This window comes from Prevotella sp. P4-98 (assembly GCF_002251405.1).
In the GTDB taxonomy this organism is placed as follows: Bacteria; Bacteroidota; Bacteroidia; order Bacteroidales; family Bacteroidaceae; genus Prevotella.
The window spans coordinates 1-57,671 of sequence record NZ_NPJC01000046.1 but is presented as its reverse complement, the minus strand read 5'-3'; the positions used below and the strand labels follow the sequence as shown (position 1 = coordinate 57,671).

Annotated in this window: 49 protein-coding genes and 1 pseudogene (1 of these 50 running past the window's edge); 27 read left to right on the top strand and 23 right to left on the bottom strand. The window is 46.0% G+C overall.

Annotation, left to right across the window (positions count from 1 at the left end; genetic code table 11):
* Together CIK96_RS06690 and gltB are read right to left on the bottom strand one after the other, a co-directional pair.
* Positions 1-303, bottom strand: the start of a protein-coding gene (locus CIK96_RS06690) for a glutamate synthase subunit beta (protein ID WP_094389995.1). The gene continues 1,047 nt to the left of window position 1, outside the view; the window shows 303 of its 1,350 coding nt (coding positions 1-303); it begins with the start codon at positions 301-303; the stop codon falls past the left edge of the window.
* 31 nt (positions 304-334) lie between these two features.
* A complete protein-coding gene (gene gltB / locus CIK96_RS06685; RefSeq protein WP_094434874.1) occupies positions 335-4,855 on the bottom strand; it encodes a glutamate synthase large subunit in 4,521 nt (1,506 codons plus the stop codon).
* Positions 4,856-5,095: 240 nt separating this feature from the next.
* On the opposite strand from gltB, the gene CIK96_RS06680 reads away from it, so the two are divergent.
* The 4 genes from CIK96_RS06680 (at position 5,096) to CIK96_RS06665 (ending at position 7,159) form a co-directional block, all read left to right on the top strand.
* The gene (locus CIK96_RS06680; protein WP_094389993.1) at positions 5,096-5,485 is read left to right on the top strand and encodes a hypothetical protein; all 390 of its coding nucleotides are present in this window, start codon (positions 5,096-5,098) and stop codon (positions 5,483-5,485) included.
* An 83-nt stretch (positions 5,486-5,568) separates the two neighbouring features.
* Positions 5,569-5,964 carry a hypothetical protein gene (locus CIK96_RS06675; protein WP_094440112.1) on the top strand — a complete coding sequence of 132 codons (396 nt, stop codon included), beginning with the start codon at positions 5,569-5,571 and terminating at the stop codon, positions 5,962-5,964.
* Positions 5,965-6,173: 209 nt separating this feature from the next.
* On the top strand, positions 6,174-6,590 hold the full coding sequence (locus CIK96_RS06670; protein WP_094434870.1) for a PH domain-containing protein: 417 nt from the start codon (positions 6,174-6,176) through the stop codon (positions 6,588-6,590).
* Entirely contained in the window at positions 6,587-7,159 is a 573-nt protein-coding gene (locus CIK96_RS06665; RefSeq protein ID WP_254046289.1) for a sugar O-acetyltransferase, read from the top strand. Before CIK96_RS06670 ends, CIK96_RS06665 begins: the two co-directional genes overlap by 4 nt.
* 50 nt (positions 7,160-7,209) lie before the next feature.
* On the opposite strand, the gene CIK96_RS06660 is transcribed toward CIK96_RS06665, so the two are convergent.
* The 6 genes from CIK96_RS06660 to polA form a co-directional block, all read right to left on the bottom strand.
* Positions 7,210-8,037, bottom strand: a complete 828-nt coding sequence (locus CIK96_RS06660) for an AraC family transcriptional regulator (protein ID WP_094440111.1) — start codon at positions 8,035-8,037, stop codon at positions 7,210-7,212.
* 126 nt (positions 8,038-8,163) lie between these two features.
* Entirely contained in the window at positions 8,164-9,858 is a 1,695-nt protein-coding gene (locus tag CIK96_RS06655) for an MFS transporter (RefSeq protein ID WP_094389989.1), read from the bottom strand.
* Between the two features lie 4 nt (positions 9,859-9,862).
* Positions 9,863-10,975 (bottom strand): HlyD family secretion protein, encoded by a 1,113-nt coding sequence (locus CIK96_RS06650; RefSeq protein ID WP_094440110.1) that lies wholly within the window; start codon positions 10,973-10,975, stop codon positions 9,863-9,865.
* Between the two features lie 56 nt (positions 10,976-11,031).
* Entirely contained in the window at positions 11,032-12,351 is a 1,320-nt protein-coding gene (locus CIK96_RS06645; RefSeq protein ID WP_094389987.1) for a TolC family protein, read from the bottom strand.
* Positions 12,352-13,251: 900 nt separating this feature from the next.
* Complete coding sequence (locus CIK96_RS06640) at positions 13,252-13,734, bottom strand: hypothetical protein (protein ID WP_144007336.1); 483 nt, start codon at positions 13,732-13,734, stop codon at positions 13,252-13,254.
* 56 nt (positions 13,735-13,790) lie between these two features.
* Positions 13,791-16,556, bottom strand: a complete 2,766-nt coding sequence (gene polA / locus CIK96_RS06635; protein ID WP_094440109.1) for a DNA polymerase I — start codon at positions 16,554-16,556, stop codon at positions 13,791-13,793.
* Positions 16,557-16,643: 87 nt separating this feature from the next.
* Here polA and CIK96_RS06630 point away from each other — a divergent pair, with 87 nt between their 5' ends.
* Complete coding sequence (locus CIK96_RS06630) at positions 16,644-17,621, top strand: polyprenyl synthetase family protein (protein ID WP_094440108.1); 978 nt, start codon at positions 16,644-16,646, stop codon at positions 17,619-17,621.
* Here CIK96_RS06630 and deoC read toward each other — a convergent pair.
* The 6 genes from deoC to mnmG all read right to left on the bottom strand — a co-directional run bounded on the left by deoC (position 17,618) and on the right by mnmG (position 24,526).
* The gene (gene deoC, locus CIK96_RS06625) at positions 17,618-18,529 is read right to left on the bottom strand and encodes a deoxyribose-phosphate aldolase (protein WP_094440107.1); all 912 of its coding nucleotides are present in this window, start codon (positions 18,527-18,529) and stop codon (positions 17,618-17,620) included. The two genes, CIK96_RS06630 and deoC, sit on opposite strands and share 4 nt — an antisense overlap.
* Before the next feature lie 82 nt (positions 18,530-18,611).
* On the bottom strand, positions 18,612-18,935 hold the full coding sequence (locus CIK96_RS06620; RefSeq protein WP_094389982.1) for a nucleotide pyrophosphohydrolase: 324 nt from the start codon (positions 18,933-18,935) through the stop codon (positions 18,612-18,614).
* A gap of 351 nt (positions 18,936-19,286) precedes the next feature.
* A complete protein-coding gene (gene dtd / locus CIK96_RS06610; protein ID WP_094434852.1) occupies positions 19,287-19,739 on the bottom strand; it encodes a D-aminoacyl-tRNA deacylase in 453 nt (150 codons plus the stop codon).
* A 471-nt stretch (positions 19,740-20,210) separates the two neighbouring features.
* Positions 20,211-22,037, bottom strand: a complete 1,827-nt coding sequence (uvrC, locus tag CIK96_RS06605; protein WP_094440105.1) for an excinuclease ABC subunit UvrC — start codon at positions 22,035-22,037, stop codon at positions 20,211-20,213.
* 42 nt (positions 22,038-22,079) lie between these two features.
* Positions 22,080-22,610, bottom strand: coding sequence for an adenine phosphoribosyltransferase (locus CIK96_RS06600; RefSeq protein ID WP_094389978.1), 531 nt, complete (start codon positions 22,608-22,610; stop codon positions 22,080-22,082).
* A gap of 44 nt (positions 22,611-22,654) precedes the next feature.
* On the bottom strand, positions 22,655-24,526 hold the full coding sequence (gene mnmG, locus CIK96_RS06595) for a tRNA uridine-5-carboxymethylaminomethyl(34) synthesis enzyme MnmG (RefSeq protein ID WP_094440104.1): 1,872 nt from the start codon (positions 24,524-24,526) through the stop codon (positions 22,655-22,657).
* A 640-nt stretch (positions 24,527-25,166) separates the two neighbouring features.
* Here mnmG and CIK96_RS06590 point away from each other — a divergent pair.
* From CIK96_RS06590 to CIK96_RS06565, 6 genes are all read left to right on the top strand, one after another.
* Entirely contained in the window at positions 25,167-25,844 is a 678-nt protein-coding gene (locus CIK96_RS06590) for a succinate dehydrogenase/fumarate reductase cytochrome b subunit (protein WP_094391560.1), read from the top strand.
* Between the two features lie 43 nt (positions 25,845-25,887).
* Entirely contained in the window at positions 25,888-27,867 is a 1,980-nt protein-coding gene (locus CIK96_RS06585) for a fumarate reductase/succinate dehydrogenase flavoprotein subunit (protein WP_094391559.1), read from the top strand.
* A gap of 5 nt (positions 27,868-27,872) precedes the next feature.
* Positions 27,873-28,625 carry a succinate dehydrogenase/fumarate reductase iron-sulfur subunit gene (locus CIK96_RS06580; RefSeq protein ID WP_094391558.1) on the top strand — a complete coding sequence of 251 codons (753 nt, stop codon included), beginning with the start codon at positions 27,873-27,875 and terminating at the stop codon, positions 28,623-28,625.
* Between the two features lie 865 nt (positions 28,626-29,490).
* On the top strand, positions 29,491-29,886 hold the full coding sequence (locus CIK96_RS06575) for a cupin domain-containing protein (RefSeq protein WP_094440103.1): 396 nt from the start codon (positions 29,491-29,493) through the stop codon (positions 29,884-29,886).
* Between the two features lie 92 nt (positions 29,887-29,978).
* On the top strand, positions 29,979-30,332 hold the full coding sequence (locus CIK96_RS06570; protein ID WP_254046681.1) for a helix-turn-helix domain-containing protein: 354 nt from the start codon (positions 29,979-29,981) through the stop codon (positions 30,330-30,332).
* A gap of 396 nt (positions 30,333-30,728) precedes the next feature.
* Positions 30,729-31,205 carry an HU family DNA-binding protein gene (locus CIK96_RS06565; protein WP_094391555.1) on the top strand — a complete coding sequence of 159 codons (477 nt, stop codon included), beginning with the start codon at positions 30,729-30,731 and terminating at the stop codon, positions 31,203-31,205.
* 147 nt (positions 31,206-31,352) lie between these two features.
* Here CIK96_RS06565 and xpt read toward each other — a convergent pair whose 3' ends face one another.
* Positions 31,353-31,934, bottom strand: coding sequence for a xanthine phosphoribosyltransferase (gene xpt / locus CIK96_RS06560; RefSeq protein WP_094434844.1), 582 nt, complete (start codon positions 31,932-31,934; stop codon positions 31,353-31,355).
* Between the two features lie 112 nt (positions 31,935-32,046).
* On the opposite strand from xpt, the gene CIK96_RS06555 reads away from it, so the two are divergent.
* A complete protein-coding gene (locus CIK96_RS06555) occupies positions 32,047-32,634 on the top strand; it encodes a GNAT family N-acetyltransferase (RefSeq protein WP_094440102.1) in 588 nt (195 codons plus the stop codon).
* A 222-nt stretch (positions 32,635-32,856) separates the two neighbouring features.
* Here CIK96_RS06555 and CIK96_RS06550 read toward each other — a convergent pair whose 3' ends face one another.
* Entirely contained in the window at positions 32,857-33,978 is a 1,122-nt protein-coding gene (locus CIK96_RS06550) for a porin (RefSeq protein WP_094440101.1), read from the bottom strand.
* Positions 33,979-34,159: 181 nt separating this feature from the next.
* Here CIK96_RS06550 and CIK96_RS06545 point away from each other — a divergent pair, with 181 nt between their 5' ends.
* From CIK96_RS06545 to CIK96_RS13240, 10 genes are all read left to right on the top strand, one after another.
* Positions 34,160-36,430 carry an inorganic phosphate transporter gene (locus CIK96_RS06545; protein WP_094440100.1) on the top strand — a complete coding sequence of 757 codons (2,271 nt, stop codon included), beginning with the start codon at positions 34,160-34,162 and terminating at the stop codon, positions 36,428-36,430.
* 46 nt (positions 36,431-36,476) lie between these two features.
* On the top strand, positions 36,477-37,172 hold the full coding sequence (locus tag CIK96_RS06540; protein WP_094440099.1) for a response regulator transcription factor: 696 nt from the start codon (positions 36,477-36,479) through the stop codon (positions 37,170-37,172).
* Positions 37,173-37,190: 18 nt separating this feature from the next.
* Positions 37,191-38,714, top strand: a complete 1,524-nt coding sequence (locus CIK96_RS06535; protein ID WP_254046680.1) for a cell wall metabolism sensor histidine kinase WalK — start codon at positions 37,191-37,193, stop codon at positions 38,712-38,714.
* Positions 38,715-39,051: 337 nt separating this feature from the next.
* Entirely contained in the window at positions 39,052-39,837 is a 786-nt protein-coding gene (locus tag CIK96_RS06530; RefSeq protein WP_094434834.1) for an inositol monophosphatase family protein, read from the top strand.
* Between the two features lie 147 nt (positions 39,838-39,984).
* On the top strand, positions 39,985-40,701 hold the full coding sequence (gene dapB / locus CIK96_RS06525; protein WP_094391547.1) for a 4-hydroxy-tetrahydrodipicolinate reductase: 717 nt from the start codon (positions 39,985-39,987) through the stop codon (positions 40,699-40,701).
* Between the two features lie 3 nt (positions 40,702-40,704).
* Positions 40,705-42,141 (top strand): signal peptidase I, encoded by a 1,437-nt coding sequence (gene lepB / locus CIK96_RS06520; protein WP_094434832.1) that lies wholly within the window; start codon positions 40,705-40,707, stop codon positions 42,139-42,141.
* Positions 42,142-42,147: 6 nt separating this feature from the next.
* Positions 42,148-42,684 carry a signal peptidase I gene (gene lepB, locus CIK96_RS06515; RefSeq protein WP_094440098.1) on the top strand — a complete coding sequence of 179 codons (537 nt, stop codon included), beginning with the start codon at positions 42,148-42,150 and terminating at the stop codon, positions 42,682-42,684.
* Positions 42,678-43,328, top strand: coding sequence for a WbqC family protein (locus tag CIK96_RS06510; protein WP_094391544.1), 651 nt, complete (start codon positions 42,678-42,680; stop codon positions 43,326-43,328). The genes lepB (CIK96_RS06515) and CIK96_RS06510 overlap by 7 nt, the downstream gene beginning before the upstream one ends.
* Positions 43,329-43,359: 31 nt before the next feature.
* The gene (locus tag CIK96_RS06505; RefSeq protein WP_094391543.1) at positions 43,360-43,908 is read left to right on the top strand and encodes a DUF3332 domain-containing protein; all 549 of its coding nucleotides are present in this window, start codon (positions 43,360-43,362) and stop codon (positions 43,906-43,908) included.
* Positions 43,909-44,104: 196 nt separating this feature from the next.
* Positions 44,105-44,248 (top strand): hypothetical protein, encoded by a 144-nt coding sequence (locus CIK96_RS13240; protein ID WP_158214842.1) that lies wholly within the window; start codon positions 44,105-44,107, stop codon positions 44,246-44,248.
* A 186-nt stretch (positions 44,249-44,434) separates the two neighbouring features.
* Here the strand turns inward: CIK96_RS13240 and CIK96_RS13235 are convergent, their stop codons facing one another.
* The 3 genes from CIK96_RS13235 to CIK96_RS06490 form a co-directional block, all read right to left on the bottom strand.
* A complete protein-coding gene (locus CIK96_RS13235) occupies positions 44,435-44,539 on the bottom strand; it encodes a smalltalk protein (RefSeq protein WP_254046679.1) in 105 nt (34 codons plus the stop codon).
* Between the two features lie 248 nt (positions 44,540-44,787).
* The gene (locus tag CIK96_RS06495; protein WP_094391542.1) at positions 44,788-45,228 is read right to left on the bottom strand and encodes a D-Ala-D-Ala carboxypeptidase family metallohydrolase; all 441 of its coding nucleotides are present in this window, start codon (positions 45,226-45,228) and stop codon (positions 44,788-44,790) included.
* Positions 45,229-45,316: 88 nt separating this feature from the next.
* Positions 45,317-45,736: a hypothetical protein gene (locus tag CIK96_RS06490; RefSeq protein ID WP_094391541.1), complete on the bottom strand. Its 420-nt coding sequence runs from the start codon at positions 45,734-45,736 to the stop codon at positions 45,317-45,319.
* Positions 45,737-46,068: 332 nt separating this feature from the next.
* Here CIK96_RS06490 and CIK96_RS06485 point away from each other — a divergent pair, with 332 nt between their 5' ends.
* Positions 46,069-47,484 (top strand): MFS transporter, encoded by a 1,416-nt coding sequence (locus CIK96_RS06485; RefSeq protein WP_094391540.1) that lies wholly within the window; start codon positions 46,069-46,071, stop codon positions 47,482-47,484.
* A gap of 305 nt (positions 47,485-47,789) precedes the next feature.
* Here the strand turns inward: CIK96_RS06485 and CIK96_RS06480 are convergent, their stop codons facing one another.
* Entirely contained in the window at positions 47,790-49,727 is a 1,938-nt protein-coding gene (locus tag CIK96_RS06480; protein WP_094440096.1) for a sialate O-acetylesterase, read from the bottom strand.
* Positions 49,728-49,907: 180 nt separating this feature from the next.
* On the opposite strand from CIK96_RS06480, the gene CIK96_RS06475 reads away from it, so the two are divergent.
* Together CIK96_RS06475 and CIK96_RS06470 are read left to right on the top strand one after the other, a co-directional pair.
* Positions 49,908-51,131: an endo-1,4-beta-xylanase gene (locus CIK96_RS06475; RefSeq protein WP_094391538.1), complete on the top strand. Its 1,224-nt coding sequence runs from the start codon at positions 49,908-49,910 to the stop codon at positions 51,129-51,131.
* Between the two features lie 25 nt (positions 51,132-51,156).
* Positions 51,157-52,173 carry a glycoside hydrolase family 43 protein gene (locus tag CIK96_RS06470; RefSeq protein ID WP_094391537.1) on the top strand — a complete coding sequence of 339 codons (1,017 nt, stop codon included), beginning with the start codon at positions 51,157-51,159 and terminating at the stop codon, positions 52,171-52,173.
* A 128-nt stretch (positions 52,174-52,301) separates the two neighbouring features.
* Here the strand turns inward: CIK96_RS06470 and CIK96_RS06465 are convergent, their stop codons facing one another.
* Entirely contained in the window at positions 52,302-53,558 is a 1,257-nt protein-coding gene (locus CIK96_RS06465) for a pitrilysin family protein (protein WP_094440095.1), read from the bottom strand.
* Positions 53,559-53,792: 234 nt separating this feature from the next.
* On the opposite strand from CIK96_RS06465, the gene CIK96_RS06460 reads away from it, so the two are divergent.
* Positions 53,793-54,743: a carbohydrate kinase gene (locus CIK96_RS06460; RefSeq protein ID WP_094440094.1), complete on the top strand. Its 951-nt coding sequence runs from the start codon at positions 53,793-53,795 to the stop codon at positions 54,741-54,743.
* A gap of 578 nt (positions 54,744-55,321) precedes the next feature.
* Here the strand turns inward: CIK96_RS06460 and CIK96_RS06455 are convergent.
* Positions 55,322-55,930 (bottom strand): zinc ribbon domain-containing protein, encoded by a 609-nt coding sequence (locus CIK96_RS06455; protein ID WP_254047091.1) that lies wholly within the window; start codon positions 55,928-55,930, stop codon positions 55,322-55,324.
* A gap of 190 nt (positions 55,931-56,120) precedes the next feature.
* Complete coding sequence (locus CIK96_RS06450) at positions 56,121-57,272, bottom strand: hypothetical protein (protein WP_094440093.1); 1,152 nt, start codon at positions 57,270-57,272, stop codon at positions 56,121-56,123.
* Positions 57,273-57,414: 142 nt separating this feature from the next.
* On the opposite strand from CIK96_RS06450, the pseudogene CIK96_RS06445 reads away from it, so the two are divergent.
* Positions 57,415-57,671, top strand: a pseudogene (locus CIK96_RS06445) (IS1380 family transposase); the annotation flags it as partial.

Below are 57,671 nucleotides of genomic sequence, written 5' to 3'. Positions count from 1 at the left end.
GCACAATGCTGGGCAGATGCGTCCTGTGAATTCAGGGAACGGATTGGTGGCATTGAGTAGCCGATAGGCAAGTTCCCAGTCTCCACGATACAAAGCATCGTTCCATTCGGGTGGTTTGTTGCCCAGCGGACAAGCCCAGTGGCAGAATGGAACACCACAGTCCATGCAGCGTGATGCCTGTGCTTTGCGTTCCTTGGTATTGAGCGTTTGCTCCACTTCACCGAAGTCGTGGATACGGTCATGTATTGGACGATAGCCAGCTTCTTGCCGGTGTATCTCTAAGAATGCTTTTGGATTTCCCATAGTTGTCTATTGTCTTTCTGTGCTTCAATGCTTAATAGTCTCTTTGCATATCAGCGATTTTCTGTCTGAGTTTGTTCATTTGTTCTTCTTGCAGCACGCGTTTGTATTCGATAGGAACTACTTGAATGAAGTCCTCTACGTAACGCTGCCAGTCATCGAGCATGGTACGTGCCAGTTTTGAACCGGTGTACAGATAGTGTTGTCTGATGAGTTCGTGTAGTTCCTTGCGGTACTGTGCTTCTTCTACAAGGTTGATTTCTACCATATCCATATTGCAGAAATAGTCGAAGTTATGGTTTTTATCCCATACGTAAGCAACACCGCCCGACATTCCTGCAGCAAAATTGCGTCCTGTCTGGCCTAAAACGACGACGCGTCCGCCTGTCATATATTCGCAACAGTGGTCGCCAGCACCTTCTATAACGGCTATAGCTCCTGAGTTTCTTACTCCGAAACGTTCGCCAACCTTACCATTGATATAGAGTTCGCCGCTTGTAGCACCATAAAGTCCGGTATTTCCTGCAATGATATTATCTTCTGCATTGAAGTTAGATCGTACTGGAGGCAGTATGGCAATACGTCCGCCTGATAGTCCCTTTGCGAAGTAGTCGTTGGTTTCGCCTTCCAGTTTGAATGAAATACCCTTGTTGAGGAATGCACCAAATGACTGACCAGCAGATCCTTTGAACTTCACATTGATGGTTTGGTCGGGTAATCCTTGCTGTCCATAGCGGAGGGCAATGGTTCCTGCAAGTGTTGCGCCAACGGCTCGGTCGGTATTTCTGATGGCAAAGTCAAGATTGACTTCTTCCTGACGCTCTATGGCTGGCTCTGCACCGCGTATCATCTGTGCATCGAGCGAAGTAGTGTCAGTGTGCATTTCGCTGGTTGGGATATGGCAGAGTGCTGTCTTACTGTCACCCTCTTTAAAGAGCAGACGTGTGAAATCGAGCACAGGTTTGTGGTCTGTTGTTGTCTCTGTATCCTTTACCACGGCAAGTTCTGTATGTCCCACGATATCGTTAAGGCGACGGAAACCCATTTCAGCCAAATATTCGCGTACTTCTCTTGCAAGGAAAGTGAAGTAGTTGACGAGATATTCGTAGCGTCCGATGAAGTGCTTACGCAGTTCCGGATTCTGTGTGGCAACACCCATAGGACAGGTGTTGAGGTTACATTTGCGCATCATCATACATCCTAATACGATAAGTACGGATGTGCCGAAACCAAACTCCTCGGCACCCATCAGTGCCATGAGTATGACATCGCGTCCGGTTTTGATTTGTCCGTCAACTTGGAGGCGTACCTGTCCGCGTAATCCATTCTTTACCAAGGTCTGCTGAGTTTCGCTCAGTCCGATTTCAGGCGATATTCCTGCAAAGCGCATACTGCTGGCAGGTGATGCGCCTGTGCCGCCTTCAGCACCGCTGATAACTATGAGGTCGGCTTTTGCCTTTGCCACACCGGCAGCAATAGTGCCTACACCACTCTCTGCAACGAGTTTGACGCTGATGGCAGCGCGAGGGTTTACGTGTTTCAAATCAAAGATGAGTTGAGCCAAATCTTCGATAGAGTAGATGTCGTGGTGTGGTGGCGGAGAGATAAGACTGATACCCGGAATGCTGTGACGTGTCTTTGCAATGACCTCATTGACCTTGAATCCGGGCAACTGACCACCTTCGCCAGGTTTTGCACCCTGTGCTACTTTGATTTGAATTTCTTCTGCATTGACAAGATATTCAGTTGTGACACCGAATCTACCACTGGCCACCTGCTTGGTTTTAGAAGATAGAGAGATGCCGTCAACGGTACTGTGAAAACGTTCAGAGTCTTCACCGCCCTCACCAGTATTACTTCTTGTTCCCAGCAGATTCATAGCCAGACAAATGGCTTCGTGTGCTTCTTTCGACAGTGCGCCAAATGACATTGCACCTGAAACAAAGTGCTTGACAATGCTTTCTACGGGTTCTACCTCTTCAAGAGGGATAGGATTCTTCTTGAAACCAAGGAAGTCGCGGATGAAGATGGGGTCTGCTTTGTCATCCACCAAGTGTGTATATTCCTTGAATTTATCATAGTTGCCTGTGCGAGTAGCAAGTTGCAAGGTGGCAATAGTTTCTGGATTCCATGCATGACGGATACCGTCTTTGCGCCAATGGAACTGTCCTAAATTGGGCAAGAAAGCCTCGGCTGCTGTTTCTGCATCGTTTCCGGTGGCGAAAGCCTTGTCGTGTAGTATGATAGCATCGCGTGCGATACGTTCCAAACCGATACCACCAATGGTGCTCACCTCTGTGCCGAAATATGCCTTCAAGAGACTCTCGTTGAGTCCGATGCTCTCGAATATCTTAGCACCGCGATAGCTACGGATGGTAGAAATACCCATCTTAGCCATAATTTTAAACAGTCCTTTCTTGACAGCCTTGATATAATTGGCCTCGGCTGTAGTATAGTCTTCCTGTATCTTGTGGCGCTTGACGAGGTCGTCGAGTATGGCAAACGTCATATAAGGACACAGCGCTGAGGCGCCATAGCCTAAGAGCAGAGCAGCATGCATCGTTTCACGAATCTCGCCACTTTCAACGATAAGGGCGGTTTGCACACGCTTTCCAACGCTGATGAGATAATGGTGGACGGCGCTGACTGCGAGTAATGATGGGATGGCAGCGTGGTCTTGATCTACTTCACGGTCTGATAAGATAATGTAGTTGTAGCCTGCATCAACCGACTGTTCTGCATCGTGGCAGAGTTTCGATAGTGCATCGCGGAGTCCATCTTCACCCTTTTTACATTCAAAGAGCATGGGAAGCTTCACGGTGTTGAATCCTTTATAGCGAATATTGCAGAGTATATCGAGCTGAGTGTTATTCAAAATGGGGTGGGGGAGACGCACCATCTTACAATTGCTCTCGTCTGGAGTGAGGATGCCAGCGCCTACACGACCGATATACTCCGTGAGCGACATGACAAGTGATTCGCGGATAGAGTCGATAGCAGGGTTTGTGACTTGGGCAAACTGCTGACGGAAATAGTTGAAGAACGTTTGTGGACGATTGCTCAACACCGCCAATGGTGTGTCGTTACCCATGGCAGCGGTAGGCTCAACACCATTGACTGCCATCGGTGCGATGGTGCCATCGACATCTTCCTCGCCATAACCGAACATCACTTCTTTTTGCAAAAGGTTATCTACGCTGTTGGCTATATGGCGACCGCTCTTGAGTTTCTCCAACTGGATACGGTTGGTAGAAAGCCATTGGCGATAGGGATGCTCCTTGGCGAGCTGTTCCTTGATTTCTCCATCATAGTAGATTTTGCCCTCTTGGGTATCGATGAGCAAGATTTTACCTGGTTGCAAGCGACCTTTTTCAGCCACTTCCGTAGGATTGAAATCGATTACTCCTGCCTCAGAAGCTACTACCATCGTATCGTTTTTAGTAATGGTATAGCGTGCAGGACGTAGGCCATTGCGGTCGAGCATACCACCGGCAAAGCGCCCATCGCTAAAAAGTAGAGCTGCGGGACCGTCCCATGGCTCCATCAGAATAGAGTGGTATTCATAGAAAGCCTTAAGATCTTCGGATATTGGGTTCTTGTCGTTGAACGATTCAGGCACAAGAATACTCATGGCATGAGGCAATGACAGACCACTCATCACAAAGAATTCTAATACATTATCAAGTGATGCCGAGTCGCTCATACCCGGCTGTACGATGGGCGAGATTGCTGGAGTAAGTGGTGAATCCTCTTTCAACAATACGCTTTCGCGTGCCTGCATCCATCCACGGTTGCCGCGTATGGTGTTTATTTCACCATTGTGTGCCAACAGTCGGAAAGGTTGTGCGAGCGACCAAGTGGGGAAGGTGTTGGTACTGAAACGTGAGTGTACAAGTGCCAGACCACTGGTGAAATAGGGATTTGAAAGATCGGGAAAATACTCACGCAGCTGTTTGCTGGTGAGCATTCCCTTGTAAATGATGTTTGTGTTGCTTAGCGAACAGATATAGAAGTCTTCATCGCTGACGCGATGTTCTATCTTTTTGCGGATGACATAGAGTGTGCGTGGAAAGTCGGCAACGCTGTCGTCGGCAACTCCAGTAACGAAAACCTGCTTGATGTCGGGTTCATTGCCCAGTGCTGCCTGTCCCAAACATTCGGGATTGACGGGCACGTTACGCAGATGCATTAACTGCAACCCCTCGCGCTCTATTTCTTCTATCATAATAGAGAGTATCTCTTGTTGGCGTTCCTTGTCTTTTGGAAGGAAAATCAAACCTGTTCCGTACTTTCCTTTTTCAGGTACAGGAATGCCTTGAAGCAGTATAAACTCGTGGGGAATCTGCAACATGATACCTGCACCATCGCCGGTTTTCTTGTCAGCGCCCTCTGCACCGCGGTGCTGCATATTTTCCAGCACTCGTAAAGCATTATCTACTAATTCGTGACTCTTATTGCCATGGATGTTGACCACCATGCCCACACCGCAGGCATCATGTTCATAATCATGTTGATAAAGCCCTTGTTGTTTGTTGGTTTGCTTACACTTTGTCATATTATCCTCTATTTAAACTTTCGTTCTGCTTGCAAAATTACAAAATAAGATAGCAATATGATAGGATAAGCGGTGGTTTTCTATCTACAAATGAAAGCTTGCAAACGAATTGTAAGCAATATATATAAGATTGCTTACAATCTAACAAAAAATATCCATATATTATTTAAAATATTAAGAAACATGTAAAAAATGGATTTATATGCCGTTTTTTCGCGCAGAATGTTTAATTTTGCAGTTATGAAACAGCGTCTTTTCCACTTTGTATTGTTGCTTCTGCTGATGACTTTTGGTCAGCAGCAGGAGGTTTTTGCCGTGGAAAGATGTAACGAATCGGTGCCTGTTTCCGACCAGATCTATGATAATGATAGCAAACATCAACCTTTGGGTGAGGCACTGTTGACAGATGTTTATGATGGCTATCGTATTGCTACGCCACGCTTGTTGCGCTTGCCCACCATGGGCGGTGGGCGTCCTACAGGCCAGCGATTAGTAGCCGTTTCGCTGAAAACCCCAATCATTCTTATACATGATCACTATGATGGGCGTCGTCGCCAAGAGGTGTCACCCCATCAGAGTGCCGTCTCGTGCCAGTATTATATCATTGCACTGAGGCGGATTCTGCGTTAGCAGTGTGTTTCTTTATTGGCCTTCTTGGCCTATAGCACAATTATTTATTTATTTTAAGAAACACATTCTAACATCAAAAAACAATGGCAAATTATAAACACATGGAGATGGCTGAGGCTCTCTCCAACGATTCTCGTATTAATATCAGTCGTGGTTTTCTCGGATTGAAGACCAATCTTACCTACGCCCCCACATCATCTAAAATCAATCTGAAGGTCAATGAGTATGCTCCAGATATGGAAGGCCGACTCACACAACTGCTTCAGACTGACGGTAAGACGATGCGTAGCGAAGTGGAAAAGGGTAAGTTGCCCACTGTTGCGGTTGGACCTTTCCGCTTGGAAATAGCTTGTTCGCAAGACTATGAATACCTTGCAGTTCAACTTTTCCGTTTTTCCAATTTCAACTATTCGCCCATGACAGAGATGAAAGTCTTTGAAGGCGATGACGCACTGGCAGTCTCTGCGCTACTTTGTTAAGCGCTTTTATATATGTTGATAACAGGGCTGTTGCATCTCGATGCGGCAGCCCTTCATGGTATGTGGCTGACACTTTGTAAGTCGAGAAACTCTGGGTTGTCTCCATAAAGACAATCTTTTTGCTACGACTTCTCTTGTATTTGTTTATAGAAAAGGTGTAGAGTTCGAAAAAATAATGTATCTTTGCAGTCGAATAACTGCAACGCTAAATGATAGAAAACAAGGTATATAAATCGAGAGTGGATACTTGGCTCGTGATATTATTCATGTGTGTTATCGGCTTTTTGATATGGCAGGTGATAGTCACCAACTATGAATGGATAATTGTAGTGGTGACGGTGTTGATGACATGGCTCCTAGTAGATCTGTTGCTGCATACCGACTATACCATTGGAGAAGGGGTGTTGAAGGTGAGGTGCGGCATGTTTATCGGATGGGATGTACCTATCGACAAGATACTGAAGATAACGCCTTGTCGTACGATGCTTAGTTCGCCAGCATTGAGTCTTCAGCGCATTTGTATTTTCTACAACCGCTTCGATGATATTATCATATCGCCCAAAAACAGTCAGGAGTTTGTACAAGAACTGCTACGACAGAACCCTAATATAGAAGTGAAAATATGATGACCGAACATAATATGGTCGAATACCAGAAAATGGTGCGCGGCGAGGAGTATAATGCTTGTGATGCGTACCTTATACAACTATTGAATAAATGTAAGGACGATTGTTGGGAATACAACCAGATACGTCCAACCGATTTGCAGGCACGCAACTTAAAACTGCAACAGATGTTGGGAACCAGTGAAACTGATACCTTTATTGTACAACCGTTCTGGTGTGATTATGGTACAAATATACACGTGGGTAAGCGTTTCTTTGCCAATTTCAATTGGACTGTGCTCGACGAAGCACCAGTAACCATAGGCGACGACTGTTTTATCGGTCCCAATGTTGGCATCTATACCGCTTGTCACAGTACCAATCCTGAGGAGCGTAACACACGTCGTGAATGGGCAAAACCAGTCACCATTGGCCATAGTGTGTGGATTGGTGGTGGTGCTACTATTCTTCCCGGTGTCACCATTGGCGACAATGTGACGATAGGAGCGGGCAGTGTGGTGGTCAGCGACATCCCTTCTAATGTGGTGGCAGTGGGTAATCCTGCTCGTGTTATCAAGCATTTGAAATGAGTTTTCCAGCAAGATAACCGATATAGTGCTATATCAGTGGGCTACACAGCTTATTCTGTAGCCATTCTGTAGTGTTTGGGTGAAAGTCCCGTGTGCTTCTTGAAGAATGTGCCGAAGGTGGAAGCATTGGGAAAATTCAACTCGTAGGAAATCTGTTGAATCGACATATTGGTATTCTTCATAAGGAAAATGCTACGGCGGATAATGGCTTTGAAGAGCAATTGTTGAACAGTGTTTCCGCATAGCGATTTCACCATGACAGATAAGTATTTTGGTGTAAGACACAGTTGATCGGCATAGAATGCCACACTGCGTTCACGCATGTAGTTGTCTTCAATGAGCTTGAGCAACGACTCGAAGATTTCTATCTTACGTGCCATATACTTGCCTGCAACTTTATACGACATGGAGAAGATACTGCATAGTCGGTAAGTGACTGCCAGCAATAGGAGTTTTTCTTCGTAGGCACTATACGGACTGGTGTCTTCTTGCTGCTCCAATGCCTGCAACATGCGGGCATAAGAAGCAAGCATATTCTCAAAACCTGTATGGATAATGTGGCATGCTTTAGGATAGATGGTGGCATAGAGGCGCATGGTGACTACGGTATTGCCTAACATGGGGCGTATGTTTTCGCTGTGGTAGAAGAGTAAAGTGAACTGTAAATCGGAAGAACTTTCTGTCACTTGAAGCATGATGCCCTTTGACAGGAATACGGTTTCATCTGCTTTAGTAGTATATGAAGTGCCATCTACACAGAAATGAAACGTTCCCTGATGACAAACCACTATACCCACATAGTCGGAATAGAAGGGTTCGGTCAGCCAATGGGGAAAGGTGCTGGCGTTGCAGATGATGATGTTTTCGGTCAGTTCCATTTATTGTTTCTTTGCCCAAGTCATGAGAACGATGACCGTTCCCATGACCTTATTTGGTGCAAAGATAACAAAAATATCATTCTTTCCCGATGAAAGTCTTGCTTTTTTTGATATTTTGCCCCACTCTTATTTTGCCCCAAGTGAACTGACATCTACATTCTTGAGCAAATATTCGCGAGTGAGTTCCTTCAGATTGCGCTTGCGCCAAGGGATGATAAGCATCAGTAGCGCACAGGCCATACACCCATAGAAAGTCCAGCCGGCCATCTCCTTAATGGTGGTCAGCGTGGCTTGCACCTGAATCTTACCCTTGACGCTCATGGCTGCCATGTGTTGTGCTTCGGTCTCGTTCTTGCCTTGATGCTGCATGCCCCGAATTGTTTGGTCGTAGGTGGTGGCAGTCTCGATACTGGTGCGATCGAAATCCTGTGCGAAGCGTGTGACATAATACTGTTGACGATGCTGAAGTACATTACTATAGAGTGCAGAACCGATACTTGGTGCAATGACCATACGCACGGTGAGCATGATACATACCCAGGTGGACATAAATCGATAGGGCATGCGTTGGTTGGCAATAGTGGATATCAGTGAATAGAGCAACATCATTCCGGTGGAGCGGATAATGACGGGCCACTTCATGCGTTCATACATTCCATCGTTTTGAACCTCGAAATACATGAAGAGGGCGTATGCACCGATAAATACAAATCCAAGGGCATACATCCATTTCAAGTGGACGTTTTTGGCTCTGGCTATAATGGCAAAGATGAGTCCAACGGTATAGCCCACCATTACCCAATTGCCCAAAGTGGCATTCTGCCAGTTGTCTATCTTCATGCTGACATTGGTGAACACATTGACGAACATACTGCTTGAATTACATAACATCAGCAGAAAGAACAGCATGATACCATAGTTGACGACCCTTACTTTAAATACCTCCATGATGAAATAAGGTGATCGGCGTGAGGCTTCCAAATAGATAAACAACCCCGTAAAGACGATGCATATCAGTGTGGAGAGGCAGATGGATTTGTCGTCAAACCAGTCTAATGTTTTGCCAAACACCATGACATAGACAAACGAGCAAAGCATAACGCTGAACACCGTGACATTGCCAAACTTTGAAAAGGATATGGGGAATTTTGGCAGTGCATATTCATGATAGGGCATGGTGAAGAATACGATGATGATGCCTGCAAGCATAAATGCCATCATGAAATGATAGACATACTGCCACTCGTAAGCGTAGGCCAACCAAGCTGTAAGCCATGTTCCGAGTTGTCCGATAATCATAAAGAAAAGGTAGATGACCGGTTGTGATACCATCTTTTCGCTATCTGCAGCATCCCAACCTTCCTCTGTTGTAGGTTCACAACCTGGTGTGAGATTACGTGTGGCTTCTATGCCGAAAGCATACTTGATGAGTACGAAGAGATGGGCCATCAATAGCGTTTGGCGCACAAAACCCATGAGCAGACTGCACAAACCGAGAATGAAAAGCGATTCGGTCATAGCACAGACATAACTCAGCAGAAAGAGAATGGAGAAGCCTACGATACACATCATCTTCTCTCGTCGGATACACACTAAGTCATAGAAGAATGGCGAAAATGCTGCCATACCTATTGAGGTGCAGAAGCTGGCAAAGACGATATACTCCGACTGGATGCCGAGTCCGCTCATCATCTCACCGCTGTTGGCGGCATAGACACCACCCATAGTGATCATCGGTACGAAGAGGATGATCATAAAGATGATGCCAAGTGGTTTCGGCACCCAACTGTAAAACGGATAATTCTTATACTTTTCCGACATCTTACTATTTTCTCTGGGCTTTGACGATTACCATCATACCTGCGGCAAGGCGGGCATTGTCCTCTTTGCTGATATTGGTGAAGTCGATGCGTACTGGCACGCGCTGCTGAATCTTTACGAAGTTGCCGGCAGAATTGTCGGTAGGAACAAGTGAATACTTAGCGCCTGTGGCACCGGAAATGGCGGTAACGGTGCCTTCAAACTCCTTGTCGTGCATAGCATCTACGCTGATACGCACCTTCTGACCTACGTAGAGGTGCTCTATCTGGGTCTCCTTGAAATTGGCTACCACCCATTTCTGATTGTCGGGGACAATATAGGTGATGGTGGTTCCTGCATTGACCATCTGGCCTTCCTCAATAGATCGGCGTCCCAATTTACCGTTGCAAGGGGCCACAACAACACAGTAGGAGAGGTTTAACTTGGCCATTTCAACTGCTGCCTGAGCACGCTCGATGGCGGCTGCAACGTTTTGCTTGCGAGTGGTCACCTCGTTGACGCCTTTATAAGCAGCAGCTTGTTGCTTCTTGACGGCTTCGAGTTTCTTTTTCGTGGCGGCATATTCCACTTCCAGTTGTTCCAGTTGGATTGGGGTTGCGGCTTTCTTGGCCACCAAATTGCGGTAGCGTTCGCAGTCTTTGGCAAGTTTGGCGAGGCGCACTTCTATCTCATCGATAGAGGCAGAATAGATAGATGCCGAGGTCTCGGTGGTTTGCTTGGTGGCATCGTTGACGTTGGCGCCAGCCAAAGCATCCTTCAGCGCAGCCTCTGCCTCCATCAGACGGATGCGGTATTCTCGGTCGTCGAGAATGAGCAGGGTGTCGCCTTTATGCACTTCTTGATGCTCTCTGAAACAAACTTTGGCTATGTAGCCTGATGCACGGAGGTTAACGGGAGAGATATACTGCTCTATCTGGGCATCGTTGCTCGACTCATTGGAAGAGTAATCGAAGAAGAGACAGCCGATTTTCCATAGACCATAGGCAAGAATGGCAATGCCGATAAGACTGACTACGAGGCGACGGCCTCTGAGCTTCTTAAACTCCTTGGCATTTTCTTCCTGTACTGTTTCTACGTTTTCCATTTCTTTATTTTCTTTGTTTTCCTTGTTTTCCATATCTTCGTTTTGTTTTGTTCGTTGTTATTGTATGATAATATAGTTTGAAAATGGCTTTATTTCACTTGGTCCAGTTGACCGGTGAGTTTGAGAAGTGACAGGTTGGCTATCTTATAGCTATAGCAGGCTGTAAGATAATTATTCATGGCTTCGCTCATACGCATCTCGTCTTGGAGTACTGCGGTCATCGAACTGACGCCTTCTTTATATTGGTCGGCGGTCACGCTATATACATCTTGTGCCAAAAGATAATTGTCTGACTGCTTTTTGTAGTTGCGTTGGCAGTTGTTTACTTCGCTGACAGCATTGATATAGTTGGCCTGCATGCCTTTCAGGGCATTTTCATAGCCGATACGTGCATTGTCTTCTTCTATCTTGGCACGTCTGATTTTAGAGCGTTTCTCAAAACCGTCGAAGATGGGAACGCGCACCTGAAGGCCTAAACCGTTGGAGCCATACCAATGGTTGGAATCGCCCGAATGGAACCAATGTTCAAACTTATCGGTGAAAGCTGAGTACATCAGACTGCCGGTAAGGCTTAGTGTGGGAAGATAGCCGTCTTTGGCAAGCTTGGTTTGCTTCTTGGTCAATTCCTTTTTCTTCTCAAGCAGTTGCAGTTCGTAGAGGCCGGTATTGAGGCCGTTGGCCTTCACTTCCTCTATCTTGGCAGGCTCCATGTCGGTCACTTGGATGGCCTTGTCGGCAGGATAGTCGATGACATATTTTAGCATGGTATATTGCTGATCGAGCATGGCAACGGCATTGTCGCGCTGCACGGTGAGGTTCTCGATATTGAGGTTGACGCGCTTCAAATCTACTTCAAGGCTCATCTGGTTGTCGTAGAATGCTTGGGTGATGTCGCGCAACTCTTCCAAACGCTTGATATTATCGTTCACCAAGCGAATTTGCTCTAATGTGTTTTGTGCCATATAATAGGCTTTGGCGGTCTGCACGATGAGATCTTCGCGTGCTTTCTCATAAGAGAGCTGGTTCAGATGGTCAACAGTTTTGGAAATGTCGATAGCTGTAAGCACCATTTGGTTGTAGAGGGGCATCTGTAATTGTAAACCTGCTGAGGCATTGTATTGTAGGGTTTTGGTCACATTGTAGGATTTACCATATGCCGAACCATCGGTGACAGATACTGGTGGAGTGAAGTTGTCGTTGAGCTGTGCCACTGCATTGATCTGTGGATACAGTTTGGCGCGGTTTTCGCTAATGGTTTGTTTACCTTTTGCAACCTCATTTCGACTGATTTTCAACGAGAGATTGTTGTCTATCGCCATTTGCAAACACTGGTTCAGCGTAAGGGTCTCCTGTGCTTTGACCATTGTGATTGCACAGAGAGCGATACAAAAAAACAATACTTTTTTCATCTTCTTATGCTTGAAATATTTCTTCTGATATTCTAAACTATAATTAATCGAGCGCAAAGTTACGACTTTTCCATCACATCATACTATTCATAAATTACTACATAATGTTCAAAATTTCCATTTATACCTTTTCTTTCACTTATTGTGCTGATTTTCATGGCGAATAAATGTGTTGTCGGTTGATAATAAGCATGTTTTCTATTGACGGCAGCAAGGTTGCTTTGTGGGCATCATTGTAAATCCGTGTCGTCCAAGAAAGTATTACTACCTCAGCACGCAGTTATTTTAGTTTTCAGAAAATTTCGACCACTCGACCACACCTATAGTATAACGTGCAGTATATTAGAACTTTAAGTGGTGGTCGATGTCTGAAAGTTCGACCACACATCGACCACCGGATTGCCATCTATCATCAACACGGACCAGCTAAGCGATTGATGTATAAATGGGTTTACTATAGTTTATCAGCGTTTTTTCAGACCTTGATAATACTTTTATCAAACGTTGGATAACACCTTTATCAAACGTTGGATAATACCTTTATCAAACGTTGGATAATACTCTTATCAAACGTTGGATAATACTTTTGTCAAATGTTGGATAATACTTTTGTCAAATGTTGGATAACACCTTTGTCAAACTTTGAAAAGACCTTTTTCAAACGTTAGACGATATCTTTGCCAAACCTTAGGAAATACCCTTACCAAACGTTGGACAATACGTTTTGCCAAACGTCTGGAAAACCATGTCAAAGCGTTATTAAAAGAATATCGATCTGTTTTATTTCTGAGCACATCGAATAGATATAAGTTTTGCGGATATACTTTCGTGGGAATTATGACCGATATAAAATAATCGCCCGATAGGATGTTGAATCCACATCGGGCGATGGATTGGGTCTTATTGTTTGTTAGAACTGTAAGTGTAGTCTTTTCGGAAGACATACACTTTGATGCATTTCTTTTCTATCTTGCCGTTGGCAGAAGTGCTGTCATTTGTCTTTAGTGTTTCTATCTCTTCGGTGAAAGTGAAGATTTGATAGTTTGCATCTGTTGAGATATTGAAAGTTTTCTCGCTTACGTTACCTTTCGAACCGCTAACGGTCAGGGTGTTGGCGGTAAGTTTCCATTTCGTGAAATCTTCAAAGCCACTGAGGGTGCCGTTTCTTTCAAACTTGGCTGTACCTTTTCTGTCGGTTCGGTGTTCAACAACCTTGTTGTTCTCGTAGTTGGTGACATCGACGCTCACATCCCATTTGCCGCAAATCCAGCTTTGCGAATCATCTGTTTTTGAGTCATCGTCTCCGCAAGATGTGAACATTGCAGTAAGGGTCAAACATACCAATAGGGTAGTGACGGTCAGAAAGAGTTGTTTCCTTTTCATTTTGTTTGTTGTTTTATAGAATAATGTTTAGAGTTCTATTGATTCTTGCCTGATGTTTAGTGGGCCTCAAACCAGTTGGCTCCCCAACCGCTGTCGGCTACCAATGGAACATGGAGTTTGATGGCTCCTTGCATCTCTTCGAGTACGATGCGCTCCACTTGCGCACGCTCTTCAGGATAGACAGAGAAGTTGAGTTCGTCGTGTACCTGGAGAATCATCTTGCTGCGGATGCCTTCCTGTTGGAAACGTTGGAAGATGCGTATCATTGCTACCTTAATGATGTCGGCTGCAGTTCCCTGTATAGGAGCGTTGATGGCATTGCGCTCGGCAAATCCGCGCACCACGGCATTGGCACTATTGATGTCGGGCAAATAGCGGCGACGGCCAAACAGGGTAGTGACATAACCTTGTTCGTGAGCCAGCGCTTTGGCCTTCTCCATATAGTCATGCACTTGTGGGAAAGTATCAAAGTATCCGTCTATCAGTTGTTTAGCCTCACTACGGTCGATGTCAAGACGCTCGGCAAGACCAAACACGGTGATGCCGTAGATAATTCCGAAATTGGCGCGCTTAGACTTGGCGCGCTCATCGCGAGTAACCTCGTTGATATCTTTTTTATAGATGTTGGCAGCTGTGGCAGCATGCAGGTCCTTGCCTTCGCGGAATACCCGAATCATGTTTTCATCCCCACTTAGATGTGCCATGACACGTAGTTCAATCTGACTATAGTCGGCAGAGAAGAAAAGGCATCCAGGTTCGGGGATGAATGCTTTACGGATTTCTTTGCCATCTTCACCTCGCACAGGTATGTTTTGTAAGTTGGGATCGCTTGACGAAAGGCGTCCGGTGGCTGTGATTGTCTGGTTGAATGAGGTGTGGATGTGGCCGGTACGGGGATTGATGAGTCGGGGGAGTGCATCGATATAGGTGCCCAAGAGTTTCTTCAATCCACGATGTTGCAGAATCTTATCTACTATCTCGTGTTTGTGGCGTAACTGTTGGAGCACTTCTTCACTTGTGACATACTGTCCGGTCTTGGTTTTCTTGGGTTTTTCAACAATCTTCAGTTTACCAAACAGCACATCGCCAACTTGTTTGGGGGAGGCAATGTTGAATGTTTCGCCTGCCAAGGTATAGATCTCTTGTTCTATAGTGTTTATGCGTTCGGTAAGTTGTAATGAGGTATCAGCCAATGATGACGCATCAATACATACACCATTCATTTCCATTTCTGCCAATACAGGCATCAATGGCATCTCGATATCGTAGAACAGGCGGTCAGCACCATATTCTTTGAGTTGTGGCTCAAGATGGTTTTTCAGTTGAAGAGTAATGTCTGCATCCTCGGCAGCATATTCATAGACCTGTTCGGGAGTGAGGTCGCGCATCGAACGTTGCTTTTTTCCTTTCGGTCCTATCAGTTCGTCGATGTGGATGGTTTGGTAGTGGAGATATGCTTCTGCCATGTAGTCCATGTTGTGGTGCAGTTCGGGTTGGAGAAGATAATGGGCTATCATGGTGTCGAACATCGGACCTTGCAGATGAATGTCATAGTTGCGCAACACTTCCAAATCGTATTTTAGATTTTGTCCAACCTTTACTATTTTGTCGCTCTCATAGATCGGGCGGAAAATTTCAACTACTTTTTGTGCTTCGGCTCTATCTGCTGGCACTGGTACGTAATACGCTTCGTGTTCCTTTGTCGCAAAGCTCAAACCTACGAGTTCTGCGTCTATTGCTGTTGTCGAAGTGGTCTCTGTGTCTAGACTGACAATTTCAACTGTCCTAAAATAGTCACAAATGCGTTGCATTTCTTCCTCATTATCAACAAGATGATACTTGTGAGGAGTGGTTTTTAAGCTCTCAAAACTCGAAAATTTTGAGCTTTCCGCACTCTCGGGCGCAAATTCTGCAAAGAGAGAGAGCTGAGGATTAGCAGATGTTTGAGTATTTTTAGATTTTTTAAGAATCTTGTTGGCAAGGCTCTTAAACTCTAATTCTTCGAGTAAACGACCCAGTTCTTCCTCATTGGGGTGACTCACCTTCAATTCGTCAAGGTTGAGTTCGACGGGAACATCGGTTTTGATTGTGGCGAGGAAAAGTGATAGGCGGATGTCATCGACGTGGTTTTCGATTTTTGTCTTCAATGCACCTTTCAGTTCTGAGGTATGGGCAAGGAGCTGGTCGATGTTTCCAAATTGGCCGATGAGTTTGGCTGCTGTCTTTTCTCCAACACCTGGGCAACCTGGAAAGTTGTCGGCTGCATCGCCCATTAAGGCGAGCAAGTCGATGACAGCAGTAGGTGAGGGGATGTTGTATTTGGCTTTCACTTCTTCTGGTCCCATTACTTCATAACCACCGCCATGTCGCGGACGATAGATGTGCACGTGTTCTGTCACCAATTGGCCATAGTCCTTATCGGGCGTGAGCATATAGGTGTCAACACCCAACTCGCCTGCCTTTGTGGCCAAAGTACCTATCACATCATCAGCTTCATAGCCATCAACTTCAAGGATGGATATGTTCCATGCACGCAAGAGGTCTTTGATGATAGGAACAGACTTGCGGATGTCTTCTGGAGTTGCCTCACGTTGCGCTTTGTATTCTGGGAATGCTTCGCTGCGAAATGTGGGTCCATGAGGGTCAAATGCCACGCCAATGTGTGTGGGTTGCTCTTTCGTAAGTACTTCCTGGAGGGTGTTTACAAACCCTACGATTGCTGAAGTATTCAGCCCCTTGGAATTGATACGCGGGTTCTTGATAAAGGCGTAATATGAACGGTATATCAGTGCGTAAGCGTCTAAAAGGAATAGTTTATTCATAACATTTTCTATTTTCTGCGTAAAATTACTAAATAATTTCTCATTACTGCGAGATTTTCACTATTTTTGCATTAAATTTCTGCGATTATGGATCATTTATCACTTATTAAGCACCCAATAGAGAAGGAACTCAACGATTTTATTGAGTTGATGAATAGTAATCTCAAACATGATGAAGCTTTGCTTTCTCAAGTGTTGGATCACATCAGACAACGAGGTGGAAAACGTATGAGACCTATGTTGACTTTACTCGTAGCGAAGAACTATGGGCAGGTATCGGTAGAGACCCAGCATGCTGCTGTAGGTCTTGAGCTACTGCATACTGCTTCTCTTGTGCATGATGATGTGGTGGATGAAAGTGATGAACGACGCGGACAGGCATCGGTTAATGCTACTTATAATAATAAGGTAGCTGTACTTGTGGGTGATTTTATACTTTCTACTGCGTTGCTCAATGTTGCTAAAACAGGTAATAAACGTATTGTGCAGAACCTCTCTGAACTCGGACGGACACTTGCTGCAGGTGAAATACTTCAACTGTCGAACATTCAAAATCAGGAGATTAGCGAGGAAGTTTATTATCAGGTTATCAAACAGAAAACGGCTGCGCTCTTTGAAGCATGTTGCGTAATCGGTGCCTTATCTACTGGTGCATCCGATGAAGAAATAGAAAAAGCTGGCGAATTTGGACAGACTTTGGGTGTTATGTTCCAAATCAGAGATGATATATTTGATTATTATGATTCTAAAGAAATTGGCAAGCCCACAGGAAACGATATGATGGAAGGTAAGCTAACGCTTCCTGTAATATATGCACTTAATCATACGCCAATGGAGTCGATGCTGACTTTGGCACGTAAAGTAAAAGAAGGCACAGTCAATAAGGATGAAATTGCGGTACTGGTAGAATTTGCGAAGAATAACGGCGGTATTGAATATGCTGAACAAAAGATGTTGGAAATGAGTAAGATATGTATGTCTTACATCAACAATAGCGTAAAAGAAAAGACAGTCAAGGATGCCTTGACTGCCTATGTTGACTACGTGATAGAGCGTCGCCTTTAGAAGAACTTGGTCTCATGACCTACCACCTCGCTCAAAAGCAGGTTGGCAAGGCGTGATGTGCCCATACGGAACCATTGGTTGGTGAGCCATTTTTCACCCAAAACTTCCTTGACTATAGTGTACATCGTGATGGCGTCCATGACGGTATTGAGACCGCCAGCAGGCTTGAAACCTATCTGGATGCCTGTCTTATCATAATATTCCTTGATAGCTTGACACATGACATAAGCAGCTTCCGGGGTTGCTGCGGGTTCTAACTTTCCTGTTGAGGTCTTGATATAATCTGCTCCTGCATACATAGAAAGGATAGAGGCCTTCTTAATATTGGCTGCTGTTTTCAAGCATCCAGTTTCAAGAATTACCTTCATCTTCTTCTCTCCACATACATTCTTCAGTTCGGAGATTTCATCTGCCACTTCTTCATAGTTGCCACTTAGGAATTTTCCTACTGGCATGACAATATCTATCTCTGTTGCACCATCCTTTATTGCAAGGGCAGTCTCTGCTACCTTTACCTCGATAAGTGCCTGTGATGAGGGGAAACTGCCGCTCACGCAGGCAATCTCTACTCCATCAACTTCAAGTGTTTCGCTAACTGTTTTAGCAAAACATGGATAGACACAAATAGTGGCTACATGGGGTAGTTCTGGATATTGCTCGTCAAACTGGTTGACGCGCTCGGTAAATGCAAGTACACTATCCTCTGAATCGGTGGTCTTCAACGTTGTAAGTTCAACACTACCCATGAGGAATTTTTTCACCTCAAGGTTGTCGTTTTCATGAACTTTCTCTGCGATAATCTTGCGGACTGCGTCACGCACTTCTTCGTCGGATACTTCACAATTATAGAGACTCAAAGCTTTTTCGTACTTGTTCTCGTCTTGTTGGTTGTTCAGTTTCTCTGCCATAATGTTCTTTTTTTATTGTTGTTTTTTTATTTGTAAATGAAATATTGCCCCTTGGGAGGGGTGGGGCAATGACTTTTAGTTATTACTTCAACTTTGGATTGTTGATGTGGCGTGTGGCGTCGCGTTGTGTTTTCTTTGCAAGGTTACGTGCCAATGCTTCTGTAAGGTCCACACCTGTTTGGTTGGCAAGGCACAGTAACACCCATAACACATCGGCCATCTCGTCGCTAAGGTCACACTTTTCACCTTCTTTGAAACTCTGATCGCCATATTTCCTGGCTATGATACGAGCCAGCTCACCTACCTCTTCTGTTAGGCAAGCCATATTGGTAAGTTCGGAGAAATAACGTACTCCGTATTCTTTGATCCAATTGTCAACTGTTTCTTGAGCTTCTTTTATAGTCATTATTTAGAAGTATTTACATGTTCAAAGATCGTTCTGCCTGTTCTTCAAATATTGTATAGATAAGCAAGATGATGAGTACTATTATTGCGCAAATTCGAAATATAATCCCAAATTTTTTAGATGTTTCTGCTTGACGAAAAGGGTGGGGGAAATCTATGTATGTGTTGATGCTAAAGCCTAACACAATCAATAGCCCTCCTATTAAACCATACCATGGGTTGTATGTATCCCATGATTTTCGTGTGAATATCATCACTAAGCCCACTATGTTTAAGATATAGGCTATAGTTGACCACTTTTCTTCGGTTAAAAACCTTTTAATCATCAAGCTTATCTGTTTCTATTTGTTAGCTATTCCTTGTTTTTGGTGTCCATGCAGATGGTAACAGGACCATCGTTCAAGAGTTCCACTTTCATGTCTGCCCCAAATTCTCCTGTGCCAACAGGCTTGTTCATCGCTTCACTTAACTTACTGCAAAATTCCTCGTATAGAGGTATGGAAATCTCGTGACTGGCTGCACGAAACCACGATGGCCGGTTGCCTTTCTTATAGCTTGCATATAGTGTAAACTGGCTTACTACGAGTGCTTCACCATCTTCTTCCATAATAGAACGATTCATCACTCCGTTTTCATCTTCAAAGACTCTTAGGCCTACTATCTTTTTTACCAACCATTCCACGTCTTCAGAAGTATCTTCTTCACACACTCCTAATAGGATAAGATAACCTTTACCAATTTTGGAATGTAACGTGCCTTCTATTGTTACGCTGGCATGCTGTACGCGTTGTATTACTACTCTCATGCTACAAAGGTACGATTAAGTGAGCGAAATACAAAAGAAAATCCCATTTTCTTTTGTATTTCCGAATGTTAGTACCTAAGCGACGTAGTCGCAGAGGTACGATTAAGTGAGCGAAATACAAAAGAAAAACTCATTTTCTTTTTTATTTCCGAATGTCTCTACCTAAGCGATGTAGTCGCAGAGGTACGATTAAGTGAGCGATATATCAAGTAAGCGTTGTCTTACTCCTTACTATTATAATAAAGGTTTTTAAAATGATAGGTTTGTTTAACTATTACTTTGGTTGTGTTTTTTTGTTAATGAATATGTTTTTTTTATCTAAAGCCGTTTGATTATTATTGTGGATAAACTCTCTATATATGTTGCTCGTTGTCTCTGAGCGGCAAATTAAAGCGTTTTTCGGACTGTTTCTTTGCTTGTTTAACTTATGCTGCATGGTTATTGACTCAGACCGATCTTTTTGTGCATGCTTTATGGTTTGTTGAAATGCTCAAAGATAATATTTGCTTTGGCTTCGCCCACAATCTTATTTAGGGTATTTAAGTCTGCTTCGCGAATACGTTTTACGCTTTTTAGAGCCTTCAAGAGACTGTCTCGCGTTTTAGGACCAATACCTTTAATATCGTCCAGTTCGCTGTGGAGTTGGTGCTTGGAACGCTTGTCGCGGTGGAATGTAATTGCAAAACGGTGCACTTCATCTTGTATTTGAGTGAAAAGTCGGAACAGTTCTGAGTCTGTCTTCATTCCAATTACCCTTGGTGGAAATCCGTAGAGCAGTTCATTAGTTCTGTGACGGTCATCTTTTGCCAATCCTGCGATAGGAATGTCTAGTTTCAATTCATCTTGAATGACTTCGCGAATAACCTCCATCTGCCCCTTTCCACCATCGGCAATAATGAGATCAGGTAGAGGTTGTTGTTCGTCTATCAGACGACGATAACGCCTACCAACTACTTCCTTCATGCTTGCGTAGTCATCTGCACCAACCACAGTCTTTATATTATACTTACGATAGTCTTGTTTTGAAGGTTTTGCCTTCTTGAAAACGACGCATGCAGCCACGGCGTCTGTACCGCTAATATTGGAGTTGTCGAAACATTCTATCTGATATGGAAGTTTAGGCAAATGGAGTGCGTCCTGTATTTCTTTCATCAGTCGTACTGATTTCTGTTCAGGATTTAACTTTTCTGCTTGCTTTAGTCGGTCAAATTTATACTGTTTCCCGTTCATAAGGGAAAGATCGAGAAGCGTTTTCTTGTCGCCGCGTTGTGGTACAGTAATGGTTACTCCCTCCAGATTGCAGTTTATTTCCTGTGGTAGTATAATCTCCCGCGCATTGCTTTGAAAGCGTTCACGCATCTCTACGATCGCCAATTGAAGCAATTCTTCATCGCTTTCATCCAGGCGCTTCTTATATTCAAATGTGAAGCTCTGGTTGATTGCGCCATTCGCTACATGGATATAGTTGACGAAAGCAATTTTTTCGTCATTAGTAATCGTAAGTACATCAACATTATTAATCGTATGGCTTACTACTTCGCTCTTCGAAACAAATTGGTCGATGAGCAAATATCGACGTTTCACTTCTTCTGCCTCTTCAAACCGTAATTCCTCCGCCAAAGCCATCATTTCGTCTTTCATGGCGCGTAAAACCTCACGAGTGTTGCCTTTTAGAATCTCGCGGGCCTGTTCGATGTTACGTTGATAGTCTTCCATACTCTGTTTACCAATGCATGGCGCACCGCAATTCTTCATGTGGTATTCCAGGCAAACCTGATATTTACGTTGCTCTACGCCATCCCAGGTGATGGGAAAACGGCAACTGCGGGGATGATAGAGCTTTTTGATAAGATCCAACACGGCATTCATCGAAGCCACATGAGAATATGGCCCATAATACGTTCCCCATTTCTTATTGATAGTACGCGTGCTGAAAATACGAGGAAGATACTCTTTGGTGATGCAAATGCTGGGGTAGGTCTTGCCGTCTTTAAGCAGTACGTTGTATCGAGGGTTATACTTCTTAATGAGCGAATTTTCCAATAATAGCGCGTCCTCTTCGGTGTTTACTACCGTATAGCTTATATCGTGAATCTTCGATACAAGTACTTTAGTCTTGAAACGATCTACTTCTGTGTGAAAATAGGACGAGACGCGCGATTTTAAGCGTTTGGCTTTGCCTACATATATTATAGTGCCATTTTCGTCGTAGTACTGATAGCTGCCCGGTTTCTCTGGCATATTCAGCACAATAGATTTTAGTCTTGCAATGCGCGCCTCGTTCTCTTCTTTAGTCATGTTGCTGTTGTTTCACGTGAAACAGGGATATGTGAGAATGATTTAAATAACCATCAAGGTTGTTACTTCTACGTCCTTTTCAAGGCAATCGCGTCCGTGCAGTCCTTCGTCAGTTATTTCGATGATAAAGTTCATATATACTTTCTTGGGATGGAAGTGGTTCACGAGTTTCAAAGTTGCCTTTGCGGTTCCACCGGTGGCAAGTAGATCGTCGTGGATAAGAACTACGTCGTTTTCATCGATAGAGTCGATGTGCATTTCAACGGTGTCTACTCCGTACTCTTTAGAAAAAGACTCTTTGATAACCGTAGCGGGGAGTTTTCCAGGTTTTCTTGCCAATACAACACCTGCGCCGAGTTTAGTAGCGAGGGCAGCGGCCATGACAAAACCGCGGCTTTCGATGCCTACAATTTTGGTGATTCCCTTCTCTTTGTAGAGTTCATACATTTCATCGACCATAATCTTCATGCACTCTGGATTCTTATAGAGTGTTGTTACGTCGCGGAAATTAATGCCTTTCTTCGGAAAATCCGGAATGCATCGAAGATTTTCCAATAATACTGGGTTGTTCATAATCGTGTAATTTATTTAATATTGTTGTTGTTTCACGTGAAACTTTATCTTCCTAACAGCACGAGTAACACGTTGATATCGCTGGGGGATACGCCAGGTATGCGACTTGCTTGCGCGAGTGTTTCGGGGTTTATTGCAGTTAGTTTCTGTCTTGCCTCTGTGCTTAATTGCTGAAGCTCGTTATAATTGAAGTGGTCTTTGATGCGGATATTCTCCAAACGGTGCATTTTGTCGGCTACGATACGCTCGCGCTCGATGTAACCTTTATATTTGATATGTACCTCTGCAGCCTCTTTGATTTCCTCTCTGCGGTTTGGTAAGCGGTCGAGTTGCTCTTTCAGTTCGGGAATGACCTCCTCAAGTTTGTCGATGTTGAGTTCGGGTCGTGTGATCAAGTCTTCAAGTTTGCAACCATAGACGAGTGGGGTAGAACCCATTGCCTCCAGCGCTCCGTTGATGAGACGGGGTTTAATGGGGAATGTTTGGCAGAATCTTTCGATTTCTTCGATGCATTGTTTCTTCTCCATCCACCAGTTGAATCGGTCTGTTTTAGCCACGCCGAGTTGGCAAGCCTTCTCGGTGAGACGAGCGTCGGCATCATCTTGTCGGAGTAGGATGCGGTATTCTGCTCTTGATGTGAACATGCGGTAGGGTTCATCGACGCCTTTTGTGACGAGGTCGTCGATGAGTACGCCGATATAAGCTTCGTCGCGATGCAGAACGAGCGGTTCGCCTCCTGTGCAGAATATAGCGGCGTTGATTCCGGCAATGGTACCTTGTCCGCCAGCCTCCTCGTATCCTGTTGTTCCGTTCACCTGTCCTGCCATGAACAGTCCTGATATGATTTTCGATTCCAACGAATGTTTCAGTTGGGTTGGGTCGAAGAAGTCGTATTCGATGGCGTAACCAGGTCGATAGACTTTGATGTTACGGAAAGCAGGAATTTGTCGCAAGGCTTCTATTTGTACCTCCATCGGGAGTGATGATGAAAAGCCGTTCAGATACATTTCGTTGGTGTCGGTTCCTTCTGGTTCGAGGAACAGCGGGTGCTGTTCGCGGTCTGCAAACGTCACGAGCTTGGTTTCTATCGAAGGGCAGTAGCGTGGACCTATGGATTGAATCTGTCCATTATAAAGAGGAGAGTCTTTAAGTCCAGAGCGCAGAATCTCGTGCACCTTAGCATTTGTGTTGCAAGTCCAACAGGTCAGTTGAGGTAACACTCTGTGTTTGCCCATATAGGAAAATTGGTGAAAATCGTGTTCTCCTTCTTGAACTACCATCTCGTTGAAATCTACCGAACGGCGGTCTATGCGCACAGGAGTTCCCGTTTTCATGCGTTCTGAACGAATTCCGTGTCGGGTAATACTTTCGGTAAAGTGGGGAACTGCCGGTTCTGCGATACGTCCACCCGGCACCATGGTACGTCCGATGTGCATCAGTCCGTTGAGGAAAGTGCCCGCTGTGATGATGATCGCTTTGGCACGCAGTTCCACACCCCATATTGTTTTCACACCTACGGCACATTTCTTCTCCACCAAGAGTTCGTCTGCTTGGTCTTGCCAAATATCGAGATTATCGGTTTTGTCGAGTATGTTTCTCCATTCCCAAATGAATTTTCCTCGGTCGCATTGTGCTCGTGGACTCCACATGGCAGGTCCTTTGCTTCTGTTGAGCATACGAAACTGAATGGCAGTAGCGTCTGTCACGAGACCCATCTGTCCGCCGAGCGCGTCTATTTCTCGCACGATTTGTCCTTTGGCAATGCCTCCCACAGCCGGGTTGCACGACATTTGTGCTATTTTGTTCATATCCATGGTGACGAGACAAGTCTTTGCTCCCATGTTTGCCGAAGCGCATGCTGCCTCGCATCCAGCGTGTCCGCCTCCTATCACCAGTACGTCGTAATGAAGAATCATAGATGAATGATGTTTTATTATTCCGTGTGCAAAATTACAAAAAAAGTTTTCAAGTAGTGTACTAAAGTATTAAAAAAGCATATTATGCAGTCTGATACGATTGGTTTCTGTTTTGTAGTAAAAGGCTGAAGCGGTGGTTTGTGGAGCAGGCGATAGGTTTGATAGATTGTTTGCCCCACTATGCAGGTAGGTTGTTTCTCCCAATATTTTCCCATTGTAGTCCGCAAAATCATGGGACTTAGTTGGGACTTAGTTGGGACTTACAGCAGAATTATTTGAGGCTTTTCACGTATTTGCATCAGACTAACCGCGTATGGCTTATGATAACATCCCGAATGCATCCCGAATGCATCCCGAATGCATCCCGAATGCATCCCGAATGCATCCCGAATGTAAACGAAACGATAGAATTATTCAAAAATACGAAGTGAAATAGCGCGCATCAATACATAGTATAATATATAATATTGTGATGATTTTAACGAAAACGTTTGCGTGGTTCATTGTTTTTTAGTAATTTTGTCGGCAGAAAGCGCAAAAGCTTACTTATTAGTGGGTATTGTGTGAATATGCCGTGAGGCAAAGTTCCTTTGTATAAACAACAAAATCAAATATTTAATTAATTAAATTTCAACATTTTATGTGGTTAATCAATTCATCAATTGGTCGTAAGGTTGTGATGTCCGTAACGGGTATCGCGCTGATCCTGTTCCTGACATTCCACGGATGCATGAACATTGTTGCGCTGTTCTCTGGCGAGGCTTACAACTGGATTTGTGAAGCTCTTGGTGCCAACTGGTATGCTGTAGTAGCTACCTTGGGATTGGCTGCCTTGGCAGTAATTCACATTGTTTATGCATTCATCCTGACCGCACAGAACCGTTCTGCCCGTGGTTCGGAGCGTTATGCTGAGACAGAAAAGCCCGCAAAGGTAGAATGGGCTTCTCAGAACATGCTCGTTCTGGGAATCGTCGTTGTACTGGGTCTGCTGCTCCACTTGTTCAACTTCTGGTACAACATGATGTTTGCCGAGCTTATCGGTACCACCATGGGTCATCTGCCTTCAGATGGTTTCGCCTTTATCATCGACACGTTCCAGAACCCAGTCTATGTAGTGCTCTACATCGTTTGGTTGGTAGCTCTGTGGTTCCACCTGACCCACGGATTCTGGTCAGCCATGCAGACTATCGGTATCAGCGGCAAACTTTGGTTCAACCGTTGGCGCGTTATCGGCAACATCTATGTGACTCTGCTCATCCTTGCTTTCATAGCAGTAGTAGTAGCTTTCGCTGCTGGACTTGCTCCCAGCCTGTGGTAGTATAGAGCAGGATTAATGTCAAATCTTTAATTACTTTTGAATTATGGCAAAACAAATAGATTCAAAAATCCCTGCCGGACCAGTAGCCGACAAATGGAAAGAGTATAAGGCTCATCAGCGTCTGGTCAACCCAAAGAATAAACTGAAACTCGACGTCATCGTGGTTGGTACCGGTCTTGCCGGTGCTTCTGCCGCAGCCTCTTTGGGTGAGATGGGTTTCAATGTTATCAACCTCTGTATTCAGGATTCTCCCCGTCGTGCACACTCTATCGCAGCACAGGGCGGTATCAATGCAGCCAAATGTTATCAGAACGACGGCGACTCAGTATATCGTCTGTTCTACGACACCGTAAAGGGCGGTGACTACCGTGCCCGCGAAGCCAACGTATATCGTCTGGCAGAGGTGTCAAACAATATCATCGACCAGTGTGTAGCTCAGGGCGTACCTTTCGCACGTGAGTACGGCGGCATGCTCGCCAACCGTTCGTTCGGTGGTGCACAGGTATCACGTACATTCTATGCAAAGGGTCAGACCGGTCAGCAGCTTCTGCTCGGTGCCTACAGCTCACTCTCTTGCCAAGTACAAGCTGGTAAGGTGAAGCTCTACACCCGCTATGAAATGGAAGACGTAGTAATCGTTGACGGACGTGCACGCGGTATCATCGCCAAGAACCTTGTGACCGGCGAACTCGAGCGCTTCACCGCCAATGCCGTAGTAATCGCTACTGGTGGATACGGAAACACCTACTTCCTTTCTACCAATGCTATGGGATGTAACTGCACCGCAGCAGTACAGTGCTACCGCAAGGGCGCATACTTCGCAAACCCCTCTTACGTACAGATTCACCCCACCTGTATCCCCGTACACGGCGACAAGCAGTCTAAGTTGACCCTGATGTCAGAGTCACTCCGTAACGATGGACGTATCTGGGTTCCTAAGAAACTTGAAGACGCTAAAGCCCTTCAGGCTGGCACCAAGCAGGGATGGGAAATTCCAGAGGAAGACCGCGACTACTATCTTGAGCGTCGCTATCCAGCCTTCGGTAACCTCGTACCCCGTGACGTAGCCTCACGTGCAGCAAAGGAGCGTTGCGACAAGGGCTACGGTGTAAACAATACCGGACTTGCCGTATTCCTTGACTTCTCTGAGTCTATCAACCGTCTCGGCCTCGACGTTATCATGCAGCGTTATGGCAACCTCTTCGATATGTATGAGGAAATCACCGACGTATTCCCTGGCGATGTAGCCAACGAAATCAACGGTGTGAAGTACTACAAGCCCATGATGATTTATCCCGCCATCCACTATACCATGGGTGGTATCTGGGTTGACTACGAGCTGCAGACCACCATCCCCGGTCTGTTCGCCATTGGTGAGTGTAACTTCTCTGACCACGGTGCAAACCGCCTCGGTGCTTCGGCATTGATGCAGGGTCTGGCCGACGGATACTTCGTATTGCCTTACACCATCCAGAACTACCTGGCCGACCAGGCTGTATGGGCAAAGGTTCCCACAGATCTTCCCGAATTTGAGGAAGCTGAGAAGGCTGTCAACGCTGAAATCGACCGTCTGCTCAATATCAAGGGTAAGCGCTCAGTTGACTCAATCCATAAAGAACTCGGCCACATCATGTGGGAATATGTAGGTATGGGTCGCACCGCAGAGGGACTGAAAGAAGGTTTGAAGAAGATGCACGAGCTCGAAAAAGAGTTCGACACCAACCTCTTCGTACCCGGTAAGAAGGAAGGACTCAATGTCGAACTCGACAAAGCCATCCACCTCCGCGACTTCTTCACCATGGGTGAACTCGTAGCTTTCGACGCTCTTTCACGCAACGAATCTTGCGGTGGACACTTCCGCGAGGAATATCAGACCGAGGAAGGCGAAGCTAAGCGCGACGACGAGAATTACTTCTATGTAGGTTGCTGGGAGTACAAGGGCAAAGGCAACGAACCCGAACTCATCAAAGAGCCACTGGAGTATGAGGCAATCAAGGTACAAACACGTAACTATAAGAACTAAGCATCATGAATATATCATTTACCATCAAGTTCTGGCGTCAGAACGGACCCAAAGACCAGGGCCACTTCGATACTCACGAGATGAAGGACATCCCCGATGACACCTCATTCCTCGAGATGCTGGATATCCTCAATGAGGAACTCATCAACGAAGGCCAGGAGCCTTTCGTATTCGACCACGACTGCCGCGAGGGTATCTGCGGTATGTGCTCGCTCTATATCAACGGTACACCACACGGTAAGACCGAACGTGGCGCCACCACCTGCCAGCTTTACATGCGCCGCTTCAAAGACGGCGACGTTATCACCGTAGAGCCTTGGCGCTCGGCAGCCTTCCCCGTTATCAAAGACTGTATGGTTGACCGTGGAGCCTTCGATAAGATCATGCAGGCAGGTGGATACACCACCGTGCGCACCGGTCAGGCTCAGGATGCCAACGCTATCCTCATCCCGAAGGAAGACGCCGACGAGGCTATGGACTGCGCTTCATGCATCGGTTGTGGTGCTTGCGTAGCCGCTTGTAAGAACGGTTCTGCCATGCTCTTCGTATCATCTAAGGTTAGCCAGCTCGCACTCCTTCCACAAGGTCGCGTAGAGGCTGCACGCCGTGTGAAGAACATGGTTGCCAAGATGGACGAACTCGGATTTGGTAACTGCACCAATACCCGTGCCTGCGAAGCAGTTTGCCCGAAGAACGAGACCATCAGCAACATTGCACGTCTGAATCGTGAGATGATCAAGGCAAAACTTGCCGATTGATCTGATTCTTAGATAATTTATCACTTGAACCGTATCAGTCCCTATTGGACATGATACGGTTCATTTCATTTCCCGTCCCCATATGTTGGTTAGCATAAGCAATAATCCTAAATTCCTCAAATATCATCCCCACCAAGCAGTAGGGTGGTGCAAAGGCGCATACAGAAATGTCGGTTTTCGGTTTTTTCCGACCACTCGACCACACCTATACCATAATTCTTTGGCAATTATATTTTTAATGTTGTGGTCGATGCCCATTTACTCGTGTTTTCGACCACACTTCGACCACACATCCACCACCCGATAATAAAATAACTTGTTTATAGCATTAGCGTCCTCTAAACGAACGTTATTTTTCGCTTTCCCAAATCACAGGCAAAAGTATTGCAAAACGTTAGACAAGGATATTGCAAAACGTTGGTCAAAGTCTTATCAAACGTTGACAGAGATCTTGCAACCATTGGATAAAGGTTTTACCAACCGTTGCGCAAAGATCTTATCAACCATTGTGCAATGGTATTGTCACACGTTGCATAAATGGCCTGTGTGGCGTTTTATAGGAAAATGAGGTATTCCCTAAGGATAGTCGTGCTATGCCCGCTTAGCGCGCCTATAAATGCTTTCTATGGGTATTGTAGAGCCGTTGACCATCATCTTCGTAGTAATTACTCCATTGGCCATCGCTGTTAGCAAGTTTATATCGCCATTTTGCTATAAGTTAATGTATCATAAATATGTCTTGTGTAACCTGCAGACACTCAACAATAGTTACTTAAAGGTAAGTAACTATCTTCTGATTGTCCTCTTGTGGGAAAGGTAGAAACGTAGTAATTTTGCAGCGTCAAACCAAACAAATACAAAGTATATGAATCAGACAGAAATACAGAAAACAGGCAATGGCTACACCGTAGCTACAGTAGGAAACCTCGCCACCTTTGAAGGTAAGGCCTTTGTGAAAGACATCGTCGGTACTACCGGAATGGAAGTATCGTTTGGAACGCTTGCGCTCGGTCAGGCTATTCCGTTCAATCACTACCACAAACAAAACGAAGAACTCTATATCGTAGTTAGTGGAACAGGTGTATTTACGCTTGATGGCATAGAAGAACCCGTTGCATCTGGCAGTCTGGTGAGAATTGCACCGGCCGTAAGCCGTTGTACCAAGAATACTGGCAATACTCCCTTAGTATATATCTGCATACAAGCCAAAGAAGGTTCTCTTGAACAATATACAGCTACCGATGGTGTGGTAGAAGAATAAGCAAACACACGCAGGATAATTAAAAACCAAGGCGGGGAAGATAATAAACGTGCATCTTCTCCGTTCATGTTTTTATGGAAGATACTACCACAATGTTTCTAAACGAAATGTTTCCCAATTGCCCCGTGCGCAATATCTTGGCACGTGTAGGTGCAAAATGGTCGTTGATAGTGATGCACGAATTGTTGCAACACCACGAACCTATGCGCTTTTCAGCACTCCAAAAATCCATCCCCGACATATCACAAAAGATGCTTACCACCACGCTGCGTGACCTTGAAGCCGATGGGTTCATCATCCGTAAGGTATATCCTGAAGTGCCACCACGCACAGAATATAGCATGACACCACGTGCTTGTTCGTTTATGGAAGCCTGTCGTCCTATGATACAATGGGCCATCGACAATTTCTCCGCCATCATCAAAGACCGTGAAAGCCGCGGTTAGTTCGTCTTTCTTCAGTCGTCACCACTTTCTCTGTTACTACAGCTTTTGTCGTGATGTCACGTATGTCATAGGCATCGTCCCCTTCATCTTGTTGCCAACATATATTTTTTCTTTTTCTTCTGCTTATTATTTCCGTTTGTACCATTTTATAAGAGCTATATGAACATAAAAGAATAAAAATTAAAACCGATAGCCTTTTATATTTTATAAGGTGTAAATGGCACAAAAAATAGGGGTTTAAAGTTCCAAAATATATGGTATGGCAAAAAAGTGGGTATGTAGTGTGGCTATACAATATTTGCTTTCGCTTGCAAAATGTTGTACCTTTGCAATCGCAAGTCAGACGTCAGACACGCAAGAGAAAAACACAAGTTTAACCTTTAAAAGAAAAACACTATGAGCATTAATTACGAAGTTTACAAGAACAACAATTCAAAGAACAGCGCCTATGGAAAGTATTTTGGTCGTGTAGTAATCAAGTCTATTGTCGATACCGATACTCTTGCCGACCTCATCCAGCAAAACGTATCAGTCAAGGAGTCGGATGTTTATGCCGTACTGAAGGAGTTGAAGAATGCCGTTCGTCAGTCTTTCGACAACGGAAATGCGGTTCGCATCGAAGGCTTGGGCATCTTCAAGCCCACCATTTCCACTTCCTGTGTGGAAAAGGCAGCCGACTTTTCTGCCACCAACATACGCAAGAAGAAGATCCGTTTCATCCCCGAAACCGTCACCGAGCCCATGTCTCTGACTCGTACTGTTGATGGCAAGGTGGTAACTGTCAATACCCGCGTGCGCATCAAGAAGTTGTTGCAAGGCGTTAAGTTTACTGAGTGTCGCAAGTATGCAGCACCTGAAACCAACAAAGAGTAGGCCTGTTGCACTATCATGAAAGTCAATCGCAAATGATAGAAATCCCCTTCTTATAAGTTCGCCCCATCCGTAATCATGCGGATGGGGCGATTTTTTTTATCTCGTAATCGGACGTTTGACCGAAAGATGGTATTGCTGATTGTTGTTTTAGTCGTTTTTGATGCGTATTTCGCAGTTGTCGAGCGATTCAATAATCGCCATCGACTCTATCTGACTGATACCCTCTTTCTGGAGCAGTTCCCTTCCGTGTTGGAACTCTTTTTCAATGATAAATCCCATGCCCTCTATAGTAGCGCCAGCCTGTCGGCATAGGTCAACCACACCCTTACCAGCATTTCCGTATGCCAAGAAGTCGTCAATGAAGAGCACATGATCTTCCGGACCGAGATATTCCTTGCTGATCACAACGGTATAGTCACGTTGTTTGGTAAACGATGTCACGGTGGTGGAATACATATCGTTCATGGTCGAAGGTTTTTTCTTCTTGACAAACACCACAGGCAGCTCCATCATATATCCCAACATGATAGCCGGCGCAATGCCAGAAGCCTCTATGGTGATAATCTTGTTGACGGGCTTGTGTGCGAAGCGTTTGATAAACTCCACAGCAATCTGTTTCATCAGGTAAGGGTCCATCTGATGGTTGATGAACCTATCTACTTTGAGTATGCCTCCTTCGAAGCATCTTCCATCCTTGAGGATGCGGTCGCGTAATACTTTTAATGCCATTTTCTGTTACGTTGTAGTTATTTTGTGCAAAAGTAAGACTATTTTTGCAATTATCCAACGATAGCGGCGGAATGATGGTTGTTTTATAGAAAAAATATGCTATCTTTGTTGCATGAATAACAAAACAACGATAGAAATACGTCCTGCCCGTATTGAGCAGTCGGCAGCCATTGCACGATTGGTGATGATGGCAATGACGGAAGAGTGCTGCCTTCACTTCTGTGGTGAGGGTGCCACGATTGATGATTTTCTCACGATGATGACGTTGCTGGTGGAGCGCGAAGACAGCCAGTATAGTTATTGCAACACGCTGGTGGCTATGGATGGCGACAGTGTGGTAGGTGCGTTAGTGTGTTATGATGGCGGCGAGCTCCGTGAGTTGCGCCAGCAGTTTGTGCGTTATGCCCTTGAATATCTGCATCGGGATCATTCCAATCTCGATGATGAGACGCAGGCAGGCGAACTTTATATCGACAGTTTGGCAGTAGATCCCGCCTATCGTGGTCGTGGCATTGCCACCCATTTGCTCAATGCTTCCTTGGAAAGGGCACGTCAGATGGGCCTTCCTGGTGTTGGTCTGCTTGTAGATAAAGGCAATCCCAATGCCGAACGCCTATATTTATCTTGCGGATTCCGCTATGTTGACGACAACCAATGGGGTGGCCATGCCATGCGCCATTTGGTGCGTCCTGTAGAATGACCTCTCAAACGCCTTTTGGTTAAGCCCCAATCGGTCATTAGACCATCTATATGATTATTGCAGTCTTTTGTTTCTTATGAGGTGATTTTAGTCCGTTTTGTAATTGTCATAGCATGCTATGATTCATTCAAAGCCGAACAATATCCATCTTCCAAAAAATACAAGATCAAGCCAATCATACCAATAGATTTGGGGTAAATACGTCTGGTTGGCCGTTGATGATTAGAATTTAATCATCAGTTCGGCCACCAGTTTATCTTGTTCACTCTCTTTGGCAATACCGCCGTTGGGATACCAATACCGCTCGTAGTTGAGGTGAATTTCTGTGGGCAGGTATGGGTTGCGGATGCCGAAGGTCAGTCCCAGTGTCATGCGATGGCGTGCATAGTCGCTGATTTTCAATCGTGTGGTTTCGTTGTTGTCCGCATCGAGTTCAAATCCTTTCTTACCGTCAGCATGGTTGCCCATATAGTCGTAACGAGCCAGGTATGATACGCTTTGCATGAACCAGTCCTTGTTTTTTATCGGCATTTTGTAGATGACCATGGCGTTCACGGCGTCACAGTCGTCGAAAGCATCGTGTGCATATTGTTTGTGTAGGTATTCAGCTTCGAGGTGCCATCCGTTAGTTTCGTAGAAAGCGCCGAAGTCAAGCGATGTATATTCAGCTTTTCGGTCGGCAATAGCAGTATGCTGAATGCTAGGCACGATAGCCAGTCCTTCTACTGGAAACCATTGCAGTCGTGCAGAGTAGTTCAAGTCTTTGTTCCATGCAGTCTTTTGGTTGTCGAGGTTGCTACCGTTGAATATTCCCGCATCTGCAATTGCCAGAGTTCGTCCCTCTTTGTTTTTGAAGGTATATCCCAGTTGCAGTCCCACGTCGCGCATATCTCCCACCTGTTTGGCGATGAAGCTACGGTTGGCGAAATACTGGTTGGCAGGATTGCGGTGTGCGTCGATGGTGAAAGGCAAACGCTGTTGTCCGATGCTGACTCGCAGTTGTTTCCATGGCAACAGTCTTACCCATGCGTCCTTCATCTTGATGGATGATTCGTCGCATAGATCGACCTCCAGTTTGTATTCCGACCGTTTCGACAGTTTACCGCTGATACTCATTCGTGCGTTTCTCACCTCAAATCGTCCAGCATTCATCTCCGGTTGATACTCGTATTTACCGCGCAACACACCGTGTAGGTTTACCAAGCTGTCTCGTTGTTGCGCGTGACAGATAGCTGTACCTATAATATATAAGAGTACAACGAGGATTGCCAATCTGATCCAACCCACTATGGTGCGGATGTGATCTGCTTTCTTTTCATCCATAATGTAATAATTGTCTTTCATTTTTGTTTGTTTTGTTATTCTGCTGCAAAGGTAAAACGACGGTGTTACGGAAAAGTGTCGAACATGTTAAGAACGTGTTACAGTCGAGCGCTGTAACAGAAATGTAACAAGGTTGTCACACGGCTGTAATCTCTGTGACGTAATTTTGCGGCAGAAATCAACAAAATATATCAAATAAAAGATGGAAACAATTTACATCGTAATTGTCGCATTCCTGCTGATACTGGCAGTATTCGACCTTTTCGTCGGAGTCAGCAACGACGCCGTAAACTTTCTGCAGTCTGCCATTGGCGCCAAGGCAGCTCGCTTTCGTACCGTATTGATAGTAGCATCCGTTGGTGTTGCTGTAGGCGCTATGATGTCGGCAGGCATGATGGATGTTGCCCGTCATGGCATTATGCACCCTGTCAACTATTCGTTTCATGAGGTGATGGTGGTGTTTCTTGCCGTGATGGTGACCGATGTCATCATTCTCGACGTGTTCAACACCTTAGGCCTTCCCACCTCAACCACCGTATCTTTGGTATTTGATCTGTTAGGTGGTACCTTCATTCTGGCACTTGTGAAGATGGCAGGCGATCCCACTTTGGAACTTTCCGACCTTCTCAATAGCGACAAAGCCCTATCGGTCATTGTTGCCATCTTTGTCAGTGTAGCCATAGCCTTTGTTTGTGGTGTATTGGTACAATGGCTATCGCGTATCATCTTCACGTTCCGCACCAAGAATCACAAGGTAGCCGAGTCGGTATTTGGAGGTATCTCGTTTGCCATTCTTGCCTACTTTGTGTTTATCAAGGGCTTGTCAAAGTCGCCTGTGTTTGCAACTGATGCCAAAGTGTGGATAGATGCCAATACCACGATGTTGCTGGGCGCTGTCTTTGCCGCCACCACTTTATTATCCTATCTGTTGTTGCTGATGCGTGTCAGCGTGTTCCGCTTGGTTGTGTTGATGGGCACTTTCGCCCTCGCCATGGCATTTGCCGGCAACGACCTCGTCAACTTTATTGGTGTTCCTCTTGCCGGTTTGTCATCCTATCAAGATTGGGTAAGCCACGGTGCTGGCAATGTTGATACGTTTATGATGGGTTCCTTGATGGAATCCGCCAAGTCTCCGTTCCTTTATCTGATGATAGCCGGTGGTATTATGATTTTTGCCATGGCCACTTCTAAGAAGGCACAGAATGTAGTAAAGACCTCTGTCGATTTGAGTCGTCAGGACGAGAGCGATGAAATGTTTGGTACTTCTCGCGCCGCTCGCAGTATCGTTCGCGTCACACAGGAGTGCGGTCAGTTTCTTGTGCGCTATTTGCCCAAGGGCATGATGCAGCGCATTGACAGCCGTTTCAACAAGGAAGAAGTCGTTTTGAAAGACGGTGCCGCCTTCGATATGGTTCGTGCTGCCGTCAACTTGGTATTGGCTTCAGTACTGATTGTTATCGGAACCAACTTCAAGTTGCCCCTCTCTACTACCTATGTCACTTTCATGGTAGCCATGGGTACCAGTCTTGCCGACCGCGCTTGGAGTCGCGAGAGTGCTGTGTTCCGTGTGACCGGTGTGCTGAGTGTGATTGGTGGATGGTTTGTCACCGCCGGTGTAGCCTTCGCCACCTGTGCTTTAGTCTGCCTGACCATCTATTTTGGAGGTTTCATCGCCATGTTTGCCTTCATGGCACTCGCCGTTTTCCTGCTTATTCGCAGCAATATCCAGTATGCCCGCAAGGCCAAGAAGGCGAGTCCCGAAGATGCTTCGTTCAAGTTGATGATGCGCAGTCGCGATCCAGAGATCGTTTGGGATGTGCTTTGCAAACATGTGAGTCGCACACAGAGCGGCACCTGCGAGTTTGCCCTCGACCAGTATAACGATATTGTGGAGAGTTTCTCCGACCAGAATCTTCGTGGTCTTCGTCGCGTACATCGCGCGCTAAACGATAAATTGGATGAGTTGACCAAGATACGCCGCCGTGAATTTTTAGCCTTGCGCCGTTCTCCATCCCAGATTTCTCTTGAGCGCAATACCTGGTTTCACCTTGGATTCAACAGCAACCAGCAGTATATCTACTGTCTGAAACGTATGCTCGATCCCGCCAAGGAACATGTTGACAACAATTTCACTCCGCTGCCACAGAGCTACCGCGACGAGTTTGAACCCATGCGCCAGCGCATCAACGACTTGATGAAGACCACCGCCCAGATGCTCGACACCCGCCGTTTCGACCGTTACCGCGAGACGATGCTCGAAGCCGACAGTTGTAAAAATACGCTGTCAGTCTATCGTAAGCGCCATATCGACCGCATGCAGCGCTCTACCAACAGTGCCGAATACAAAGTATCGCTCATCTATTTGAACATCCTCCAGGAGAGTCAGGAGCTTCTGAGCATCATGCGTCACCAGTTGCGTGCAGGCAAAAAACTGCTAAAACCCGATGAAGAAGAGGTTTTGGTTGATTTTTAATCATGAAACGTAGCAACATACGCAAAAAATCACTATATTTGCAACGATGAAAGAAGATAATAAGACCTATAAGATACTCGTAGTAGATGACGAACAAAACCTATGCGAGATACTTGCTTATAACCTCCGTAACGACGGTTATGAGGTGACCGAGGCCAATTCAGCCGAAGAGGCATTGGAGTTGCCGTTGGCAGCTTTCGACCTCATGTTGCTCGATGTGATGATGGGAGGCATGTCGGGATTTGACTTGGCACGCCGCCTCAAAACCGAGGAAAAGACAGCTCATATCCCCATCATCTTCCTTACAGCCAAGGATACCGAGCAGGACATGCTCCACGGCTTTGGCCTTGGTGCCGACGATTACATAGCCAAACCCTTCCGCATTATGGAGGTGTTGGCACGTGTAAAGGCAGTGCTCAACCGTAGCACACACAGCACGCAGGTATCGCCCGAAACGCTGCGTTACGATCACCTGGTGCTCAATCTCAACACCAAGACCGTTTCGGTAGATGGCGAGGAAGTGGCATTTACCAAGACCGAATTTGAATTGTTGCGCCTGTTGTTGGAGCATAAGGGTCGTGTGTTCTCTCGTCAGGAACTCATCGACCATGTTTGGCCCAGCGATGTGATGGTGCTCGACCGCACCGTCGATGTAAATATCACCCGAATGCGCAAGAAGATAGGTCGCTATGCCCCGTGCATCAGCACGCGTTTGGGCTACGGCTATTACTTCAATCCCTAATCTGAAAGTATCCGTTCGGTGTCAGACAATGACTGTTTGACACCGTTCGGTCATCAGATACCAACGCACAGAACATATCAATTCCATCATCACCTCTTCTTCGGTATTAGTGCCGAAAAACAACGAAAACCCTTTATCATCATGTCGATAGGCAATAAGTTTTCCTTGCAGATCATATCTGTATTCTGCATTTTTGCTGTGGTGTTCATCCTTTTCCAGCATCACCGTGAGAAAGAATTTAAGATAGAGCGCCTCAACACACAGTTGCAAGACTACAACGAGCAACTCTGTCAGTCGCTAACAGCTGCAGGCGATCACTCCGAACCCGCTATTGCCAGTTTTGAGCGCCGCCACCACATGCCTGGTTTGCGACTCACGCTGATTAGCGAGCAAGGTTATGTGCTCTATGACAACACGCGCAAAGACTATGGCGACATGGGCAACCACCTGCAGCGCAAAGAGGTGCAAGAGGCATTGACACAGGGCAACGGTTCCGACATAGACCGCCGCAGTGCCAGTACGGGCAAGGAATACTTCTATTCAGCATCTTATTTTCCCAAGCAACACTATATTGTGCGTTCGGCATTGCCCTACGACCACACCCTGACCGAAGCACTCCAAGCCGAGCAACGCTACATTTGGGTGGCCCTTGTCATTGTGGCATTGCTGTCGTTTCTGCTGTTCCGTTTCGGCAAGCGTCTCGATCGCAACATCAACCAACTGCGCATCTTTGCCCAGCGAGCAGCCGCCAATGAGAGTCTTGACGTAGAGGACTTGGCAGAGTTTCCCGGCGACGAACTGGGTGAGATAGCCGAGCGCATCATCAAAATCTACCGTCGTTTGCAATACACCAAAGAGGAGCAAAACCGACTGAAACACGAACTCATACAGAATGCAGCCCACGAATTGAAAACCCCAGTGGCAAGTATTCAAGGCTATATCGAGACCATTCTGACCGATACCAAGATGACCGAGGAGAATCGCCAACTGTTCTTGGAGCGCAGTTTTGCACAGACGCAGCGTCTGACAGCCATTCTTCAAGACATCTCAACGCTTCACCGACTCGATTCCGGAACCATCGCCTACGAGTTCGAACCCGTTGACATCTACGAAACCGTCAGTCACATTCAGCAGGAAACAGCCCTCCAGTTGTCCGGGCGCCGCATGACATTTGTCAATCAACTGCCATCGCCACTCATCGTGCGAGGCAATGCTTCGCTGCTCTACAGCATCTTCCGCAATCTCACCGACAATGCCATTGCCTATGCCGGCGATGGCACCACCATCACGCTGACCGCCCGTCAGACCGGCGACTATTGGCATTTCTGTTTCTCCGACAATGGCGTAGGTATTCCGCAGGAGCATCTCATGCGCATTTTCGAGCGTTTCTATCGTGTGGATAAAGGTCGTAGCCGCAAGATGGGAGGCACCGGGCTGGGTCTTGCCATTGTAAAGAATGCTGTTATCATGCATGGCGGCACCATTACAGCCTGTCGCAACGAGGGTTCAGGAGTACGCTTTGTGTTTGACATACACTGTTGATAGATAGCTTGTTGAGGCTTGTTGGCAGTTGTGTGAAAGTTTCCTCTCTCTGCAAATTCAATTGATTTGCTGAGTAAATTCAATTGATTTGCTGAGTAAATTCAATTGATTTGCTGAGTAAATCAATTTAATTTGCAAACCAACACAATAGGCACACACCATCATGACAAGATATTTGACTGTGCCAAGTCATACGGTTTTTAGTTGTATGGCTATGGCTTTTTTGTTGCAACAATGTTGCTTGTGATGGGTGAAACACAAGAAAAACAGTTTTTTCCTTTGTGTTTTGCTTACTTAATCGTACCTTTGCGACAAGGAAATAACAACCATTATGAGTATGATAAATTTAGAGTTGCTTACCATAGATGTTTGTGCCGTGGCAAGAAGAGTGGCAGAATACATTCGCAACGAACGTCGCAACTTCAATCAAAACTGCGTGGAACACAAACAAGCACACGATTATGTGTCGTATGTGGATAAGCAGTCGGAAGAAAAAATCGTTGCCCAACTGCGACAACTATTGCCCGACGCAGGTTTCATCACTGAAGAGAAATCGGCAACCTATCAAGGAGAAGACTACTGTTGGGTGGTTGACCCACTGGACGGAACAACCAATTTCATACACGCCTATCCTCCTTATGCCGTGAGTATCGCACTGATAAGCGGAAAAGAGATACTCCTTGGCGTGGTGTGCGATGTGTCCACAGCCTCTTGCTACTATGCCTGGAAGGGCGGGGGAGCATGGATGAACGGCAACCGCATACATGTCAGTGACCGTCAGCTCGATGATGCGCTGCTCTGTCTGCAATTGCCCTACAACAACGAAGCCTACAATCCCGTTGCGAAACATCTCATCGACACCTTCTATGGCCGGGTGGCAAGCATCCGCATGATAGGATCTGCCGCCATAGCACTATGTCTGGTGGCACAGGGATGCCTCGATGGCTATATGGAGAAGTATATCGGTCAGTGGGACTATATGGCAGGTGCCATCATCGTCAATGAGGCAGGTGGACGAGTCAGCAACTATGCCGGTAGCACCGATTTCACAGAGGGCAACGACGTTGTAGCCACTAACAGACTTGTCCACGACGATATGTTGAAAGCTGTTGCAGGAGTCTGAAAAGATGTCAAATGGTAGCTAAATGCCCCTTGAAATGTTATTTTCTGTTGCAAACCAACGTATTGTGGCATAAATTGTTTACCTTTGCATAGCATACTAATAAAGAATACAGCAAACAATAGTAAAATATAAAACAAGAAACGAAAGATGAAAATAGCATTGATAGGCTACGGCAAGATGGGCAAGATGATAGAACAGATAGCCCGCGAGCGTGGCCACGAGATTGTGAGCATTATCGATATTGACAATCAGCAAGATTTTGATTCACCCCAATTCCAGTCGGCAGATGTCGCCATTGAGTTCACCGCACCACAGGCAGCCTATGGCAACTATCTCAAAGCATTTAGTCACGGTGTTAAAGTGGTAAGCGGTTCGACCGGATGGATGAAAGACCATGGCGATGATGTGCGTCGCATGTGCTGCGAAGAAGGTCAGACACTCTTCTGGGCATCCAATTTCTCCATCGGTGTAGCCATCTTCTCGGCTGTCAACCGCTATCTCGCAAAGATCATGAACCAGTTCCCACAGTATGATGTGGAGATGGAAGAAACCCACCACGTGCATAAGCTCGACCATCCCAGCGGTACAGCCATCACACTTGCCGACGAGATCGTGGAGCGTATCGACCGCAAGGAAGCATGGGCAGAAGAGACCACCGACCCCAAAATGCTGCGTGTGGATCATATCCGTCGCGGCGAGGTGGCAGGCATACACACCGTGCGCTACGACTCGGATGCCGACATTATCACCATCACCCACGATGCCCATAGCCGCAAAGGCTTCGCACTTGGTGCCGTGCTTGCTGCCGAATACACCAAAGACCATCAGGGACTGCTCACCATATCAGACATGTTTAAATTCTAAATCATGGAGAAGAAAGAAAAGGAAAAACTCAATATGAAGGTGCAATGGACTAAGTTTGCCATTGTCATCATCCTCTATCTCTTGTTTCTCGTATGGTTGAAATCATGGCTCGGACTCATCGTCGTACCATTCATCTACGATATCTATATCACCAAGAAGATACGTTGGCAGTGGTGGAAAGACGCTGAAGGCCCCGTCAAGTTCATCATGTCGTGGATCGATGCACTGGTGTTTGCACTCGTGGCAGTATATTTCATCAACCTGTTCTTCTTTCAGAACTATGTCATTCCATCAAGTTCACTTGAGAAATCACTGCTGACGGGCGACTACCTCTTCGTTTCGAAGATGAGCTACGGACCACGCATTCCAGAAACACCACTCACACTTCCACTCACACAGCATACACTGCCCATCTTCGAGTGTAAGAGCTATATCGAATGGCCACACTGGGACTACCGTCGAGCCAAAGGTTTTGGAAAAGTGAAACTCAACGATATCGTGGTGTTCAACTATCCTGCCGGCGACACCCTGTGTGCCGCACCACAGTATCAAGCCCAAGATTTCTATCAACTCTGTTATCAGTTGGGATACCAGATATATCCGCAGCGTCCAAATCCCGACTCCCTCTCTGCCATGCAGCGCCGCATGTATTTCGACTTCATCTATCAGGCAGGCAGACAGGAAGTGGAGCGCAATCAGGCTGAATACGGAGAAATCATTACCCGACCAGCCGACCGCCGCGAAAACTATGTGAAGCGCTGCGTAGGACTGCCCGGACAGACCCTGCAAATCAAAAACCGCATTGTCTATCTCGACGGCAAAGCCAACAAAGAGCCCGACAATGTGCAGTATGCCTACAATCTGAAGCTCAAGCAAAACCTGCCCGAAGAACTCATGGAAGACTTAGGTATTACCATGGAAGACCTCATGTCGCTCAATACGGCAGGATATATGCCTTTGACAAAACGCGCCGTCAGCACACTTGCCAAGAGAAAAGATCTGGTGGAGAGCATCAAAATATCTGATGACAACAGCACACTCGACATCTACCCACTCAACGGCAATACCCACTGGACTCGCGACAACTATGGTCCGGTATGGATACCCGCTAAGGGACAATCCATCCAACTGACACTCGACAACCTGCCCATCTACGAGCGTTGCATACGTACCTACGAAGGAAATACCCTCGAAGTGGCTGACGGGAAAATCATCATCAACGGTAAGGTGGCAACAAGCTATACCTTCAAGCTCGACTACTACTGGATGATGGGCGACAACCGCCATAACTCGCTCGACTCAAGATACTGGGGATTTGTGCCCGAAGACCATATCGTGGGCAAGCCCATCTTCATCTGGTGGAGCAGCGATCCCGATAGAAACGGTTTCGGCGGCATACGCTGGAGCAGATTGTTCCGCTTTGTTGATAACATTAAATAGTATATAATGGCTAATTGGCTGAAGTTCGTGATAGCTCTTGCATCGGCATTCCTGCTGATGCTGGCATTTCGCGCTTTAGCCTTCACGCTGTATACCGTGGACGGACGAGCACTCGCACCGGTATTCATCAACGGCGACAGACTCATCGTCAGCCGATGGAGTTACGGCTTGCGCATAGATGGCGGACGACTGTTGCCCTACAGCCGACTGCTGCGCGAAGGCGTCAGACGCGGCGATATCGTGGCATTCGACATGCCAGGCGACTCTGTCAAAGGCATCTGTGTGGCACGCTGTACCGCCATTCCTGGCGATACCATCCACACCACCAACGGACCGCTGATAGTCCCCGGACGCATCACATGCAGCACCTTCGACTACTATTGGCTCGAAGCTATTGCCGATGACAACCCCGTAGATTCACGCCATTTGGGATTCATCAGCGAGCGCAACATCATCGGAAGGGTGGCTGGCATACTCTACAGTCACGACGATACCAAGAATATCTTCGAGGGTTATAGTCCAGAAAGGAGTGCAATATGGTAAAAACGGCAGTATTGCAAACAGCCTATTTCGGTCCTATACAGTGGTATCAGAAGCTCCACCGATACGACCGCACCATCATTGAGCAACACGACTCCTATCAGAAACAAACCTACCGCAACCGCTGTATCATCGCTACGGCCAACGGATTGCAGGCTCTCACAGTGCCCGTAGAACGGTTGGCGGACGGACACGAGGTGAAAGACCTGCGCATCAGCGACCACAACCAGTGGCGCCGCACACACTGGAATGCCCTTCAGAGCGCCTATAGCGAGAGTCCATTCTTTGAATATTATGCCGATGATATCCGCCCATTCTATGAGCGGCGAATCGACTATCTTATAGATTTCAACGAGGAAATCAGACAGACTGTATGCCAGCTGATTGACATCAGTCCCGCTGTGGAATACTCCACGGCATATCTGCCTGCCGATACTGCCCACGGCAAAACGGCACTAACGGCTGTCGGCGATGGATCCTACGACGATTTCAGACAGGTCATCCATGCCAAACATCCTTTGCCCGATGCCGATTTCCAACCTCGGCGCTACTGGCAAGTGTTTGAGTGGCGACACGGATTTCAGTCCAACCTCTCCATCCTCGACCTGCTCTTCTGCATGGGTCCAGAATCTGTATATTATCTATAATCATTATATTATTAACTTAAACACCACGACTATGAGAAAACTCAATGTGAAAGTAGCAGCATGGCTGCTCATCGGTTGCCTCGCAACCAGTTCGTGTATCGGTTCTTTCAGTCTCTTCAACAAGTTTGCTAAGTGGGAGACTCAGATGACAAACAATAAGTATGTCAACGCTATCGTTGGCTTCATCCTCACTCCTATCGTGGGCGGCTTGTGTCTGTTTGCTGACTCTTTGGTGCTCAACTCTATCGAGTTCTGGACAGGATCAAATCCCTTGGCTGATGTTGGAAAGACGAAGCAGGTGATGGGACAGGATGGTCGCTACTATGCTGTGACTACGCTGAAAAACGGATATGAGGTCAAAGCGCCTACCGGAGAAGTTACACGCTTCATCCACGACCAGAAAACTGACTCTTGGTCAATGGAGCAGGACGGCGTTGTGAAGGAAATCTTCCGCTTCAACGGTGATGGCACTATCATGGCAAATATCAACGGTGAAACCGAAAGCTTTACCCTCAATCAGGAAGGTGTAAACAAGGCTCGCCTCATTGCCAACAGCGACATCTTCTTCGCTATGAATTAATTTCATTGCTAAGCAACATAAAAATCTCCCGTCCGGATTGGGCGGGAGATTTTTTATGCCTATTCTCTTACTTATTACGGACTTAAAATTTGTCCTTGGTCACTATATCGTCTTTCCACAAGTGATCCTTGGGGAAGGGCTTGCCGTTCCCTGCCTTTTCCTGTGTCAGTGGGGCTTCAGCATCACTCCAAAACGGATGGGAAGCGGGAAGTCCAAGGGGCATGAGCGACAAAGAGGTCATATCGCTGTCATTGTGGGGCTCTGTGATGCCGTTTCGCTCAATGCTGTGATCTATCGCGAACTGCAGAAAAACGACGAAAAACCTGCCGCTGCTGAATAACACAATCGATATTGCCAATCGACACGAGCGATATTGCCAATCGACACGAGCGATATTGCCAATCGACGCGAGCGATATTGCCAATCGACGCGAGCGATATTGCCAAAGCGTATTGGTGATATTGAAATCAAAACAATAAAAAAGGAAAGTCCGTTGTGGACTTCCCTCTTCCTTTGTAGATGTTCATCAGCCGTTATACATGGCTGAGGTGCCGAGTGCGCCAAGTAGTGCGCTGAGTACTGCGATAATTGCTTTGATGATGGTTTGCCAATTCTTTTTCATTGTTTTCATGGTGTTTTTGAGTTAGACATGTTGTTGATAATCTCGTTGCATCCGGATTGCAGGTGCAAAGTTAATGTTTTTTAGAGGCGAAAGCAAATTGTCTTATCCCCCACAGGATACCTCGTTTTTTGCCAAGCCCCCCACACTTTATTTATATAAAAGGGTGGGAGACAGGTGTCCAGCAGTGCTGACATACGATTCTGGCATACTGCCTTTCGAGCATATTGATAGTTCGTAGGCCCTCTGCCAGTAGGCGCTTAGAGATAGACCGGGCGTGCATCGTGGCGGTTGGGATGGCGTTTGGTGTAGCTGACGTGTAGCCAAATACATCCGTTTGCCATTCGGTGTTCGAACAATAGCTGGTCGAAATCCAGGTTGTTGCGGATGTAATCATACATCTTTCGCCCCACTTCCCTGTTGCTGATGTGTAGGTCGGCTGCCTCACCCAACAGGTGTTGCGAGCAAATCACACCGCCAACCGCGTTGTTCAACCGTTTGCTGCGGAATCCGCTGGTCACTCTGATGACTCCAAAGCGCTTTCGCAGCGGTTCGAGCACCTGTTGACATAGGTTGCGCAGACATTCGGTTTGTGCCTCGTCGGGCGTGTTGTCAATGTTCAACTGCATGGCAGTGCCCGATGCAGTCATCTCTCTGAGCGAGAAATGTTCGCTCAACTGGATTTGTTTGGTGTTTTTCATGATATTAAAAATTATTCGGTTGTTATGATAAGAGTGTGTTTTTGGGTTAATTGAAAATTGTTGGGCAGGCATTTCCCGCCCCGTGTAATCATCGTCCCACATACTGGTTGAGTAGTGAATCACCGTTGTTGTTGGTCATTGTAAACAGGTAACGGTCCAGAAACGAACACTGTCTGACACCTTTGCGCTGCGTGGCCTGGTTAGCACACCGTCGGGCATAGCGGGGCTGTTTGACATGCAGTTTGTTGCAAATCTCGGTTGCCATATCTCTAAACGTGCAGGGACATCCGGTCTTGTTGACGATGTTTCCTTCTTGGAACACCAGGAGTACCACCTCCATGAGATCGCTGATGGTACTGTTCCAATGCAGGTTAGGACTGTTCGGACTGTTTAGTAGTTGGCAAAAATCTTGTGCCAGTTTCGTACGTGCCATTCTTCTTTGTTGTTTGATCATCAACTGCTGCTCGCTCGAAGCAGGGTTTAGCGGGGTTCTGTAATTGTAGTTCATAGTATAAAAGATTATAGTGAATAATGTTTTTCGGTGGCAAAATTACTTGTAGTTTGTGCACAATAAGTTCACTTTCTATTTTTCTTAGTTAAAAAATGTTTTCTATTAACATCTGTTAAGCAATAGCGCCTTTAGTATTTTCCTTATTGTTCTCGTGGGTTTATAACACGCTATAAAGCCCATTTCAACAGCTTTTTTGCCTTTGTAAGGCATGGATGAAACAAAGTACAATATATTTGTAACATCTGTGAATGGTAATCAGCCACAAATTTTTTAATTTTGCAAGCAACTAAGCCAACTGTATTTGAAAACAATAAAACTATAAAGTAATAATGGCACAATTTGAATCTCAAAATGAAACGAAAGGCTTCTATAAGCTTTCGTGGTTGCAGCGAATCGGTTTCGGTTCCGGCGATTTAGCTCAGAATCTGATTTTCCAGACTACCTGCATGTATCTGCTATTCTTCTACACCGATATCTACGGACTCGATGCTGTCGATGTATCGGTCATGTTTACGGTGGGAAATGTGGCTAATGTGATATGGGACCCTATTGTTGGGGCACTCATCGACAAGCACAATCCTACATTGGGTAAATACAGGGCATACCTGGTTTATGTCGGCATACCACTATCGGGTTTTGCCATTCTGTGCTTCTGGAACGGCTTTGCACCGTCGTTGCTCTATGCCTACGTGACGTACATTGCCATGACATTGCTCTATACTTTCATCAATGTGCCCTATGGTGCGCTCAACTCTTCACTGACCCGCGACACCAACGAGATAACCATTCTCACCTCAGTGCGTATGTTTATGGCAAACTGTGGTGGTCTGGCAGTAGGCTCAGGTCTGCCACTGCTCATTGCTTACTTTACCGATGAGCAGGTGGAAGGACTGCCTAAAGATCCTGGCGCATGGTTTACCACGATGACAATCTATGCTTTGGTGGGTCTGTTGCTGCTGCTGTTCTGCTTCACACAGTGTAAGGAACGTGTGGTAATGAATGCAGAAGAGAGTGCCAATGTGAAGGTCAGCGACCTTTGGATGGAGTTTTTCCATAACCGTCCATTGCGTATCATAGCCTTCTTCTTCATCACAGCCTTTGCTATGATGAGTATTGGTAATGCTGCCGGTGCTTATTTCATGAACTGCAATATGCACGGCACTTCCGAGCAACTCTCCATATTCATGGGACTTGGTTCGGCGCCTTCATTCATCTTCATGCCACTGGTGCCAATGATTAAAAGAGCTATTGGCAAGAAGAATATGTTCTATGTATTCCTCAGCATTGCCATTATCGGTATGGCTTTCCTCTATATTGTGGCAAAGATGGATGCACCGAGCATGACACTTGTTTATGTGGCTCAGTTTGTGAAATCTACTGGTGTTATCGTTGCCACTGGTTATATGTGGGCACTGGTGCCAGAGGTAATCTCTTATGGTGAATACAAGAGCGGAAAGCGTATTGCCGGTATTGTCAACGCCCTGACTGGAATATTCTTCAAAGCTGGTATGACACTCGGCAGTGTGGTTGCTCCTGCTATCTTGGCTTACGTAGCTTATAATCCAAAGAGCGTCGAACAGACACCATTTGCCGAGGAAGGAATCCTCTGGTTGGTATGTGTGATACCTGCTGTTCTGTTGGTTTTGGCTATGTTTATCATCTCTCGTTATGAGTTGACCGACGATGTAATCGATGAGATTAACATGGAAATTGAAAAGCGTGAGACTGCCGATGCTATAAATTGATAGGCTGTGTGGCGTGTGGTTTTATGCCCACGCTTAATGAAATAGACTACGGGTCGTGTGCATAGGCATGCGACCCGTAGTGTTTATAGGCGCTATTTATTTTTTGTAATCTACCGAACTGCCTTCTGTGGTAAAGCGACACCATATTATATATAAACAGCAATCGGTATTGTTGATAGTGATAATAGTCCTTGCTACATCCTATCACCATATTGTATAAACAACTATCAGCCCCATCTGAGGATTCACAGATGAGGCTGACGAATTGATATAATGCCGATGGAATCGGCTAAAAATGAAGAATATTAGTGTTCGATAGCTATTTCAAACGGACTGGCAGGAACGGCTTTTGCCGATTGTAAGCGTGCTTTCAATGGGTTGTCCTTAAAGGCATAACGCACGCGGACAGGGTTGGCAACAGGACTCTCGATAGTGACTGTGGTGCCATCGCATGTGGCTTTGGCGTTGACAAAACGGCCTGAAGCGTCGCAAACTTCAAACTCTGGCTGTTCGCCCGACAGCATGGGTTGGTTGAAGCTGACGGTTACTTGGCGCTCGTTGGCTGTTGCTTTCACGGGTTGTGGCGACAGCCATGCCTTCTTGCCATATACTAAATGATCCATGCAAGCGCCTACACGATCAGCAACCTCCTTTTTGCGCAACGGATGGATATCTACCGTTTCACCCATATCGATGGCTACTGCCAGTTCGGCAAACGGGTCGTTGATGGCTACCAGACGCTGTGCTTCTCGCAGTCGAGCCCATGCCGAGCGAGGCTGAGGATGTTCGCTGGGCGCCATGAAGTTTGCCAATTGCACGATGCAGAACGGCAGTTGTTCGTTGTTCCACAGTGCGCGCCAGTTGCCCATCATCTTTTTCAGCAGTTTTCCATATACGGCAGGGCCATTGTCTTCCACCCATCCATCGTTGGCACCGGTATTCGATTCACCTTGATACCACACCACACCATTAATAGTATAAGGTGCCAAGGGGTAGAGCATAGCATTGTAAAGTACCGAAGGCAAGTTTTGTATGGATGTACCGCCACTTGGACAGGTTGTCATCAATGCTCCTTCCTGCACTTTCCATTGTTCGCTGAGACGCAGGGTGTCGCCATCTTCAAAGATGAGCATATAGGGTTTTTCGTGGATGAAATGGGGTATTCCGTATTTGCTGATGAAGCGTATGGACAGTACGTTGTCACCTTCGTGAAGCAAACCGGTAGGAATCTGGTAGCGGCGTGGCGGATATTGATAATAGGTGCGACCCACCTCGCGACCATTTACAAAGGTGTAATCCATGTCGAAGAGGGTTCCCACCAACAGTCGCGCTGCTTTTCCGGCATGCTTGCTGTCGATGTTGAGGTGTTGGCGAAGCCAAAGCGCCCCCCTATAGTTGCCATGGTAGCCTTGTGTCAGCGTGCTGTATTGGTTCACGGTGCGCCAGTCTTTATCGTTATAAGCCTCGCTGTTCCATCCTTCAGCCATGCCTTTGTCGCTCTTGTCAAGCAGTTCAGACCATCGGTTGTTTGCCATATTGTTGGCTTTGTCCTGTGCTGCAACCATCTCCGGATTATCGTACAGCATGGTTTTCTGTACCATTATGGGAAATTCAGACAGTAGTGAATCGGCAGAAATCCAAGCCTCGACGGGTGTTCCACCTAAGGAGTTGCAGATCACTCCTTGTGCCACACCGGTTTGTTCAAACATCCTTTTGGCAAGAAAATAACTGATGGCGGAGAAACCCTTAACGTTGGCTTGTGTCAATGGTTTCCAACTTGTGGGTAGCACATCGGCTTTCGGAGCATGGGTGTCCTTATCAGTTTGTACGCGGAAATAGCGTATCTTGGAGTTCTCATAATGGTCGATTTCATCGGGATACTGTGGATATACGCGCTCAATAGTGACATCCATGTTCGATTGTCCGGCGCACAACCACACGTCGCCAATCATCACATCATTGATAACCGTAGTGCCAATGGTCAGTTGGTAAGGTCCGCCAGCCTTCTGTGGTGCAAGGGTGGCACGAAAATGTCCGTCGGCATCAGCCGTTACCATCGTTTTCTGCTTGTGCAGCCTGATGCCTATCTGCTGTCCTGGTTGGGCATCGCCCCATATTACGGTGGGTTTGTTGCGTTGCACCACCATACCATTTTGAAAGAGTTGTGGCAGTCGCACTTGTGCTGTACCGCTCATGGCGATGCACAAGAGTGTAAGGAGAGTAGTGGAAAGTCTTCGTTTCATTTGTCTTATAGTTTTTTGTTTTTTCTCTTGCAAACTTACATAAAAAAAGCGATGAAAACGAAAAAAAACATGGGTTTATCCCGAAATGAAACAAATGATGTGGTATTGTGTGACACCATCAAATGAAAGTGAAGCAGAAAAGTGTTATCTTTGCACCGTAAAACTACGCTTAAAGCATCAATGAAACATCTAAGAACAGCACTCCTGACAACCGCCACAGTCGTGGCAACCGCTGCTTTTGCGCAGCAAATCACCTTGAAAGACGCCTACCGTGACTATTGGAATACTGGCGTAAGTGTTAACCAGTGGCAGGTGAAAGCCAACTCAAAGAGTCTGGCAGATCAGACTATTACCGGCGGAATCGATACCGATCAGACTATAGATTGGGATGTTATCGTCCGCAATTTCAATTATGTAGTGGCTGAAAATTGCATGAAATGCGAAGTTATCCACCCCCAAGAGGGTGTCTATGACTTTACGCTTGCCGATCAATTTGTAGATAAGGCACGTGCTGCAGGACTGAAAGTGCTGGGCCATTGCTTGATTTGGCACTCGCAATGTGCCCCATGGTTCCATTATGACGAACAAGGGAACCTCGTTTCGCCTGAGGTTTTGAAGAAGCGCATGCGCGAGCATATCACCACTATCGTCAGTCATTTCAAAGGAAGAATCGAAGCCTGGGATGTGGTCAATGAGGGATTTGAGGATGACGGAACACTTCGCAAGAGCCTCTTCTATCAGATTCTGGGTGAAGACTACATACCTCTGGCATTCCAATATGCCCACGAGGCAGACCCAACAGCCCAACTTTACTACAACGATTTCTCGATGAATAGGGCGACAAAGGTGGAAGGTGTAGCTCGATACTTCGCTCCACTCATCCGCAAAGGACTGCCCATTACCGCCATCGGCATGCAGGGGCATCTCATACTCGATGATAACAACTATGTAGAGGAATACGAACATTCCATCAAGACCATTACCAGTTTGGGCGTAAAGACCTTCTTCTCAGAGCTCGATCTGTCGGTGTTGCCCAATCCGTTTGGCTTTGCTGGCGCCAATATCTCCGATATGTTTGCCTATCGTCCAGAGATGGATCCCTATAAAGATGGTCTCCCTGCAGCGAAGAAGAAAGAGGTGGAAGACTTCTGGACTCGTTTTTTCCAAATGTTGGTGCGCCATCGCGACGATATTCTGAGAGTCAATTTCTGGTGTCTGAACGATGCTTGTTCGTGGCGAAACGACTTCCCCATCAAGGGTCGCACCGATTATGCCACACTCTTTGACCGTCAGAACCAACCCAAACCGGAGATCCAAGCCATCATCAATGTGGTGCGCCCTGAAGGTGGTGACTGCTGTAAAGCAGCAGCAAAGACCAAAGGCAAGAAGAAAACAAAGAAATAAATAACTAATAAAACAACTGACTATTATGGCAAAACTACCCCGTTACCTATTTCCGAAAGATTATATGGCTGACCCTTCAGCCAATGTGTTCAACGGTAAGCTATACGTCTATCCCTCACACGATAGGGAGAGCGGTGAGGCTTTCGATGATGATGGCGGTCATTTCCAAATGAAAGACTACCACGTATTGTCGTTCAACGATGTGGAAAACGATGAGGCTACTGACCATGGCGTAGTGCTCGATGTAGAGCAAGTGGCATGGGCAGAGAAGCAGATGTGGGACAACGACGTGGTAGAGAAGGATGGCAAATACTATCTGATATTCTCTGCAAAAGATTATAATGGCGTGTTCCATCTTGGTGTGGCAGTGGCTGATTGTCCCGAAGGACCGTTTGTGCCAGAACCACAGCCCATCCGCGGCTCGTTCAGTATCGACCCATCGGTATTCAAAGACGATGACGGACAGATTTATTGCTATTTTGGCGGACTCTGGGGCGGACAGCTTCAGTGGTACGGCGACAATGGCGTAACTCCCGTTCCAGGTGAGCAGGGCGTTGTGATGGGCCCGGCTCCCGACAAGAAAACTCCGTTGGTATTGCAGGAAGGTACACCAGCACTGCCCAGTCGTGTGGTTCGCATGAGCGACGATGTGAAGCAGTTTGCTGAAGCACCACGCCCAGTTCTTGTGGTTGACAAAGACGGACAGCCCCTTAAGGCCGACGATCCTCACCGTTTCTTCGAGGCATCGTGGATGCACAAGTATAATGGTAAGTACTATTTCTCATATTCTACTGGTGACTCCCACTACCTCTGCTATGGTATTGGCGACAATCCTTACGGACCGTTCACCTATCAGGGTGTGATCCTCGATCCTGTTGTGGGATGGACCACTCACCATTCTATCGTAGAGTTCAAGGGTCAGTGGTATCTCTTCTACCACGACTGTGTGCCCAGCAACGATAAGACATGGTTGCGTTCACTGAAGGTACAACGCCTCTTCTACAATGAGGATGGCACCATTCAGAAAGTTATCAACGAGTAGCCAGACCATACTGGCAACTGCCAATCCTAAGTATAAGAGGATGCTATAGAGCCCTTTGCTCCGAAGCATCCTCTTACTGTTTGATGGCTGTTTCTGCCGTAGTTTCTGGCGAAACGCGCTGTGTAGCTCTATTCGTAAATGAGTGTTTGCAACCGTTCAGGATCAAACGTATAGCGTGCCACATCGAGCAGTTGGTCGGCAGTCAAGGCGTCAATCTGCTGGAGTAGCAAGTCGATGTCGCGCTCCTTGCCGTAGTGCAGATACGATTTGGCAATGTCGAGTGCATACTGTTCGCGGTTGTCGCAGGCTATGGCAATCTGTCCTTTCAACTGTTGCTTTGCATCGTGCAGTTGTCGTTGACTGAGCGGACGCTGCATCAGTCGGTCCAGTTCGTGGTGAACCAGTCGCAGGCAGCGCTTCACATCGTGGTGGTCGCAACCGAAATATACCGACCACACCCCTGTGTCGTGATAGCTCGCCATGCTGCTTTCTACGGTATATACCAGTCCGTTGCGCTCGCGCAGCGACAGATTGAGGCGTGCATTCATGCCTGGTCCGCCCAGTATGTTGTTGAGCAGATAGAGTGGCAGACGTCGCTTATCGTCGAAACAGAAGGTGCGACAGCCCAGCATGACGTGTGCCTGATGGGTGTTTCGTTGCACGATATGGGTATGCTCTCCCGGGTCGGTATAAGTTTCGGACAGGTCTGTAGAGCCCGATGAAATGGGCACTTTTTCATCGCTTTTCATCGTTGTGCCTATGGCGTCCGCGTGGCGTTCCAGCAGTTTGATGAGCTTCTGAAAGTCTATATCGCCGTAGGCAAAGAAAATGGCATTGTCAGGGCGATAGTGTTTTCTGGTGAACAGACGTGCATCGTCGGCAGTGAAGTGTGCCACCACGTCGCGACTGCCCAGTATGTTGTGGCCCAAAGGGTGTCCGCAGAACAGCAAGTTCTCGAAGTCGTCGTAGATAAGTTCGGCAGGCGAGTCGTTATAACTCTCTATTTCGTCGCATATCACATCCAGTTCGCGCCCCACTTCAGTATCAGGATAAGTGCTGTGGAATACGATGTCGCACAATAAATCTACCGCCTTGGGCAGGTGGTCGCGCAGTATAGCAGCGTAAAACACCGTGTCTTCCTTGTTGGTAAAGGCATTGAGGTCGCCACCCACACGCTCCAGTGTGTTGAGAATCTGTAGTGCCGAGCGCCGTGCAGTGCCTTTGAAAGTTACGTGTTCGCAGAAGTGGGCAACGCCTTCTTTGCCCGTTTCTTCCTGGCAGGACCCCGCGCGCACGCCGATTCCGCAATATACAACGGGCGAATCAGATGGCAGATGGATTACTCGGAGACCATTGTTGAGTGTATAGGTGTGATAGTTGTTCATCTCAAAAAACAATATTTCGTTTGCAAAATTACAGCTAATAATTGAGAAAAAGCCATAAATGGATGGAGGATATTAAAAAATGGTTGGATTTCATCATTGTTTTCACGACATGACATAACTCGACCCAGTTCGGTTCCGATGAAAACGTTCATAAAAAATATTTTTTTCTTTTTGTATTTACGCAAAATTGCGTTAACTTTGTCTGCTATATAGAAACAACAACACACAAATGCTATGCGAAAAGTAATAGGAATAGGCGAAACGGTGCTCGACATCATCTTTTGCGACGAGAAACCCATCAGCGCACTGCCTGGTGGTAGCACTTTCAATGCCATCATCTCTCTCGGACGTTCGGGAGTGAAGGCGAGTATGATTAGTGAGACAGGCAACGACCGTATCGGACAAAATATCATTAAGTTTATGGAAAGCAATGGTATCGATGCTTCCTACGTCAATGTCTATCCTGAATCAAAGTCGCCATTGTCGTTGGCATTTCTCAACGACCACAACGATGCCGACTATATTTTCTATAAAGACCATCCCCACGATCGCATAGACTATGTCTATCCTGAGGTTAATGCCGATGACATCGTGCTTTTTGGCAGTTTCTTTGCTCTCAATCCTGTCATCCGCCCTCAGGTATATGCCTTCCTTGACTATGCTCGCCAACGTGGCGCCATACTTTATTATGACGTCAATTTCCGTGCTTCTCATAAGAACGAGGTGATGAAGGTGACGCCCAATCTGCTCGACAATTTAGAGATGGCAGACATTGTGCGTGGCAGTTCGGAGGATTTCGAAATACTCTTCCGCCAGCATGATGCCGACACCGTTTATCGTTCGCAGATAGCCTTCTATACCAAAAAGTTCATCTATACCCGTTCGGCAGACCCTGTTGAGGTGCGTGGTGATAGTGGTTTCAGCAAGCAATATCCCGTTTTGCCCACCGAAACGGTCAGCACCATCGGTGCCGGCGACAATTTCAATGCAGGTTTCATCTACGGACTCATCAAGAATGGCATTACCCGCCAGCATATTGACCAAGGGCTTACCGAATCGCAATGGGACGCTCTTGTATCGTCAGCTCTTGATTTCTCGGCAGAGTGTTGTAGGGATATTTACAATTATGTGTCGGAGGAATATGGCGAAAAGATGCGGAAAGGTTTGCAGAATAATGGTTTGTGATGCATGAAATAACCGAATATAACTGGAGAAACAAGCATCCGTTTCTCCAGTTTATATATCAGGTTTTATGGTCGCTAACTATTATATGCTTGTGACGAAATATTGAAATTATTGAAAAGAAATTATTTTCAGGGTTCTAACAAACCTTGATAATGTTTTTATCCAACGTTTGACAAAGGTGTTATCCAACGTTTGACAAAGATGTTATCCAACGTTTGATAATGATGTTATCCAACGTTTGATAAAGTTGTTTTCAAACGTTGTAAACAAGTCTTTTCAACGTTGTAAACAGGTCTTTTCAAACATAAGAAACAAGTACTTTCAAATATTAGGAACAGGTGTTGTCGCTATTAGTTTACTTCGCTATCTAAACAGTCATCATCTTAACAACAATAAGCGCATGGTGGTCGATGGGTGGTCAATTGGTGGTCGAAAAAGCACTCAGAGAACAATCGACCACCACCATAAACGGGTAATTTACAGCGAGATATGCTATGTGGTGGTCGAGTGGTCGATTTTTTCGACATCGCGTGCGCGTGCATACATACGCATGCGTGCGCACGAGAACGATGTAGATTCTATTTCTTTCCTACTTCATGGTCGATTCGGGTTAAGGTCACAACTTCGGCATTGCTACCATCTCTGTTATATTCGCTCACGAGAATATACTTCTCATTACACGCAACACCATAGCAACGACCATTTGATTTCTGAATCTGAGTTCCCCAATATGCCTCATCATCATTAAGAAGTTTGGTGTTATTGCCATTGACGGTATAGGATTGGTTGACCATAGCACCCATGAAGACATAGAGATTGTTCACGTGAAGTTCGTCAATGCCGAGTGCATTGATGTGGTCGATATATACCTGTTTCATGGGATGGTCGGCATGTGGAATGGCATCCTGTGGCATGCTCCATCGCTTGAGTTTCGGAAACCACTGCAGTAGTTGTTGCTTGTATTCACACTTTGTGAGTTGTTTTCCCATGTTCTTGTTGTATTCATCTACAAACATTGAACAATAATCTGCCATCTCTTCCATAGTGTAGTTGCCGGTAAATGCCCCGTCTTTATAGCAGTAGATGCAAAACTCTTCACTCTTGCTGCCATCGGTATTGGTACCAAGAATATCGTCTGTCAGCGGCATACCGCAGCTTTGGCAAAATCTCATTTCTTTCTTATCCATATTATAATAGTGTTGATTGATATCCAATTGCAAAGGTATGGATATTCCGAACAAACCATTTTAACGTAACGGAAAAGATGGCATGTACATGAATGATTTTGCAACGAAGGAAGATCATGCTGCAACAGCCTATCGCCGAAAGGTAACCATATATGTGTTTTTTACTTCTTCTTTTCTCCCATAGCCGATGTTACTTGATCTCTCTAATCAACATGCCAGGATAGAAATCTTTACCGCTGACCTTCTCAAAAGTTGTGAATCCCAATTCTGCACCTTCTGCCTTTTCCTCTTTTGCCATAAAGCGGTTGTCCCAAATCAGATTTTTTGCAGGACGTATAACACCAACACGCTTATATTCTATGTGGCCTTTATCGTCTTCTACAGCCTCTAAGACTTCAAAACGACTCTTCTCGGTAATACCTTCTTTCTTTCCAATTTCACATTTCAAAGGTGCAACGGCCAATAATGGTGACTTAATCTTGAATACATCGAAGTTCTTCTGGAGGTTTGCCACATTTTCATCCAAAGCCCGTTGACAAGCCTTGCGCACCATGACCTGTGGCTCTGATTCGTTGATACCCATGAAAGAAATGTCTTTGCCACTGCTTTCCTGCATGCCAAGGAATATCAGTGTGAATTTGCCTCGGTTGTTTTCGAAGTTTTGTTTCTTTCTATCGTCTATAGTGTCTGTATATATTTCATTATAAAAGAACGATGAGATATCTTTATCCCACACCAATTGATAAAGGTAAGTGTTGATTTTAACATTGAATCCTTTGTATGTGGCGATAAGTGTTCCTAAATCATCCTGACCAATGGTGTTGGAACCATTCAGAATATTGTTGGTTTGAATAGCAGCACTCACTATTCCGCCAATAACAGCAGATCCGGAACTTTTATCTATATAGCGGATATCGTTGATCAATACAAATGTACTGCCGATTAACTCCTCGCCAGCATCCTGCAACAGCGCATCTGTGCGCACAGAAAGGGCAGCAAGGCGTTTCTCCATTTCAGATGCATTATTATAGCCACGCTCTTGAACAAGGTTCATACTACAAATGCCTGTGGATTTCTTGCGCTGAAACCATCGTGCAACAAGGCGACTCGCAATGTGTTGCTGCTGAAGAATCAGGTCGAAGTCGTTCATCTTTGCTTTGTCAGACAAGTCGTTGATCTTGAAACCATAATGATGATCAAGTTCCTTCATCTTCAGTTTTCGTTCTGTGGTATAGAAGACTCTCTTTCCTACATTGTGGTCGTTATATTTGTCAGGAATAGGCATAGCATTGAAAGCCTGTTCTATTTCGGTGGAAAAAGCTAAATCGCGGTGACATATCATAAAAGCCTTAATTCCGCAACACTATAATTTAACTTTATTTATAAGTTCCTGAGCAACAAAAAGTTGCCCAGGATTTTGCCATGTCAGAATTTTCACTTATCTTAGTGTTGCAAAAAGAAAACAAGCAAAACTCTAATATGACATGGCAAAAATACAAATTAAATCTGAGAAACTCACACCTTTTGGAGGAATTTTTTCAATCATGGAGAAATTTGACTCCATGCTTTCACCCGTTATCGACTCAACACTGGGTCAGAGATGCAGCAGTATCTTCGGATATCAGTTCAGCGAGATAGTCCGTTCGCTGATGAGCGTTTATTTCTGTGGCGGCTCATGCGTGGAAGATGTAACGTCACAACTGATGCGCCATCTCTCGTATCATCCTACCCTTCGTACATG

Coding starts and splice junctions, on each gene's coding strand:
- gltB (WP_094434874.1), bottom strand. CDS start 4,855: ATGACAAAGTGTAAGCAAACCAACAAACAACAAGGGCTTTATCAACAT.
- CIK96_RS06680 (WP_094389993.1), top strand. CDS start 5,096: ATGAAACAGCGTCTTTTCCACTTTGTATTGTTGCTTCTGCTGATGACT.
- CIK96_RS06675 (WP_094440112.1), top strand. CDS start 5,569: ATGGCAAATTATAAACACATGGAGATGGCTGAGGCTCTCTCCAACGAT.
- CIK96_RS06670 (WP_094434870.1), top strand. CDS start 6,174: ATGATAGAAAACAAGGTATATAAATCGAGAGTGGATACTTGGCTCGTG.
- CIK96_RS06665 (WP_254046289.1), top strand. CDS start 6,587: ATGATGACCGAACATAATATGGTCGAATACCAGAAAATGGTGCGCGGC.
- CIK96_RS06660 (WP_094440111.1), bottom strand. CDS start 8,037: ATGGAACTGACCGAAAACATCATCATCTGCAACGCCAGCACCTTTCCC.
- CIK96_RS06655 (WP_094389989.1), bottom strand. CDS start 9,858: ATGTCGGAAAAGTATAAGAATTATCCGTTTTACAGTTGGGTGCCGAAA.
- CIK96_RS06650 (WP_094440110.1), bottom strand. CDS start 10,975: ATGGAAAACAAGGAAAACAAAGAAAATAAAGAAATGGAAAACGTAGAA.
- CIK96_RS06645 (WP_094389987.1), bottom strand. CDS start 12,351: ATGAAAAAAGTATTGTTTTTTTGTATCGCTCTCTGTGCAATCACAATG.
- CIK96_RS06640 (WP_144007336.1), bottom strand. CDS start 13,734: ATGAAAAGGAAACAACTCTTTCTGACCGTCACTACCCTATTGGTATGT.
- polA (WP_094440109.1), bottom strand. CDS start 16,556: ATGAATAAACTATTCCTTTTAGACGCTTACGCACTGATATACCGTTCA.
- CIK96_RS06630 (WP_094440108.1), top strand. CDS start 16,644: ATGGATCATTTATCACTTATTAAGCACCCAATAGAGAAGGAACTCAAC.
- deoC (WP_094440107.1), bottom strand. CDS start 18,529: ATGGCAGAGAAACTGAACAACCAACAAGACGAGAACAAGTACGAAAAA.
- CIK96_RS06620 (WP_094389982.1), bottom strand. CDS start 18,935: ATGACTATAAAAGAAGCTCAAGAAACAGTTGACAATTGGATCAAAGAA.
- dtd (WP_094434852.1), bottom strand. CDS start 19,739: ATGAGAGTAGTAATACAACGCGTACAGCATGCCAGCGTAACAATAGAA.
- uvrC (WP_094440105.1), bottom strand. CDS start 22,037: ATGACTAAAGAAGAGAACGAGGCGCGCATTGCAAGACTAAAATCTATT.
- CIK96_RS06600 (WP_094389978.1), bottom strand. CDS start 22,610: ATGAACAACCCAGTATTATTGGAAAATCTTCGATGCATTCCGGATTTT.
- mnmG (WP_094440104.1), bottom strand. CDS start 24,526: ATGATTCTTCATTACGACGTACTGGTGATAGGAGGCGGACACGCTGGA.
- CIK96_RS06590 (WP_094391560.1), top strand. CDS start 25,167: ATGTGGTTAATCAATTCATCAATTGGTCGTAAGGTTGTGATGTCCGTA.
- CIK96_RS06585 (WP_094391559.1), top strand. CDS start 25,888: ATGGCAAAACAAATAGATTCAAAAATCCCTGCCGGACCAGTAGCCGAC.
- CIK96_RS06580 (WP_094391558.1), top strand. CDS start 27,873: ATGAATATATCATTTACCATCAAGTTCTGGCGTCAGAACGGACCCAAA.
- CIK96_RS06575 (WP_094440103.1), top strand. CDS start 29,491: ATGAATCAGACAGAAATACAGAAAACAGGCAATGGCTACACCGTAGCT.
- CIK96_RS06570 (WP_254046681.1), top strand. CDS start 29,979: ATGTTTCTAAACGAAATGTTTCCCAATTGCCCCGTGCGCAATATCTTG.
- CIK96_RS06565 (WP_094391555.1), top strand. CDS start 30,729: ATGAGCATTAATTACGAAGTTTACAAGAACAACAATTCAAAGAACAGC.
- xpt (WP_094434844.1), bottom strand. CDS start 31,934: ATGGCATTAAAAGTATTACGCGACCGCATCCTCAAGGATGGAAGATGC.
- CIK96_RS06555 (WP_094440102.1), top strand. CDS start 32,047: ATGAATAACAAAACAACGATAGAAATACGTCCTGCCCGTATTGAGCAG.
- CIK96_RS06550 (WP_094440101.1), bottom strand. CDS start 33,978: ATGAAAGACAATTATTACATTATGGATGAAAAGAAAGCAGATCACATC.
- CIK96_RS06545 (WP_094440100.1), top strand. CDS start 34,160: ATGGAAACAATTTACATCGTAATTGTCGCATTCCTGCTGATACTGGCA.
- CIK96_RS06540 (WP_094440099.1), top strand. CDS start 36,477: ATGAAAGAAGATAATAAGACCTATAAGATACTCGTAGTAGATGACGAA.
- CIK96_RS06530 (WP_094434834.1), top strand. CDS start 39,052: ATGATAAATTTAGAGTTGCTTACCATAGATGTTTGTGCCGTGGCAAGA.
- dapB (WP_094391547.1), top strand. CDS start 39,985: ATGAAAATAGCATTGATAGGCTACGGCAAGATGGGCAAGATGATAGAA.
- lepB (WP_094434832.1), top strand. CDS start 40,705: ATGGAGAAGAAAGAAAAGGAAAAACTCAATATGAAGGTGCAATGGACT.
- lepB (WP_094440098.1), top strand. CDS start 42,148: ATGGCTAATTGGCTGAAGTTCGTGATAGCTCTTGCATCGGCATTCCTG.
- CIK96_RS06510 (WP_094391544.1), top strand. CDS start 42,678: ATGGTAAAAACGGCAGTATTGCAAACAGCCTATTTCGGTCCTATACAG.
- CIK96_RS06505 (WP_094391543.1), top strand. CDS start 43,360: ATGAGAAAACTCAATGTGAAAGTAGCAGCATGGCTGCTCATCGGTTGC.
- CIK96_RS13240 (WP_158214842.1), top strand. CDS start 44,105: ATGGGAAGCGGGAAGTCCAAGGGGCATGAGCGACAAAGAGGTCATATC.
- CIK96_RS13235 (WP_254046679.1), bottom strand. CDS start 44,539: ATGAAAACAATGAAAAAGAATTGGCAAACCATCATCAAAGCAATTATC.
- CIK96_RS06495 (WP_094391542.1), bottom strand. CDS start 45,228: ATGAAAAACACCAAACAAATCCAGTTGAGCGAACATTTCTCGCTCAGA.
- CIK96_RS06490 (WP_094391541.1), bottom strand. CDS start 45,736: ATGAACTACAATTACAGAACCCCGCTAAACCCTGCTTCGAGCGAGCAG.
- CIK96_RS06485 (WP_094391540.1), top strand. CDS start 46,069: ATGGCACAATTTGAATCTCAAAATGAAACGAAAGGCTTCTATAAGCTT.
- CIK96_RS06480 (WP_094440096.1), bottom strand. CDS start 49,727: ATGAAACGAAGACTTTCCACTACTCTCCTTACACTCTTGTGCATCGCC.
- CIK96_RS06475 (WP_094391538.1), top strand. CDS start 49,908: ATGAAACATCTAAGAACAGCACTCCTGACAACCGCCACAGTCGTGGCA.
- CIK96_RS06470 (WP_094391537.1), top strand. CDS start 51,157: ATGGCAAAACTACCCCGTTACCTATTTCCGAAAGATTATATGGCTGAC.
- CIK96_RS06465 (WP_094440095.1), bottom strand. CDS start 53,558: ATGAACAACTATCACACCTATACACTCAACAATGGTCTCCGAGTAATC.
- CIK96_RS06460 (WP_094440094.1), top strand. CDS start 53,793: ATGCGAAAAGTAATAGGAATAGGCGAAACGGTGCTCGACATCATCTTT.
- CIK96_RS06455 (WP_254047091.1), bottom strand. CDS start 55,930: ATGGATAAGAAAGAAATGAGATTTTGCCAAAGCTGCGGTATGCCGCTG.
- CIK96_RS06450 (WP_094440093.1), bottom strand. CDS start 57,272: ATGATATGTCACCGCGATTTAGCTTTTTCCACCGAAATAGAACAGGCT.